The sequence below is a fragment of the Mesorhizobium sp. P2_D5 genome, from assembly GCF_056404355.1.
The window spans coordinates 1,236,584-1,294,254 of sequence record NZ_JBFUEE010000001.1 but is presented as its reverse complement, the minus strand read 5'-3'; the positions used below and the strand labels follow the sequence as shown (position 1 = coordinate 1,294,254).

Sequence of the window (57,671 nt, the reverse complement as noted above, 5' to 3'; positions counted from 1 at the left end):
CGTGTTGCAGTGCGGGTGGTACCAGAAGGTGCCGGCGTCGGGCGGCGTGAAGGCGTAGTCGAAATGATCGCCGGTATAAACATAGGGCTGGACCAGAAACGGCACGCCATCCATCTTGTTCGGCACGCGAATGCCGTGCCAATGGATCGTCGTCGGATCGTCGATCGCATTGACAAGCCGCGCGGCGAAGGGCTCGCCCCTTTTCATCCTGAGCACCGGCGGCATTCCGGCGTCGCCATAGCTCAGCACATCCCTGGTCTGGCCGACATCCATCAGCTTCGCCTGGATCTTGGCCGTCTGCAGCACAACTGGCTTAGGCCCTGCGGCGGCCCAACCGGCAAACCTGCCCATGGCCGAGAGCCCGACCCCGCCGGCGCCGGCAATCGCTGCCGTCTTCAAAAGCCTGCGGCGTGTGAGTACAGTCATCTGGCGCTCCAACTGCAAAGACGGCTACCCCGAAGGTGTAACCGCCACGCCATGGATCACAAGCCGGCAACCAGAGCAAATTCAGTTGACGGCACAGCGTGAACCAGAGTCAAAACACCTGCGCCAAAGTCCCGTTCACACCGACTGTCAGAGCGAAAAGGCGACCGAGCTTGCCGCGCTATTCAGCCGCCTCGGCATGGTGCGCCGGAACATAGTTGAGGATGGGTCCGAGCCAGCGCTCGACCTCGGCCAACGGCATGGCCTTGCGGCGTGCGTAGTCCTCGACCTGGTCGCGTTCGACCTTGGCGACGCCGAAATAATAGCTTTCGGGATGCGACAGATAGATCCCCGACACAGACGAGCCCGGCCACATCGCATAGCTTTCGGTCAGGCTCACCCCCGCATTGCCTTCGCCGTCGAGCAGCCGGAACAGCGTCGCCTTCTCGGTGTGGTCGGGTTGCGCCGGATAGCCGGGCGCCGGACGGATACCGCGATAGGGCTCGCCGATCAGTTCGTCTGGCGCCAGCTTCTCGTCTGCCGCGTAGCCCCAGAACTCCTGGCGCACCTTCTCATGCATGCGCTCGGCGTAGGCCTCGGCGAAGCGGTCGGCCAGCGCCTTGACCATGATCGAGGAATAGTCGTCGTTCGCCCGCTCGAACCGCTCGGCGATCGCCACCTCCTCGATGCCGGCGGTGACGATGAAGCCGCCTATATAGTCGGGCTTGCCGCTGTCCGACGGGGCGACGAAATCCGACAGCGCGACATTGGCCTTGCCGTCGCGCTTGGTCAGCTGCTGGCGCAAGGTGAAGAAGGTCGCCAGTTCCTGCGAGCGTGCTTCGTCCGTGAACAGTTTGATGTCGTCGCCAACGGCGTTGGCCGGCCAGAAGCCGATGACGCCGCGTGGCGCGAACCATTTTTCGGCAATGATCTTCTTTAGCATTGCCTGCGCATCCTCGAACAGCTGGCGAGCAGCGGGACCCTGCGCCTCGTCCTCGAGTATCTTGGGATAACGCCCCTTCAACTCCCAGGTCTGGAAGAATGGCGTCCAGTCGATGTAACGCGCGAGTTCGGCGAGGTCCCAGTTTTCAAAAACCTTCACGCCTGTGAAGGACGGCTTTGGCGGCTCGTAGCTCGACCAGTCGATCCGGTGCGCGTTGGCTCTCGCCTTGGCCAGCGGCAGCCGCTGCTTGTCGGCCTCGGAGCGGGCATGCGCGTCAGCGACCTTCTTGTATTCGGCGCGCACCGCGTCGACATAGCCGCCCTTGGTCTCGTTCGACAGCAAGGACGAGACCACGCCGACCGCCCGGCTGGCGTCGGTGACGTAGACGGTCTGGCCCCTGGTATAGCGCGGATGGATCTTCACCGCCGTGTGCACGCGGCTGGTCGTCGCACCGCCGATCAGCAGAGGGATGTCGAAACCATCGCGCTCCATCTCGGCGGCCATGTGCACCATCTCGTCGAGCGACGGCGTGATCAGGCCGGACAAGCCAATGATATCGACGTGCTGTTCGCGCGCCGTCTGCAGGATCTTGGCCGCCGGCACCATGACGCCGAGATCGATGATCTCGTAATTGTTGCAGGCAAGCACGACGCCGACGATGTTCTTGCCGATGTCATGGACATCGCCCTTCACCGTCGCCATCAAGATTTTTCCCGCCGTCTGGCGCTCACCATTGTCGATGCCATTGGCGGCGTTCGCCAGCTTCTCGGCCTCCATGTGCGGCAATAGCCCTGCGACGGCTTGCTTCATCACCCGCGCGGACTTCACCACTTGCGGCAGGAACATTTTTCCCGCGCCGAACAGGTCGCCGACGACATTCATGCCGGCCATCAGCGGGCCTTCGATGACATGCAACGGGCGCTCTGCCGCCAGCCGCGCTTCCTCGGTATCGGCATCGATGAACTCTGTGATGCCGTTGACCAATGCATGGCTGATCCGCTGCTCGACCGGCAATTCGCGCCAGGCGAGATCGCGCTCCCTGGCCTCCTGGCCCGCCGTGCCCTTGAAGCGTTCGGCGATCTCCAGCATGCGTTCGGTTGCGGTGCCGCCGGCCTTGGGCACGCGATTGAGCACGACATCCTCGCAGGCCTCGCGCAGTTCCGGTTCGATCGTGTCGTAGACCGCAAGCTGGCCGGCATTGACGATGCCCATGTCCATGCCGCGCTGGATGGCGTGGTAGAGGAACACGGCATGCATCGCCTCGCGCACCGGCTCGTTGCCGCGGAACGAGAAGGAGAGGTTCGACACGCCGCCGGAAATATGGACGTGCGGCAGCGTCGCGGTGATCTCGCCGGTCGCCTCGATGAAGTCGACGCCGTAATTGTCGTGCTCCTCTATGCCGGTGGCGATGGCGAAGACGTTGGGGTCGAAGACGATGTCCTCCGGCGGAAAGCCGGCCTGTTCGGTCAGGAGCTTGTAGGCGTGGGTGCAGATATCGACCTTGCGCGCTTTGGTGTCGGCCTGGCCGTCCTCGTCGAAGGCCATGACGACCACCGCCGCGCCATAGGCGCGCACCAGCCTGGCATGATGCAGGAACGCCTCTTCGCCTTCCTTCATCGAGATGGAGTTGACCAGCGGCTTGCCCTGAACGCATTTCAGGCCGGCCTCGATGATCTCCCATTTCGAACTGTCGACCATCACCGGGACGCGGGCGATGTCCGGCTCGGCGGCGACCAGGTTGAGATAACTGACCATCGCCTTCTTCGAATCGATCAGCCCCTCGTCCATGTTGATGTCGATGATCTGGGCGCCGTTGGCGACCTGGTCGCGCGCCACGTCGAGCGCGGCGGCATAGTCGCCCGCCGTGATCAGCTTGCGGAACCTGGCCGACCCCGTGACGTTGGTCCGCTCGCCGACATTGATGAACGGAATCTCGTCGGTCAGCGTGAACGGCTCCAGCCCGGACAGGCGCATCTTCGGCTCGATCTCGGGGATGGCGCGCGGCGGATATTTCCGCACCGCCTCGGCGATCGCCCGGATGTGATCCGGCGTCGAACCGCAGCAGCCGCCGACGACATTGACCAGCCCCTCGCGGGCGAAATCCTCGATCTGCGCGGCCATGAATTCCGGGCTCTCGTCATACCGGCCGAATTCGTTGGGCAGGCCGGCATTCGGATAGGCGCAGGTGAAAGTGTTGGCGACGTCCGAAATCTCGGCCAGATGCGCGCGCATGGCCTTGGCGCCGAGCGCGCAGTTGAGGCCGATGGTGAACGGGCTGGCGTGACGCACAGAATGCCAGAAGGCCGTCGGCGTCTGGCCGGACAGCGTGCGGCCGGACAGGTCTGTGATGGTGCCGGAGATCATCACCGGCAGGTGCACGCCCTTCTCGATGAAGATCTCGTTGCAGGCGAAGATCGCCGCCTTGGCGTTCAGCGTGTCGAAGATGGTCTCGATCAGGATGATGTCGGCGCCGCCGTCGATCAACCCGCGCAACTGTTCGCCATAGGCGAGACGCAGATCGTCGAAAGTCACTGCGCGATAGCCGGGGTTGTTGACGTCAGGCGACATCGACGCCGTTCGGTTGGTCGGCCCCAGGGCGCCGGCGACGAAACGGCGTTTGCCGTCCTGCTGCTGCGCCCTCAGCGCTGCGCGGCGCACCAGCCGCGCCCCGTCGCGGTTCAACGCATAGACGGCATCCTCCATGCCGTAGTCAGCCTGGGCGATCGAGGTCGAGGAGAAGGTGTTGGTCTCGAGGATATCGGCGCCTGATATGGCGTACTGATAGTGGATCTCCTCGATCGCTCCGGGCTGGGTCAGGATCAAAAGGTCGTTGTTGCCTTGCTGGTGGCAGGCGCAGCCGGCGAAGGCCTCGCCGCGAAACTGGCCCTCGTCGAACCCAAGGCCCTGGATCTGCGTGCCCATGGCGCCGTCGAGGATGAGGATGCGTTCGCGCGCTGCCGCCGTCAGCGCCGCAAGCACTTCCGAGCCGTCGGGCTTTGCCGCAACGGGGCCGAACAATGCGTCCAGCGATGCAGAATTCTGCGACATTTTTTATCCCTTTGGCGACAAGCCTATTCATGTCACATAAGGATATCTTTATGTCAATATACGACAAGCGATCGACTATGTCACGCGTCGTTGCAATCGCCTGGCTCCCGAGGGAAATCGCTGTGTCAGTGCAGTCCGGCCAGCAGGGCTTGTGCCTCGGCGAGATTTTTTCCGAACCATCGCCTTCTCCTTGCGGGCGGCGCCGAGATCGGTCAGCACATCGCAGAGGCTGTCAAGTCGGGGGGCAAGCGGTGTTCTTGTCGTGAGCTGTCTTCAGATGCCGGCTGGCTTTCAAGCGGCGACCGGATAGTGTTCGGCAAAGAGGGTCGTCACCATCCGCGATGGTTTCGGCCTGGAGCATGATCCCGAAAAGTGGAATCCGGGTTTCGCTGAAGATCATGCTCAAGCAAGAAGCCAGAGCCTTCAGGGGAGGTTGCGATGACAGAGTTCACACCAAAGTTCGATCTGGCCGGCAAGGTGGCGCTGGTCACCGGCGCCTCGCGCGGCATCGGCCGCGCCTGTGCGCTGGCCTGTGCCGGGTCGGGGGCCGACATGATCGTCGGCGTGCGCAGCAAGGCCGACGGGGCGGAACTGGTCGCCGAGATCGAGAGTTTGGGCAGGCGGGCGCTTGCCGTGCAGATGGATTTGACCGACCTCGCCACGGTGCGAAAGGCCGTCGCCGAGGCGCACACCGCCTTCGGCCGCATCGACGTGCTGGTCAACAATGTCGGGCTTGGGCCGGAAAACCTGGCCGAAAACGTCACCGAGGAGGATTTCGACCTGACGGTGAACGTCAACCTCAAGGGCACGTTCTTCACCACCCAGGCGGTCGGAAGGTTGATGATCGCGCAGAAATCCGGGCGCATCATCAACATCAGCTCGCAGGCCGGCACGGTGACGCTGAAGGGCGAGGCGATCTACTGCATGAGCAAGGCGGCGATCAACCATTTGACGCGCTGCCTGGCCGCCGAATGGGCCCAGCACAAGATCGCCGTCAACAGCGTGGCGCCGACCTTCATCTGGACCGACGGCACGCGGCCGTCCCTCGCCGAGCCGGACTTTCATGCCCATGTCCTGGGGCACATTCCGCTCGGCCGCATCGGCGATCCGATCGATGTCGCAGGGACCGTCGTGTTCCTGGCCTCGCCCGCAGCCTCGATGATCACCGGCGCCAATATTCTGGTCGATGGCGGCTGGTCGGTGGCGTAAGATCGCGGGTTGTGAGCGAAATCAAAAAGGGCGCAATCGAAGCTGGCGCTCGTTCAGTCCGTCCTTTTTGCGTGAGATGCGCGTATACTTTTCGAAAGGAAGGGAGGCGGCATGTCCATCAATCGCAAACTCAAAGAGGCGGGCAACTTCACGCCGTCCGAGATGGGACTTCTTGGGCGTGTCTTCGACCAGGCAAAGCGTGAGGGCGACTCTGATGCCAGCCGAGAAGCGCTGGCCTCCCGCATCATCGCCAACTATATGGCCGGAATCACGGACGAGGCCGAGCTCCTCGCCTTGTCACGGCAGCCGCTTGGTCGGTGACGCGGCACTGTGATTTCAAGGGATTGACTGGTGCTGCGACTGAGGATTGACCTCTGGATCATGCTAATCAAGGCCGCTCCTGATCTCGGCAACCGAGCGAAGCTGCCGCCCGGCGTCGAAATTTCCGGGATCAAGCCAGGCCTCAAAAGCTGAGCGATGGTCCGGCCATTCGCTGGAAAGCATCGAATAGACACAGATGTCGCAAGGTTTGCCCTTCAGGAACAGGCCCTGGCGCAGCGTGCCCTCATAGACGAAGCCGAGCCGATCGGCCGCCTTGCGCGAGCGCAGGTTGGTCGAGGTGCAGGTCCATTCGAGGCGCCGGTAGCCAAGATCGTCGAAGACATGGCGCAGGATCAGGTAGAGCGCCTCGGTGGCGAGCCGTGTGCGTTGCAGCGGCGGCGTGTAGAGCACATAGCCGAGTTCGACGACATGATGGGTGGGTCTCGCCTCCATCAGACAGAGCCACCCCAGCGGCTTGTCGTCGAGGCCAGCGACGGCAAAGAAGGCACGTTTCTTGTCGGCCACCAGTTCGGCGACGTGGTCGGCGAAGCATTGCTCGCTGGCGAACGGGCCAACCTTCATGTCGACCCAGGTGGCATTGGTGTGCTCGTCATGCGACAGCGGGTAGAGACAGGATGCGTCGCGCCCGGCGTCGAGCGGGCGCAGGCGACCCGAGCGACCGACCAGCACGACGGCCGCGGGAACCGGAGCGTCGCCCGGCGGGATCTCACCCGGTTTCAGATCTGATGACATGGTCGCCCCGATGCGCTGGCTAGAGCAATTCCAGGAAAAGTGTGAAACGGTTTTCCGTCCGGAATTGCGTGAAAACAAAGAGTTAGAGCCGTTCGCCGTTTCCGTGAAACGGTGAACTGCTCTAGTTCCAGTAGCGGAATACCCTGCCCATTCTGTTCGGCATCATGAAGATCTCCTCGGCGCGGCGAAACCCGGCATCCCGCCCCATGCCGAGCCAAGTGTCGGCGGTTTCAGGGAAATCGGCCAGAAGCATATGCCGTTCCATGGAAGCGAATTCCTCGTCGGAAACGGCCGACCATTTGTCTCGCAGCAACGAGAAGCGGGCGAGCCAGGCGGCGCGATCTTCTCCCTCGAACAGGGCCGGCTCCCAGATGACGAACTGGCCCACGCCGCCCAAGGCCCTGCGGGCGTGCCGCATCAGCTTCGCCTTGCCCTCGGTCGCTAGATGGTGCAGCGACATGCCGATCCAGATTACGTCGACGGGTTCCGACCAGTTCGCCATCGCTTGCGCGAAGTCGCCGCAGCGCAGCTCGACCGGGCATGGGAGCCCTTCGAGCGCGCGAGCGGCAAGCGCTAGCGACGCTTCCGACAGGTCGATGCCGACATAGCCGCCGATCGCGGACGTCTTCAGCATCGCGGCGGAGGCAGCGGCATCGCCGCACGCCACGTCCAGGAATCGAAACGACCCTGGTGCATGCTCAACGAGCAGATCGCGCAGGAGCCCGTAGACCTCGCGGTGGAACATGAGGTTTGCGGCCACGATCCTGCGGTACGTCTCCAGCTCCTTGTTGAACATGTCCTGGGGGCCGGTAGCCTCGTTAACGGTCGCCACCGGCATGCTCTCGCTCGACGAACTGGCCATGATATCCTCCCAAGGAACGTTGACGGGGCGCCGCTACTGAGCTGCACCCGCTGCGTAGAGATGCAGGGCGCGGAAGACCGCCGTGTGGCCGGGGGTCGCAACACCGAACCTGATGCCCAATTCGTGCATGCGCCCGGACAGCCAGGCGACCTCGATTGGCTTGCCCCTTTCGAGGTCGTTGGCCATCGACGATTTTACGTGCGGTGGGAATGCGGTCCATCTGGTCACAACGCGCCCTTCGAACCCCTCGGCCATGGGATGACCGGCCGCGGCCGCGACCGCCATCCCCTCGTCGCGCAGTTGCTCGATGAAGATACGAGCCTCGGGGTCGTCGAGGATCGGACCGATCCCGGAGCGCATGAGCGACGTCCCTCCGGAAAAGGCCGCGAGTGTCACGAACTTCTCCCACAGCACATTGTCGATGTCGGCAACCGGCTTCAGCTCAAGCCCAACAGCACGATCGCAGAGCGCCTGAAGGTCCTTGATGAGAGGCTCGCGGTGCCCGCCGACCAGGATGTGACGCAGCCCGCCAGCGTGGACGACTTCTCCCGGCTGTTTGATGAATGCGGACAAGTAGGTGGCGCCGCCAATCACCTGGTCGCCGGGAACATGGCGGCCTAGGATCTCGACGCTGTCGATGCCGTTCTGCAACGTCACGACACGCGTATTCCTGCCGATGAGCGGTCCGAGCGCGGCGGCGGCCTTCTCGCTGTCGTAGAGCTTGACCGCGAAAATCACGAGATCGACGGGACCGATGTCGGCCGGCGCGTCGCTCGCGGACACATTGGGGAGAATGACGTTGCCGATTTCGCTTTGAATTCGCAGGCCGTCCCGGCGCATTGCCTGCAAGTGGGCACCTCGAGCGATGAAGCTGACGTCGCCCCCCGCCTCGGCGAGCCTTGCGCCGAGATAGCCGCCGATGCCGCCCGCCCCGATCATTGCGATCCGCATGCGTCCCCCTCGACATCAGCTGCCGCCATGGGCCGAGCGAAGCTGGAACGGCATCCGCCGGCCCTATGTCTATTAGCATTTACTTGAATACAAGGCCAGCCGACGGGGTTCGAGTGCGACGGCAAGCGATCACGACGGGTCCTCGGCTACTTCACCGCCCGTCACGCCGGCAATCCGGCCTTGATGAGCCCTTCACGGAGAAGCTCCCGGTCTTCGGCGTGTTCAAGGAGGACGCTGTCGCGCATGTATTCAGCCGTAGAGAAATCAGGCTGCAGGCGCAGCACCTCCGCCACTGCTGCCTGTGCCGCTTCGGTCCGTTCGAGCTGGGCGTAGCAGGCCGCCAGCCGTGCACTCGACCACGAGCTTGGCAGGGGCATTTTTTTGAACGCCTGAGCGGCCTCTGCAAAGCGCCGAAGCGAATAAAGGGCGATGCCGAAGTGAACATCGTACCAGCGAAAGTGTAGTGGGTTCAGGCGACCAGCAGCTTCCAAGCAAACCAGTCCTTCTTCCGGCCTGCCACGAAAGGCCAGCAAGCGGCCCTTCATGATCAGTCCGTCTGCATCATTGGGATTGAGGTCGAATGCCCGGCGGAGATGTTGCTCGGCCATGTCGTATTCACGACGGTAGAGACAGATGGTCGACAGTATGCGGTGGCAGCGGCTCTCCAGAGGGTCGAGTGCGATCGCGTGCTTTGCCTCGTTGAACGCCGCGTCCAGCACCTCGGCCGGTGCGGCGGCGTGACCGTTCTGTGCCACCTTCACGAATGCACGATACGAATGCGCCACGGCATACCGCGCGTCGAGGGCCACCGCCTTCTCGAACATCTCAAGCGCTTGCCGATTGGCATCCGTGTCACTCCGAAAGTGGGCCATGCCCCGCAGCAGGCAGTCGTAGGCGGCAAGGCTGGTTGTCGGCTTCCGGAGCGATTGCTGAAGTCTCGCATCTTCAATTCGCCCAACCAGCGTCGACACAATGGTCTGCGCAACTTCGTCCTGCACCGCGAAGACGTCGTCGAGGCCGCGGTCATAGCGTTCGGCCCAAAGATGCGCGCCGGTCGCCGCCTCGATGAGCTGCGCAGTGATCCGCACGCGCGCTCCGGCGCGCCGCACGCTGCCTTCGAGAAGATAGGACACCCCAAGCCGCCGGCCGATCTCGGCAAGGTCGATCGACTTGCCGCGAAAGGCGAAGGAGGAGTTGCGGGCAATCACGAACAGCGAGCGGAAGTGCGTCAGCCCGGTGACGATGTCTTCGGTGATGCCGTCGCTGAAGTAGGTCTCCTCCGGCTGCCCGCTCAGATTGTCGAACGGAAGCACTGCGATTGAGGGTCTGTCGGGCAAGGATAGCGGCGCACCGGCGGCAGGCGGTGCCGATCCCTTGGACCAGCACCAAACGCGGACCGGCTGCGCGATGTTCTTCAGCTTGCGCTCGCCGGTGTCTTCAAAGGCGAAGTCAGTCTTGCCGGCCAGCTGCTTCTGCGCCGCATCGGCAATGCAAATGCCCCCAGGCTCCGCCAGTGCCTCAAGCCGTGCCGCGATGTTGACGCCATCCCCGAGCAGGTCGCCGTCCTCCACGACAACGTCACCGACGTTGATGCCGATGCGGAACACTATGCGGCTCTCGGGCGGGACCTCCCGCTGATGCTCCGCCGTCCCTTCCTGCATTGCGACGGCACAGGCCACGGCCTCAACAACGGAGCCAAACTCAACGATTGCGCCGTCGCCCATCAATTTGGCAACACGGCCCCTATGGTCTGCGATCAGCGGGTCTACCACTTGGGAGCGAAGGGTCCTGATCAACGCGAGTGTACGGGCCTCATCTGCTTCGATCAGGCGTGAATAGGCCACTATGTCGGCGGCCATGATCGCAGCGAGCCGCCGCTCCACCCGAACAACTGGCATAAGATGCCTTCCAGTACATCGCTAAGCGAACGCCCAATCTTCGCAGCTTCAAGTACGACCCGCAATCCGAACGGCAATGGCTTCAAGGTAGCCGCTATGCGGCTGGCTAAGGTTGCGATTTGACCAAAATATCGAGTTGAACCGCACTCATAAAAAACCCTGGCCTCGTCCCAGGGTTTTCGCTTCAAGGATATGAGCGAGGCCGCCGCTCCCCTCGCCAGCGGGCTTCGATCGCCCGTTCACGGCAGAGTGGCGGTCAGGCCATCTTTGCCATTATCTTGGCCATATCCGCGGCGTCGAACGCCCTCAATGTCTGGGTTCTGATGTTACCTAGCGATGCGATCGACAAGGCTAGTGCGGTCGCAGCAATGTCGTCGTCGGCTTCTGCAATCGCCACGACATCATGCTGGCCAAGCGTCCACAACAAGGTGTGAACCTTGATGCCGTTCTTGCTGGCCATCGCCTTGAAGGCCTCCGCGCGTTTCTGGGTATCCTTTATGCTCCTGATACCTTGATCTGTGAAATTTGAGAGCAATACGTAGTAAGCCATTTTTTCCTCCCATTGTGGGAGCGGGCGGGCACTCACGGCGCGTCCGCCGTCTCCCGCAACGACGATACCACGAGTCAGGTGCGCGAACCACTTGCGTCAAGGATCATCGCCGTCAGGCTGGCCCACCGACGGAGAAAAGCTGCAAGCTCCCGGGAAGCCCGGCAAGTTCCGTATCGCCGCGCTCTTCAAACATCAGGCCGGAGCCGACCACGAGATCACGAACCGTCCGCGAGGCAATGATCTCGCCTGGCCGCGCATGATCGAGCAGCCGCGATGACAGCTCGATCGCCATCCCGGTGAAATCATCGCCGCGCTCCTCGCATTCGCCGGTATGGACTGCCGAGCGGACATCGAGACCGGATTGCTTCAGGCGTTGACGGATCGCGATCGCGCACTGGATCGATCGCGTCGGGCCTTGGAACACGGCGACAAATCCGCTTGCCGTGCGTCTGATCCGCCTGCCTTCGGCGCCGAGCAGATCGCTACGGATCTCTTCGGCGTGTCGCTCAATCAGATCCGTGCCCGCACCAGAGGAAGGGCCTTCTATCTCTACGGACAGCACCGACACCAGGAGCCGCTTGCCCGGCACCGCCGGCAAAGCGCCGGTGACAAAAGCCTGGATCTCGTCCACGAGGCGATCGGAATTCTCCCCCCAGATCACGTGGTCCCGGCCGGCAAGCTCGATGTATCGGGCACCTTCGATATGCGTTGCCAGGTAGCGTCCTTCTTCCCGCTTTACCCAGCGGTCGCCCGTCGTCTGAGCGATGAGCGTGGGAACGTGAATGGCCGGCAGAATGTCGCGAACGTCGATTTCGGTTCCCCAGCGCCAGAGCGCTATGGCGTCGGCGGGAGAGGCTGAATTCCTGAGGTAGGCGGCGAACCATTCTCTCTCGAAACTGTCGTTCATCAGGCTGGGCGCGGCGTTGCTCATGTCCGCCGGCTCTCCCCACTCTCTCTCGACGACTGTTAGATCTTGTTCCACCTGCTCGCTTGTTCTCGCCCAGGGATAATCCTTCGACCATCTGCCGCTGGCATAGGCTCCGTTGAGCACGAGCGCCGCCGTGCGCTCGGGATAGGTCGCCGCGAACAGCATGCACATGGGGCCGCCCTCGGAGCTGCCGAACAGAACCGTACGCTTCGAACCGACCGCATCCAGCACTGCCCGCACGTCTTCCATCCGCTCTTCCATCGTCGGCAGACCGACATTGCGGTCGGACAGCCCCGTGCCGCGCTTGTCCATGCGGATCAGGCGGCAGAAGCTGCCGAGGCGCCGGAGCACATGCGCCAGGCGCGGCGATGACCAGGAAAGATCGAGGTTGGAGACCCATCCAGGCACATAGACCAGGTCGATCGGCCCGTCGCCGGTCACCTGATAAGCGATGTTGATCCCCGCCGACTTGACGTAGTGCGTCGGCGGGCTGATGGGCTGACCTGACAAATCCGGACGCCTATCGGCTTGCGATCGCGTCTGTTGCGAAGGTGAAACTCCGGGCGCTGGAAAAGCCAAGTCCGGCGTGATGCGGCGCGCCCGAAGGTCGTCATACAGCTTTCGGGTTTCGGGCTCGGGCCGCAAGTCGAGCTGTCGCTGCAGGGCATCGCGGCAGCGCTCATATTGCTTCAGGGCGAGGTTGACGCGACCCTGGGCTGCATAGGCCCGCATCAAGGCGCGGTGAATGTCTTCCCGCAGGGGTTCAAAAGCCAGCAAGCGCGTCGCCGCCCGCACGCATGATGCAAGATCGCTTGTCGCGGAATGGTGTGCGACGAGTTTCTCCAGCACAGCTATGGAGATTGCCCTCAATCGCTCGCGCTCGAACCTCAGCCAGTCTTCGAACGGCTCCTCCTTGAGATCGAAGCCATCGAGGAGGTCGCCACGATAGACAGCAAGCGCCTGCTCGAGCTGCTCGGGGGCGGAGCCAGCAGCCAGCGCCTCGAACCGCGCGACATCGAAATCGAGATCGTCGAGATTGAGGCTGATGGTGTCGCCCTCGGTGAGGAACCTCCCGCCCCCTGATGCGTGCGTGGCCTTCCTGACGGCAGACAAGGCCTGCCGCAGGTTCGTCCGGGCCTGGGACTCGCTGTTGCAGCCCCACAAAAGGGAAGCGAGTTTCTCGCGCGATTGCGAGCGTCCGGACTGGAGGGCCAGGTAAGCTATCATGGCACGCGCCTTGCGGCCGAGGAGCGGAACCGTCGCTGCATCGCTGGCAAAATCGAAACCACCGAGCAGACAGAGATGCGTCATCGAATCCGCCACAGCCATAGCTCCCACCGGCAATCATTTCCCCTACCTGCCCCTATTTCAACCGCGATTTTGCCGGCGTGACGCTTTTCACGCATCCATCACGCTGGTTCCAACGCAATTCTCACGGGCGGGGGACGAGATTGCCCGGACGAGGCAGCCCTGTCTCAGGAGGAGGATGCTATGCTGCACCCGAATGAGTGGCCCATCTGGCATGATGATGCCGGGCAGAACCCGCGGCTGTTGAATGCGGTTGCGCCGCAACGCCACGAAATTGCACTCGCGCGCTATCTTGAGAAACAGCGGGCTGGCCGAGAATCCATGGTCCGCTCGTTCGACCTTCGGACCGCGACGATCCGCGCATGTGTGCTGATAGCAGATGCCGGGAGGGACTTTCTCAGGCGCTTGGTCGCTCCCGTCGGAGCGCCGAGAACTCACCGTCGCTAACCGGGTCAGCATCATTCAGTGGTCCAGAGATCCCACGCCGGACCCGCGCAACAACGCACTCATGATGATGAGCAGCGACAGCGCCTGGCAATGCCTTCAGAGCGGTCCTGTAGCCAGGCCTAAGGCGTGTTCGCAGCCCCTGTCCTGCACTCCATAAAGGGCCGAAGGTCCTTGGGGATCACAAGCCTGGTGGACAGCGGCCGTCTCGATTCCGTCTTGTGACGTCATTTGTAACGTCAGAATGGACAGAACGCGTAGCGCGCCAATGGCTTCAGCGATTTCAACGGGACGGACTGGTGCTGCGAGAGAGGATTGAACTCTCGACCTCTCCCTTACCAAGGGAGTGCTCTACCACTGAGCTACCGCAGCCGCCGATGGCGGGGCTTCTGCCATATCGAACCGGCAAGCGCAAGGCCAAGTGCAACGCTTCTGTGAAAGCCTTTGCCGGATCGCTTTTGATGACATGGCGGCGCCACAATGTTGGCTATCCCTGAATAGCGGGCTGGTTGGTCGCGGGACAATGAACGACAAGACAATTCCAGTGAAAAAGGGCAGCACGAACCGCAAGGACCGGCTCGCGGAGCAATTGCGCGCCAATCTGCAGAAGCGCAAGGCGCAGTCGCGCTCGCGCCGCACCGGCGAAGCCGACCAACGACCGGACGGGCTCGGCTCGGCGAAGGAAATGCAAAAAGATTAACTCAAATCGGCCACTCTTGGCCCGGGGTGGACGAAATCCTATTTCTTGAACCAGGCCGGCCAATGGTCTAGAGGGGCCGATACTCAACCGATTGAACCGGCTTTTTTGGCCGAGAGGGACGTTCTTCCATGGATCGCATCAGAATTGTCGGCGGCAACAAGCTTGCCGGAAGCATTCCGATCTCGGGCGCCAAAAACGCGGCGCTGCCCCTGATGATCGCCTCGCTCCTGACCGACGACACGCTGACGCTGGAAAACGTGCCGCATCTGGCCGATGTCGAGCAGCTGATCCGCATCCTCGGCAATCACGGCGTCGACTATTCGGTCAATGGCCGCCGCGAGAAGCAGAATGAGGGCTATTCGCGCACCATCAATTTCTCGGCCCGCAACATCGTCGACACCACGGCCCCTTATGAGCTTGTGTCGAAGATGCGGGCGTCGTTCTGGGTGATCGGCCCGCTGCTGGCGCGCATGGGCGAGGCCAAGGTGTCGCTGCCGGGCGGTTGCGCCATCGGCACGCGCCCAGTCGATCTTTTCCTCGAAGGCCTGCAGGTGCTGGGCGCCGATATCGACGTCGACACCGGCTACGTCATCGCCAAGACCCGGAATGGTCGCCTCGTCGGCAACCGCTACGTCTTCCCTAAGGTCTCGGTCGGCGCCACCCACGTCCTGATGATGGCGGCGTCGCTGGCCAAGGGCGAGACGGTGCTTGAAAACGCCGCCTGCGAGCCCGAGATCGTCAACCTCGCCGAGTGCCTCAATGCCATGGGCGCGAAGATTTCCGGCGCCGGCACGCCAACCATCACCATCGATGGCGTCGAATCGCTGTCGGGCGCCCGCGTGCGCGTCATCCCCGACCGCATCGAGACCGGCACCTATGCCATGGCCGTGGCCATGACCGGCGGCGACGTGGTGCTCGAAGGCGCCCGACCGGAGCTGCTGCAGACCGCACTCGACGTGATTTCGCAGACCGGCGCCGAGATCACGCCGACCAATTCCGGCATTCGCGTCAGGCGCAACGGCGCCGGCATTTCGCCGGTCGACGTGACGACGGCGCCATTCCCGGCCTTCCCGACCGATCTGCAGGCGCAGTTCATGGGCCTGATGACCATGGCCAAGGGCAAGTCGCGCATCACCGAGACGATCTTCGAAAATCGCTTCATGCATGTGCAGGAGCTGGCCCGGCTCGGCGCCCACATCACGCTTTCGGGCCAGACGGCGATCGTCGACGGCGTGCCGAAGCTGAAGGGCGCGCCGGTCATGGCGACCGATCTTCGCGCCTCCGTGTCGCTGGTCATCGCAGGCCTGGCAGCCGAAGGCGAGACCACGGTCAACCGTGTCTACCATCTCGACCGCGGCTTCGAGCGGCTGGAGGAAAAGCTTTCCAATTGCGGCGCGGTGATCGAGAGGATTTCCGCGTAGGCCAATCGCCAGGCCTCGCGGCGCGGTTGCGCGGACGGGAAAGACCCGCCTGGAGCCTGTTTCATTTCGATTAAGGTCGAGATGAGGCTCCAGATTCCTGTCTGAGCATGATCTTTTGCGAAAACCGGTTTCCACTTTTCGGGATCATGCTCTAACAGAAGGCTGAACAATCAACCTTCAGGTGCGAAACCCGCATGACCGCCCTTAAGCTTATCGCACTCGACGACCAGGATCTGAGCATCGTTTCGGCCCATGTCCAGGATGCCGTGATGAAGGTCTCGGACCTCGAATTCCTGCCTTCGGCCAAGCGTTTCGTGCTGACCATGAACCGCTTTGTGTGGGAGGCCAAATCCAGCCTGTTTCGCCAGCACAATGAGCGGCGGCAGGCCGTGCTGCATTTCGACCGCGTGCTCGGCGCCAAGACCAATGGCATTGCCCGAGACAAGCCGGCCGAGGTCCTGTCGCTTTTGGCGGTCAGTTTCATCGAGATCAGCAAGCCGGCCGGTATCGTCGAGCTGATCTTTTCGGGCGGCGGCACCATCATGCTCGATGTCGAGTGCATCGAGGCCCGCCTTGCCGACATCGGCGGCGCGTGGGAAGCCACCTCGCGTCCCGTCCACAAGGCTTGAGCGTCCGATGGCCATCACGCTTCGTCAGTCCGATGCCGATTTCGAGCAGCGTTTCGCCGCCTTCCTTTTGACCAAGCGAGAGGTGTCGGCCGATGTCGATGCCGCGGTGCGCGACATCATCGCGCGCGTGCACGCCGAGGGCGACGCAGCGCTGATCGACTACACCAGGAAATTCGACCACGCCGACCTCGGACGTCTCGGCATTGCCGTTTCGAAGGACGACATCGCACGGGCTTACAAGGCCGCCGACCCTAAGACGATCGAGGCGCTGGAATTCGCGCGCGACCGTATCCGGTCGCATCATGAGCGACAGCGGCCCAGGGATGATCGCTATACGGACGCCGCCGGCGTCGAGCTCGGCTCGCGCTGGACGGCGATTGAGGCAGTCGGGCTCTATGTGCCGGGCGGCACGGCGAGCTATCCAAGCTCGGTGCTGATGAACGCCATACCGGCTGGGGTGGCGGGCGTCGAACGCATCGTCATGGTCGTGCCGGCGCCAGGCGGCATCATCAACCCGCTGGTGCTGGTGGCGGCTGATATCGCTGGCGTGTCGGAGATTTATCGCGTCGGCGGCGCCCAAGCGATCGCCGCCCTTGCCTACGGAACCGAAACGATCAAGCCCGTGGCCAAGATCGTCGGTCCCGGCAATGCCTATGTCGCTGCGGCCAAGCGCCAGGTGTTCGGCACCGTCGGCATCGACATGATCGCCGGGCCCTCGGAAGTGCTCGTCGTGGCCGACGGCAGCAACGATCCGGACTGGATCGCCGCCGACCTGCTAGCCCAGGCCGAGCACGATGCGTCGGCGCAGTCGATCCTGGTCACCGACGATCCGGCCTTCGGTCGTGCCGTCGAAAAGGCCGTGGAACGCCAGTTGCAGAGCCTGCCGCGCGCCGAGACGGCAGCGGCGAGCTGGCGCGATTTCGGCGCGGTGGTCGAGGTCGTCACGATCGACGCCGCGCTGCCGCTGGTCGACCGCATCGCCGCAGAACATGTCGAACTTGCCATAGACGATGCCGAAGGGTTTCTGGCGCGGATGCGCAATGCCGGTGCCGTGTTTCTCGGCCGCCACACGCCGGAGGCCATCGGCGACTATGTCGGCGGCTCCAACCACGTGCTGCCGACGGCACGCTCGGCGCGCTTCTCGTCGGGCTTGTCCGTGCTCGACTTCGTCAAGCGCACCTCGATCCTGAAGCTCGGACCGGAGCAGTTGCGGATTTTGGCGCCGGCGGCGATTGCGCTCGCCAAGGCGGAAGGCCTCGATGCGCACGGCCGCTCCGTCGCCATACGGCTGAACATGTAGGCCGCCATGTCGGACTCCGATCAAACCCGCGCCAGGCTGATCGATGTCGAACTCGATGAATCGATCGGCCGTTCGACGCCCGATGTCGAGCATGAGCGTGCGGTGGCGATCTTCGACCTGATCGAGGAGAACAGTTTTCAACCCGTCAATGACAACGGCGCCGGCCCCTACCGGCTGAAACTGTCACTGGCCGAGCAGCGCCTGGTCTTTGCCGTGGCGCGCGAGGACGGGGCTGCCGTCGTCACCCACATCCTGTCGCTGACGCCGCTCAGGCGCATCGTCAAGGATTACTACATGATCTGCGAAAGCTATTACGACGCCATCCGCTCCTCGACGCCGAGCCATATCGAGGCGATCGATATGGGCCGCCGCGGTCTGCACAATGAGGGCTCGCAAACGCTGATGGACCGGCTGGCCGGCAAGATCGACATCGATTTCGATACGGCGCGCCGGCTGTTCACGCTGGTCTGCGTGCTGCACTGGCGGGGCTAGCCCTGGCTGCCCTGCCCCGCTCGATCCTGTTCCTGTGCGGCATGAACGCCGTGCGCTCGCCAATGGCCGAACAGCTGGCGCGGAGGGCGCTGCCGGCCACTGTCTTCGTCGCCTCGGCCGGCGTTCGCGCCGGCGAGCGCGATCCGTTCGTCGATGCGGTGCTGGCCGAGGAAGGACTGTCGCTGGGCGAGCGTCACCCAAGGACGATGGACGATCTCGAAGACGACTATTTCGACCTCATCGTCACGCTGGCGCCAGAAGCGCACCATGCCGCACTCGAACTCACCCGCTCGCTCGCCGTAGAGGTCGAATACTGGCCGACGCCGGACCCGACCGACGCCGCCGGCACGCGCGAGCAGATCATGGCCAGCTATCGCGACGTACGCGAGCGGCTGAAAGCGCGCATAGGTCGGCGTTTTTTGCTTCCAGAAGCAAAAACCGAGACGGATTAAGCGTGTTCACAAGCGGGCGTTTATCATATAGGTTCCGCCGAAATTCCGGCCAGGGCGCTGGAACTACCATCCAAGCAAAGGTATCGAATGCCGAAGGAAGAAGTCCTCGAGTTTCCGGGTGTCGTGACGGAATTGTTGCCCAACGCGATGTTCAGGGTGAAACTCGAAAACGAACACGAGATCATCGCCCATACAGCCGGCCGCATGCGCAAGAACCGCATCCGCGTGCTGACCGGCGACAAGGTTCTGGTCGAGATGACGCCATACGACCTGACCAAGGGCCGCATCACCTATCGTTTCAAGTAAGCAAAGCCCGACTGGTCCGCGATGAGCATTTTGCAGAAGCTGGTGCTTGCCTCGGGTTCGCCGCGCCGGATCGAGCTCTTGCAGCAGGCCGGCATCGAGCCGGACCGCGTGCTGCCGGCCGATGTCGACGAGACGCCGCTGCGCGCCGAGCACCCGCGCTCTCTGGCCAAGCGGCTGTCGAAGGAAAAGGCCGAGAAGGCGTTCGCCTCGCTGACGGCCGAGGCCGACTATGCGCCTGGCTTCGTGCTGGCCGCCGATACGGTGGTCGCCGTCGGGCGGCGCATCCTGCCCAAGGCTGAAACCCTCGACGACGCCGCCAATTGCCTCGGGCTGCTGTCGGGCCGTTCGCACCGGGTCTATTCCGGCATCTGCCTGATCACGCCGGGCGGCAAATTGCGCCAGCGACTGGTCGAGACGCGGGTGCGCTTCAAGCGGCTGCCGCGCGAGGAAATCGACGCCTACGTGGCCTCGGGTGAATGGCGCGGCAAGGCCGGCGGCTATGCCGTCCAGGGTCTCGCCGGCGCCTTCGTCGTCAAGCTGGTCGGCTCCTACACCAACATCGTCGGCCTGCCGCTCTATGAGACGGTGGCGCTGCTTTCCGGCGAAGGCTTCAAGGTGCATCGCGGCTGGCAGGTGGGAGCCCGGCTGTGAGCCTGGACGACAAGGTCACGCCGCTGCGGCCAAAGCGCCCCTGCCCCGAATGCGGCAAGCCCTCGGCGCGCGAAACCTATCCGTTCTGCTCGACGCGCTGCAAGGACATCGACCTCAACCGCTGGCTGAAGGGCGCCTATGTCATCTCCGCCCGCGACGACGAGGAAGAAACGGACGCCGACGAGCCGAAGTGAGACCCGTGCGTTCAGGCGGCCTCGTTCTTGCGCCCCACACGCGCCCAGGCCGGCAGCCAGTCGCCGTGGGCGGCGAGGAGATCATCGACCAGTGACCAGATCTGGTCGAGATCGAGCTCGGCTGCGGTGTGCGGATCCATCATCGCCGCATGGTAGATGTGCTCGCGGTTCTCGCTCATCAGCGCCCGCACCGTCAGTTCCTGCACGTTGATGTTGGTGCGGATCAGCGCCGTCAATTGCGTCGGCAGGTCGCCGATGTAAGTCGGCTGGATGCCGGAGGCGTCGACCAGGCACGGCACTTCGGCGGCGCAATCGCGGGGGAGCGAAGTGATGCAGCCATTGTTGCGGACATTGCCGTAGATCACCGAGGGTTCGCCCGTCCACACCGAGTTCATGATCGACGAGGCATACTCCTTCGACTCCTCGACCTCGATGCGTTGGGCCGAGCGGTAGGCCTGCGCCTGGTCTTTCCAGCGCTCGATCTGCTCGATGCAGCGTTTGGGATATTCGTCGAGCGGAATGCCGTATTTCTCGATCAAATCGGGGCGGCCTTCCTTGATGAAATAGGGCGTGTATTCGGCGAAATGCTCCGAGCTTTCGGTGACGAAATAGCCTAGCCGCGTCAGCATCTCGTAGCGCACCTTGTTGGGGCAGCGCGGATTCCAGCCGGGCTTGGGCGCGCGGCCTTCGCGATAGGCGCGCACGAGATCGGGATAGAGGTCGCGGTAGGAACCGTCGGGCTGGCGATGCTCGAATTTCAGATAAAAGGCCATGTGGTTGATGCCGGCCGAGCGATAGCGGATCTCTTCGTAGGGAAGGTCGAGATCGTGCGCCAGCTCCATTGCCGTGCCCTGCACCGAATGGCAGAGGCCGACCTGCCTGATCTCAGGATATTTCTCTGATATCGCCCAGGTGTTGATCGCCATCGGGTTGACGTATTGCAGCATGATTGCCTGCGGGCAGACGGCGAGCATGTCCTCGCAGATCTTCCACAGATGCGGCACGGTCCTCAAGCCGCGCATGATGCCGCCGACGCCGAGCGTGTCGGCGATCGTCTGGCGCAGGCCGTATTTCTTCGGCACTTCGAAGTCGGTGACCGTGCAGGGCTCATAGCCGCCGATCTGGAAGGCGACGACGACGAAGTCGGCGCCCGCCAGTGCCTTGCGCTGGTCGGAATGCGTCTCTGCCTTCGCCTTGACGCCGAGCGTCGCGATCAGCTTGTTGACGACGATCGCGCTCTCTTCGAGCCGCTGCGGATTGATGTCCATCAGCGCGATCGTCGCGCCCGAAAGCGACGGCCGCTGCAGCACGTCGCCGACAATGTTCTTCATGAACACCGTCGAGCCGGCGCCGATGAATGTGATCTTGGGATTTCTTGCCACGCTAACCTCCGGCATATGTTCAAGCCACATCGAAAGCGGCCCTGACGAGCCGTTCGGTGTAGGCGGTCTTGGGATTGGTGAGGACCTCGTCGACGGGGCCCTGTTCGACGATCTTGCCGTGCTGCATGACGATGACGCGGTGGCACAGCGCGCGCACCACCTTGAGGTCGTGCGAGATGAACAGGTAGCTCAAGCCCCGCTCGTCCTGCAGCTTGCGCAGGAGGTCGATGATCTGCGCCTGGACGGAGAGGTCCAGCGCCGAGGTGGGCTCGTCGAGCAGGATGAATTCGGGCTCGAGCGCGATGGCGCGGGCGATCGCGACGCGCTGGCGCTGACCGCCCGAGAATTCGTGCGGGAAACGCGACAGGATATCGCCCGGCATGCCGGCACTGACCAGCGCCTCGCGCACCCGGTCGACCCGCTCGGCCCGCGTCGCGCCTATGCTGTTGACGACCAGCCCTTCCTCGATGATCTGGCCGATCGTCATGCGCGGATTGAGCGAAGAGAAAGGATCCTGGAAAACGATCTGCATGCGCGCGCGCAGTGGCCGCATCTCGTTGCGTGACAGGCCCTGGATCGGTTGGCCGTCGAAACGGATTTCGCCGCGCTTGGTGTCGATCAATCTCAGCAGCGCCTGGCCGAATGTGGTCTTGCCGGAACCTGATTCGCCGACAAGCCCCAGCGTCTCATGGCGGCAAAGCTTGAGGCCGAGATCGTCGACGGCGACCAGCTCGCGCCAGTCCGGCCTCAGGAAACTGCCGTGACGCAGCATGAAGCAGACGCGCACATCATTCGCTTCGAGGATGGCGCCGCTGCCCTCGGGAAGCGGTTGCGGACGCCCGCGCGGCTCCGCGGCGAGCAGCCTCTGCGTGTAGGGATGCTGTGGGTCCGCAAACAGCCGTTCGGTGACGTTGTGCTCGCACATCGCGCCATGCTGCATGACGTAGACATAGTCGGAGAATTTGCGCACCACGGTGAGATCGTGAGTGATCAGGATCACCGCCATCCGCAGTTCTTTTTGCAGATTGCGGATCAGGTTCAGGATTTGCGCCTGGACGGTGACGTCGAGCGCGGTGGTCGGCTCATCGGCAATCAACACGTCAGGATCGTTGGCCAGCGCCATGGCGATCATTACGCGCTGCCGCTGACCGCCCGAAAGCTGGTGCGGATACTGTTTGAGCCGCGCCTCCGGCTCGGGGATCTGGACATGCCGCAAGAGTTCGAGCGCCCGTGCCCAGGCCTGCCTGCGGCTCACCTTGCGGTGCACCCGGATCGCCTCGACGATCTGGCTGCCGACCGTATAGATCGGGTTGAGCGAGCTCATCGGCTCCTGGAAGATCATCGAGATGCGGTTGCCGCGCAGCTTGCGCCGCTCGCTCTCGGGGAATTTCAGGATGTCCTGGCCATCGTAACAGATGCTCGATTTCGGCGACACGGCGGCCCGGCGCGACAGCAGCCCCATGACGGCGCGCGCCGTCACCGACTTGCCCGAACCGGATTCGCCGACGATGGCGATCGTCTCGCCGCGATAGAGCTGGAACGAGATGTCTTTGACCGCTTCGACAACGCCGTGCTCGACCTTGAAGGCGACCTCGATGTTGCGGGCGTCGATGATGGGCTGGTCCTGGCGCCCGTCATGGTCATGACGAACGGTGGGGGCGAAGGATTCGGCGAGTGCGACGGTCATCCCAGCCACCTCAATACGGATCGACGGCATCGCGCAGGCCGTCGCCCAGCGCGTTGAAGGCAAAAACGGTGACGAGCACGAAACCGACCGGCGACAGGATCCAGGGATAGGTGCCGATAACGGAATAGGTCGCGGTGTCCTGCAGCATCAGGCCCCACGAGATCAGCGGAGGCTTGACCGCAAAGCCGAGGAACCCGAGGAAGCATTCGAGCAGCACCACCGTCGGGATCGCCAAGGTGACGGCGACAATCACGTGGCTCATCACATTGGGCAAGATGTGCTGCAGGATGATGCGCCGGTCGGTGGCGCCGACCGCCATTGCGGCGCGCACATACTCGATGCGCGCCAGCGCCAACGTCTTGCCACGCACCTCGCGCGACATCTGCGCCCAGCCCAGCGCCGACATGACGACAATGACAAAGGCGAGGAAGACATTGGTCGGCGCGGTGACGGGGATCAGCGTCGTCAGCGCAAGATAGAGCGGCAGCTGCGGGAAGGCGAGCACCAGTTCGACGAAGCGCTGCATCCAGATATCGAACCGGCCGCCGAAATAGCCGGAAACCATGCCCACGGTGGTGCCGATGACGGTGATGATGAAGACGACCGTCAGCGCGATCATCAGCGAGACGCGCGAACCATGTATGGCGCGCGACAGGATATCGCGGCCGAACTTGTCGGTACCGAGGAAATGCACCGGCTGGCCGTCCATCGAGGCGAAGAAATGCCGGCCCGCCGGGACCAGCCCGAAGAGCTTGTAGGGCGCGCCTTCGACAAAGAAGCCAAGCAGTCTCGGATGGTCGTAGTCGGGGCCGACAACGGGCTGGAAGGTGACCGGATCGAGGTCGGCCGAATCGGCCAGCGCATAGACCCGTGGCCGCGCGACGAAATTGCCGTCCTTGTCGTGGAAGGAGGGCAGTTGCGGCGGAGCGAAGCCGACATCGGTCGCCTTCGGGTCCATCGGCGCCAGGAATTCGGCGAACACGGCCATCACCAGCAACAGAACGACGAGCCCAAGCCCGGCCATGCCGGTCCAGGAGCGCTTCAACCGACGCCAGACGAGCGCGATATAGCTCTCATTGCCGCGCGCCGGTTTGGCGACGGTAGGTCCTTCCGCCGGCTGCGTTGGAGGTGATGGATCGCGGGCCAGCATCTAGCTCTCTCCGTATTGGCGGATGCGCGGGTCGAGCAGGACGAGCAGCATGTCGGCGATGATGTTGCCGACGATCAGTGTCGCCGACAGCACCATCATGAAGGTGGCAGTGACATAGACATCACCGACCGCCATCGAACCGACGATCGCCGGGCCGACGGTCGGCAGCGCGAAGATGATCGCCGTCTCGATCTCGCCGGTGAGCATGTAGGGCAACACCACACCCTGATACATGACGAGTGGATGCAGCGCATTGGGCACGGCGTGCCGCAAAACGACGGCGCTACCGGTCAGGCCCTTGGCTCTCGCCGTCTCGACATATTGCGCGTTAAGCGTATCCAGCAGATTGCCGCGCATGACGCGCATATTGTAGGCGAGGCCGCCGAAAGTGGCGATCGCAACCACCGGCCAGACATGCTTGACCAGGTCGACGAACTTCGCCCAAGACCATGGCGCGCCGCCATATTGCGGCGAGAAGAATGAGCCGATCTCCGACAGGTTGAACTGGAAGACGAGGAGATAGACGATGATCAGCGCCATCAGGAAGCGCGGCACGGTCATGCCGAGGAAGGCGATGGCCGAGAGCGTCGAGTCGATCCACGTGTATTGCCTTGTCGCCGCCCATATGCCGAACGTGATGCCCAGCACCGAGGCGAGCAGATGGCAGACCAGCGCCAGGAGCAGCGTTCTCGGCAGGCGCTCGCCGACGACATCGGCCACCGGCTTGTTGTAGTAGAGGCTGTAGCCGAAATCGCCGCGAGTAATGATTCCGCCGATCCAGTTGAGATACTGGACGGGCAGCGGCTTATCGAGGCCGTGTTCGACGCGGTAGGCCTGGGCCTGCGCGTCGGCCTCGGCGAAGGACGCGCCGCCCTGGTTGATCAGCTGCGAACGGATGTAGTCGGCATAGTCACCAGGTGGCGCCTGGATGATGGCGAAGGTGACGAGGCTCAAGATTGCGAGGACCGGTATTGCCGACGCTATGCGCATAAGCAGGAATCGCAGCATGGACGGTCGGCTTTCTCATTTCGCCGGACGCTCCCATTGAGGGTCGTTCGGAGGTTGGTTTGCCCCGGCCGCGCCAGCGGCGCGGCCGGGTCTCTCTTGGTCAGGGGAGGTAAACTTACATCGGACCCTTGTCTCCGGGCTTGCCCGGGAGCTCCTGCGGGAACAATTCGTATTTCGCCTGCTTGTCGGCCGCGACGAAGACGCGTTCTCGGACGATCGAATCCTCGGCCCAGTTGAACATGAAGATCGGCGTGCCCTGCGGAATGTTCGAGAAGCGCTTGTTGACGATCAGCGCGCCGGGATATTCCGTTAGGCCGACATTGTAGACGTGTTCGGTCGAGATCTTCTGGAACTCTTTCATCAGGCTGGCGCGCTTGTCGTTGTCCTCTGACGCGACGAACTTGTTGACGATGTCGACGAGGTCTTTTTCGAAAGGCATCAGGTCGACCTCGCCGCTTTCCGGCGCACGGTGATTCCAGCTGGTTTTGGGGCCGACAGGCGCAAGCTGTTCGGTGTTCTGCACAACCGAGGTCAGTTCCTGGTCGTTGCGCCGGATCAACCAATCGAAACGGCCGGAATATTGCGAGGCGTCGCGCTGGGTACCGTTCAGGCCGTTCAGCACGACCCTCAAGCCCAGCTTTTCCATTTGCGCGACGACACCTTCGGCAAGGCTTTTGTCGGTGCCGTAGTCGTTGTTGACCAGCATTACGATCTCGACGTTCTTACCGCCGGCAGTGCCAGCCGGGAAGTTCACGAAACCGTCGCCGTCGGTATCCTTGAGGCCGGCCTTGGCGAGTTCGGCCTTGGCGCCCGCGAGGTCGAATGGAAAGTAGACGGTGGACTTGCGGTCATAGAAGCTTGTGCCCGAGGAGAAGCCGCCGGGATAGATGGCGGTGAACGGCCCCTTGACCAGGGAGTCGCCCAGTGCCTTGCGGTCGAGTGCCATGGTGACAGCCTTGCGGAAGTCCTCATTGCGGTTCAGCTCACGGACTGCCTGGCTGCGCTCGTCCGGGTTGCCCCAGCCATTGGCGGAATAGTTCAGGCGCAGATTGTAGCCGATAAGGCGTGGACCAAAGGCGAGCCGTGCCGGCGCGTTGGCTTCAGCGGCGCGCTTCAACGAGGCGACAAAGTTTTCCGGCTGCTCGAGGTTGGAGAAGTCGCCCGAGCCGGCGACCGCCTGGACGTCGCGGTCGGCCCAGGTCGACAGCTTGTACTGCAGTTCGTTGAGATAGGGCAGCTGGTTGCCCTTTTCGTCGACCTTCCAGTAGTAGGGGTTGCGGCGCATGACGATGATGTCGTCCGGCCGGTATTCGACCGGCACCCAGGCGCCCATCACCGGCATGTTCATATATTCCGGCGGAAAGGCGTTCTTGAACTGGTCGTAGGTGTTCTTCGAATATTTCGGATGCTGCGGCTTCAATATGTGCGCGGGGCCGGGGCAGAAGGTACCATAGGCCATGGCGTAGAGGTACTGTTTCGGAAAGGCGTCCTTGAAGGTCCACTCGACAGTGTAGTCGTCGATCTTCTTCAGCGTCGTGCCGACGCCGAAGGTTTCCGGCGTCGCGCCATTGAGCGGCGAGACGTTCGGGTCGACCACCTCGTCATCCCAATAGAACATGACGTCGTCGGCGTTGAAGGCCACGCCATCAGACCATTTGGCGCCCTCGATCAGATGCATGGTCAGCTTGTGCCCGTCCTTCGACCAATCCCAGCTTTTGGCAAGGTTCGGCAGCGGCTCGGTGTCCTTGGCTTCGACCTGGAACAGTGGCGCCGTGCGCGTCAGACATTCGGAAAGGCCAATATCGATGCCGCCCCAGCCTTGCGTCTGGCCGGCACCATAGTTCCAGCCTTCCGGCCGGCCGCCGATGACATGGCGCATCGTATCGCCATAGACGCCCACGCCGTCAGGCATGTTGGCCGTCTTGAAGACCAGCGGCTCCTTGGGCAGCCTGTCCTTCACCGGCGGCAGCTTGCCGGTCTTGACGTATTTTTCGGTCACCCAATCCGGCTCATGATATTCCGGCAGGGCTTTGAACTCCAGGATGGAGTCACGCGCGACGTACTTGATCTTGCCCTCGGCGGGAAAAGTCGCCGGCACCGGCGGGACTGTCGGCTCTGAAGCGAAAGCGTTGAGTGCCGGAACCGAGACGCTCAGCGCCAGTCCGGCGGCAAGACTGATATTGCGTAAATTCCTCACGGTCTCTCTCCCTCTTGTTTGTTCCGGAGCTTTTATACCTGCTCCGCTTCTCCTCGAATCCAAACGACTTCGTGGCAGTGGATCCCCCTCCCGTAGATCCACCATCACCGCATGAAATTTCAGCCGGCTTGTTTCAGCGCGGCTTTTTCGGCGCGCAATTCCTCGATCGAGCGCACGCTGCGCCGCGCCGCGCCGGCCCATTCGCGGGTCTTGACCCCGGATGTCGACAGCCGCGCCCTGGCGGCCGGAACCGCGTGGGCATATTGCGGCAGCCAGGCTGCCTGGGCGACGACCATTTCGTCGACCATCTGCCAGACCTCCTCCGGGGTTGAAACCGCGCCGACCAGCGGGTCATGCAATACGGCGAGCTTGAGCAGATCGATGTCGCCGGCGATAGCGGCATGGACCGACATGCGCTGGACGTTGATCGAGGAGATGCAGGTGGCCGCACAGGCTTCCGGCAAGGTGATGCCGGCGGCCATGTTGATGCCGAAGCGGTCGACGAAACCGGGCGACTCGATGATGGCGTCCTGCGGCAGGTTGGTGATCACGCCATTGTTCTTGACGTTGAAGTGGCCGCGATAGACGCGGTTGGTCTCCAGCGCCTCCAGGATGTGACTGGCATGCTCGTTGGAGCGTTTTTTGGGATCGATCGGCTGTGATGCCGCTTCGAGGAACTGCGGGTACTCCGTTTCGAACCAGTTGCGGGTTTCGGTCGAGTAGCGGAGATAGCCGCCCGTCTCGCCGTGGATCCAGTCGGACATATCGATCCAGCGCGTGATCTCGTCGGGGCGTTTGCGGTACCAGGGCAGATATTCGGAAAGATGGCCGTTGCTTTCGGTCGAATAGACACCGAAGCGCTTCAAGACATCTATGCGCAGCTTCTCCTGCCTGGAATAGACCGGATGCGCCTCGAAGGCGGCGACCAGTTCGTCCTTGCCGATCTCGCGGCCGTTGAGGCGCAGATCGATGAACCAAGTCTGGTGGTTGATGCCGGAGCAGACATAGTCGAGCTCCTGCCTGGACTTCGCGCCCAGCACCTCGGCGATCTGCTCGGCGCCGTGCTGGACACCGTGGCAGAGCCCGACGGTGTCGACCTTGCCGTACTCGATCGCAGCCCAGGTGTTCATCGCCATCGGGTTGGCGTAGTTCAGGAATTTGGCGTTCGTCTCGGCGACCTCGCGTATGTCCTTGCAGAAATCCAGGATCACCGGAATGTTGCGCTGACCATAGAGAATGCCACCGGCGCAGATCGTGTCGCCGACGCATTGGTCGATGCCGTATTTCAGGGGAATCCTGATATCGTCGGCATAGGCTTCGAGGCCGCCGACCCGCACGCAGCTGATGACATAGCGTGCGCCTTCGATTGCCTTGCGGCGGTCGGTGGTCGCCGTCACCTTGGTCGGCAGTCTGTTTGCCTCGACAATCCTGTCGAGGATCGCCTTGATCATCTCAAGATTGTGCGCGCTGACGTCGGTCAGCGCGAATTCGATATCGGTGAATTCGGGCACGCACAGAATATCGGTGAACAGCTTCTTGGTGAATCCAACGCTGCCGGCACCAATGATAGCGATTTTGAAACTCATCTGCCGGACCTCATTTCGTTCGAATGGCAGGCAAGGAACGACAAGGGAAGGCTCCGCCACATGCCATGACATGTGTGCAGGACACGCCGGAATCCGGCCATGCCAACCTCCCTGTCCGCTCCTCGACTGCGGATCTCTCTCGCTTTTCGAAGGGGATTATGCGCTTATTCACGAGCGCGACCAGAGAAGGATTGTGCTTTGAAGGGTAATTTTGTGCTGCAGGATTTGATAGCCCACGGACAGTCCATGCGCACGATCTCGCTGCCGCGCGGCCGCCAGCGCCTGCACGCCATGCCGACGAGCACGGGCTATGAAGTGCGCGAGGACGAGATCTACGACTGGGACGGCCGCAAGCGCGGCCAGACACCGTTCACCGTGCTCCAGCACACGATCAGCGGGACCGGCCGGCTGCGCTATGAGAACCGGAACTACCGCCTGCAGAAGAACGACACGTTGCTGGTGCTGGTGCCGCACAACCACCGCTACTGGCTGGCCAAGGATGAACGCTGGGAATATTTCTGGATTTCCATGAACGGCGATGAGGCGCTGCGCATCCACAAATCCATACTCGGGACGTCGGGTCCGGTGTTTCGGCTGCAGCCGGCAACGATCGACCATCTTGCCGATTGCAGCCTGCGCCTCATCAAGGGCGCCGCTTCGCCGGGTGCTGCTTCGGCCGTCGCCTACGAAGCCGCGATGGCGCTCTATGACGATGTCTTCGGCTCGCATGCCTTTGCCGAAAAACAGAGTGCCATGCAGCCGGTCATCGATCACATCAGTGCCAATCTCGACAAGCCGCTGCAGGTGGCGGACCTGGTCCAGATCAGTGGCCTCAGCCGGGCCCATTTCTCACGCTGTTTCGCCGAGAGCGAAGGCCTGCCGCCCGCCGAGTTCGTGCTACAGCAGCGCCTGCAACGCGCGGCGAAGCTGCTGACCAAGGTGGACTTCCTGCCGGTGAAGGAAGTCGCCATCCTGTGCGGCTTCGACGACGCTAATTATTTTTCGAAGGTCTTCCGCCGCTGCTACGGCATCACGCCCAGCCAATTCCGCACCACCGGCATGTATGCCAGCATGAGAACCCCGGCCAGAGGCGGCGCCAGGATGCCGGACGATGAGACCTGACGCCGCTTTGGGTTCTCATTATGCATCAGGCGGCGTGCCGGCTGCCGCCATCCAGCCATTCGAGATCGGCCGGCGAAAGCGTGATGTCGAGTGCGCGCAGGCTGTCGTCCAACTCGCCCAGGGTGCGTGGCCCGATCAGCGGAATGGATGGGAAGGGCTGATTGAGCACATAGGCCAGTGCAACATGGATCGGGCTCTTGCCCAGCCGCGCGGCAAGTTCGATCGCCCGGTCGCGGCGGCCGAAATTCCGCTCCGAGTACCAGACCCGCACCAGTTCCTCATTGTCGTGCCTGTCGCGCCCGGCGCGGTCGGTGAAGAAGCCGCGCCCCTGGCTCGACCAGGCGAAGTTCGGCATCTGCCGGGCGGCCAGCCAGGTCTTCCACGCATCGGTCGAGGAGGTCACGCAGCCGGCCCAGATCGGCTCCAGCATTTCGGCCAGCGAGAAGTTGTTGGACAATGCGCCGGGCTTCTGTTTGCCGGTCCGCTCGGCATAGGCAATAGCCTCGTCCATGCGTTCCATCGTCCAGTTCGAGCCGCCGAACGGGCCGCGGATGCGGCCGGCTTTTACCTCACGATCCATCGCATCGACGAATTCGCCGACCGGCACATCCGGATTGTCGCGATGCATGAAATAGACATCGACATGGTCGGTTTGCAGGCGGTCGAGTGACTGGTCAAGCTGCTTGCCGATCACATCGGGATAGCAGAGCGGCGAATGCGCGCCTTTGGCGATGACCACCGATTGCGCGCGCACGCCGCGGTTTTTCAGCCACTCGCCAAGCAGCGCCTCGGTGTAACCGCCGCCGTAGACATAGCCGGTGTCGAAGAGATTGCCGCCGGCCTCGAAAAAGGCATCGAGCAGGATCGACCCGGAAGAAAAGGTGCGGAAATCCTCGAAGCCGAGCGCCACCACCGACGCCGGCTTCGATAGGCCCGGAATGGTGCGCTTGGCGATCGCCGTTCCGCCAGAGCGCAAAGGCCGGCCGGAGATGGTGTTGGTGCGCTGCGGGGCCTTCTCGATCCCGTATTCCAGGCCCGCCGCCGCCCGCCATCTGTCGAGGACGCGCAAGGTGCCGAGACTGTCGGCCCAGTCCATGCCCGGCCAGGCGAATTCCTGGCGCCCGGCGAGGATGGCCTCACCGGCGGCGTCGACCTCGAAGGAATAGACATGGCGCTTTTCGTCGACGCTGATGGTCTCACGCGCGCCATCGGATCCGATCACGTCGATCCGCCCGAGGCCGACGTTGCGGTCGCCGCCGGCGAACCAGAAGTCCGGCACCTCGATGCGGCCCCTGGTGCCGAAGATTCTGAGTACATTGTCCTGGTTGAGCGAGATGCTGCAGGAAACTTCGGCGATGATGCCGCCCGGGAAATGCAGCACCGCCGAAGCCCATTCGTCGACACCGGACTGGCCAAGGTAAGCCGTACCAACCACCTTGTCCGGCTCGGCGAAGGGGAGGCCCGCCGCCGCCCCGGCAATCAGCCGCGCCATCGAGACCGGATAGCCGCCGACATCCAGAATGCCGCCGCCGGCAAGATCGTTGGCATAGAGCCTATGCTCCGGCATGAAGCCAGGCATGGCAAAGCCGAAACTCGACTTGATCATCCTGATATCGCCGATGACGCCCGATCTGATCAGTTCCACCAGCTTCAGCGTCTGCGGATGCAACCGGTACATGAAGGCTTCGCCAAGAAAGGTGCCGGCCTTGCGCGCGGCATGGATCATGGCGTCGGCCTCGAAGGCGGTCAGCGCAAGCGGCTTTTCGCAAAGCACGTGTTTGCCAACTTCCGCCGCCCTGATCGCCCATTGCGCGTGGCCGGGATGCGGTATCGAGATGTAAATGGCGTCGATGTCGGGATCGGCGAGCAAGGAATCGTAGCCATCAACGATGCGGGCGCCGGGAAAACTTTCGGCGAGGCCCGGCTTGGCGGGATTGCGCGCGCCGATGGCAACGAGCTTGCCGGTGCGCGAAGCGGCCGCGCCACCGGCAAAGGCCTGGGCGATGCTGCCCGGGCCGAGAATGCCCCAGCGAATGGGCGTTGTTGAAGTCATTGTCATTCTCCTTGAAGGCTGGAACCGGCGGCCGTCAGCGCAGCCGCAGCCCCTTTTCATCGAACAGGTAGGATTTGCGGATGGAAACCGTGATCTCGGACGCATCGGGAACGTTTGCCGCGTCGCGCTGGATCACCACGTCGTCACCGTTCGCCGTTCTGGCATAGAGAAAACTTGTGCCGCCCAGGTGCTCGACCACGTCGATGCGCACCACAAGGTCGGTGTCGCCCTCTCCGGCGCTGCCAAAATGTTCGGGACGCACGCCGACCATGACCTTGCTCCCTGCTTCGGGTGCGGCGCCCGTCAGCGGTTGCGCGATACGGGTCTTCTCCTGACCCGCCAGTTCGACCACGACACCATGTGCATCGCGCCCGACAATGCGGCCGTTGATGAAGTTCATCTTCGGCGAGCCGACAAAGCCCGCCACGAACTGATTGTCGGGATTGTCATAGAGATCGAGGGGCCGGCCGATCTGCTCGATATGGCCGGCGCGCATCACGACGATCCTGTCGGCGAGTGTCATCGCCTCGGTCTGGTCGTGCGTGACATAGATCATGGTGGTGCCGAGTTCCTTGTGCAGGCGCGATATCTCGACCCGCATCTGCACTCTGAGTTCGGCGTCGAGATTGCTCAGCGGCTCGTCGAAAAGGAACACCTGCGGTTCGCGCACGATGGCGCGGCCAATGGCGACGCGCTGGCGCTGGCCGCCCGACAATTGCCTGGGACGCCGGTTCATCAGTTCATTTATGCGCAGGATTTCGGCGGCTCGCTTGACGCGCCGGTCGGTGTCGGCCTTCGGATTGCCGGTCATCCTGAGCCCGAAACTCAGATTCTGTTCGACGCTCATGTGCGGATAGAGCGCGTAGGACTGGAAGACCATGGCGATGCCGCGGTCGGCCGGCTCGACATCGTTGACGAGCTTGCCGCCGATGGCGATCTCGCCGCCGCTGATGTCCTCGAGCCCGGCGATCATCCTGAGCAGCGTCGATTTTCCACAGCCGGAGGGGCCGACGAAGACGACGAACTCGCCATCCTTGACGTCGATGTTGGCGCCATGGACGACCTCGAAGACGCCGAAGCGCTTGATGACATTGTTGAGCGTGACTGTCGCCATGCTGTCCCTTACTTGATCGCGCCGGCGGCGATGCCGGCGATGAAATGGCGCTGCAGAAGCACGAAGACGACAAGCATCGGCACCGTCAGCATCACCGCGCCCGCCATGATGCCGCCCCACGACACCTTGGTCAGGCCGATCAGCGTGCCGAGCGCCACCGGCGCCGTCATCGAACCGGGCTGGCTGTTGATCAGGAGCGGCCACAAATAGTTGTTCCAGGAGGCGAGGAACAGGATGATGGCGAGCGCCGCCAGCATCGGCCGCGCCAGGGGCAGTGCGACGAAGAGGAAGATGCGCCATTCCTTCACCCCCTCGACGCGCGCCGCATCGAAAAGGTCGTCCGGCATCATCGAGAAGCTCTGCCGCATGAACAGCACACCGAGCGAATTGAACAGCGGCGGCACGATCAGGGCCACCCAGGTGTTGGCAAGCTTGAAATCGCGCGCAACCATGATGAATTGCGGGATCAGCACCACCGCATAGGGCAGCGTGATGGTGCCGAGGATGATGGCGACAACCACGCCCTTGCCGACGAACCTGTAGCGGGCCAGCGCCCAGCCGGCCATCGACGTCAGCAGCACCGACAGGAACGTGTAGGTCACCGCCACGGAGACCGAAATGCCGATGGCGCCGACAAAGTCGGTGTCACGCTGCAGATTGTTGAAATTGTCCATGAAATTGCCATGCGGCAAAAGCTCGATGCCGGGGCTGAAGATGCCGTTGTCCGGCATGGTCGAGAACACCACCATCATCCACAGCGGAAACAGCCAGATCAGCGCCAGCGGCGTCAGGAACAGATGCAGCGCTATGCTGCGTCCCAGCCTTGCGGAGGAGAGGGAACTCATTTCGGTTCCCTCGTCAGCCACAGCTGCACCAGCGTGATCGCGATCGCCAGCCCGGCCATGGTGTAGGCGACGGCCGACGCGTAGCCGAAGTTGAGCGACCGAAAACCCTGGCGGTAAAGCAACAGGCCAAGCGTCTCGGTGCCGCCGCCGGGTCCGCCGCGCTCGGTGATCAGGAAGGGCTCAGTGAACAGCTGCATGGTGCCGATGATCGACAGCACAAGGCAGAAAACGATGACCGGCTTCAAGAGCGGCAGAGTGATGAAGAAGAACTGCTTGAGCTTGCTGACGCGGTCGAGCGTCGCCGCCTCGTAGACATCTTCGGGTATGGACTGCATGCCGGCGAGCAGGATGATGGCGTTGTAGCCGGCCCAGCGCCAGGTGACCGCGATCATGATCAGCGCCATCGCCGGCGTGACGTTGGAAAACCAGTCGACGCTGGGCAGGCCGACGCTGTTCAAGAGCTTGTTGATGATGCCGAAATTGAGGTTGAACATCAGCCGGAAGACCGCCGAGTAGGCAACTTCGCCGACCACGACCGGGGCGAAGAAAGCAAAGCGATACAGGCCGCGTGCCTTGAGCAGCGGCGAGTTCAATAGCACCGCCATCACCAGCGCCAGCGTGATCATCACCGGCACCTGGATGACGAGGATGAGCAGCGTGTTCTTCAGGGCGTTGAAGAAGGCGGGGTCGCCGATCAACCGGCCCCAGTTGAAGGTGGGCGCGAACCGCCATGGCACGGTACGTGTCGCCTGGAAGGAGATCATGAAGGAATCGATGATCGGCCACACCCAGAAGATTGCAAAGATCAGCAGATAGGGCGCGAGGAAGCGATAAGCCGTGGCATTCTGATAGCGCATTGTAGCCTCCTTTCCGCGTTCAAGGGGGTGGCGCGCCCGTGCCGAGACACGTGGCGCGTTCGGCCCCGGACAGCATCAATGCCGCCCGGGACCGTCTCGGTCCAGATCAAGATTTGACGGGCAGTCCGGTCGCCGCGGCGATCTGGCTTGCGGCATCGTCGAGCGCTGCCTTGGCGTCGGGGTAGCCGCCGGCCAGATATTTGGTCTGCACGGCGCGGACGATGATTTCGGCGTCGCTCTGGAATTGCGTGCCGCGGCTCGGAACAACCTTGGGCAAGGTGCCGAGGATGTCCTTCCACACCGCCTGGCCGCCCCAGTAGGGTAGGCCTTGCGCGACATAGGGGTCATTGAGCGCCGACACCAGCGAGGGCACCAGGCCGAAGTCCTTCAGCATGGTGATCTGGCCTTCATTGGTTCCGAGCGTGTATTTCAGATAGGCGTAGGCGGCCTCCTTGTTCTTGGACGCCGAGGTGATGGCCAGCGAGGAGCCGCCGAGATTGGCAGCGCGCGGGCCGTCGGCGGTGAGGCTCGGCATCAGGTAGACACCCCATTTGCCGTTTTCGCCGGCTGATTCGGTGCGAATGGTGCCTTCGTACCAGCCGCCATAGACCTGGGTGGCGACGGTGCCGGCGGTGTTGTTGGTGATCTTGGTGCCCCAGTCGGCGGAGGAGACGATGCCGGCGTCCTTCATCTCCTTGACCTTGGTCATGGCATCGACGCATTTGGGCTGGTTGATCGTGATCGACTGGCCGTCCTCGGCGAAATAGGCGCAGCCCTGCTCGTTGGAAATCATGCGGAAGAATTCGCTGTCGCCGTTGAAATCCGCATTGGTCATCGAGACGCCCGGGTTGGCGGCCTGGATCTTCTTGCCGGCGGCGATGAAATCGTCCCAGGTCTTGATCGATGCCGGATCGACGCCGGCCTTCTCGTAGAAGTCGCGGCGGTAAAAGGCCGCCACAGGACCCGAATCCCACGGCATTGCATAGGCCTTGTCGCCGACTTCGAGCTCGGTGCGCTTGAAGTCGGGGAATTTCTTCTGATCCTCGGCGGTATAGCCCAGCGTATGCAGGTCGACGAAGCAGTCGGGGAACTGGCTCCAGTAGTTCTCGGCCTCGCCGTTTTCGATGGTGACGATGTCAGGCAGGCCGACGCCGCCGGCGGCGCAGCCGGCGATCGACTTGTCGTAGGTCGGCTGGTTGCCGAGATCCTGGACCGTCACCTTGACGTCGGGAAATTGCTTGTTGAAGCCGGCGACGGTCGCCTTCAGCGATGAAGCCGCGACATTCCAGCTCCAGATCGTGATTTCGCCGGATTGCGCAAAGGCCGGGGCAGAGCCCAGGGCGAGCGCGAGCGCGGCGCAGGTCATTGTGATGCGCATTGAAATCCTCCCATTCCATTTGCTCTCTCACTGTGAGCGTGGCTAGACTATGCAGTGGGCAGGGGCTGTCGCCGTCAAAGGGAATATGAAATTGGCGGAAAGTAAGATGCCGGAACGACCGTTTTACCAGCCTGGTGCCAGCAGCGTGGAAGGCTTGCCGCTGCTGCTGCAAATGTTTCACACCAGTCCTCTGGTGATGCTCAAACCGCATTGGCATGCCCAGGTCGAAGTGAATTTCATCGTGCGCGGCAGCGTGCATTACCGCATGAACGACCACGAGATTTCGCTGTCTGCCGGCGAGATGTGCCTGTTCTGGGGTGGCCTGCCGCACCAGATGGACGATTTGTCCGACGACGCCGTCTATGCCGGAGCGCATCTGCCGCTGGTGCATTTTTTCCGGCTGCACCTGCCCACGGACATCCGGCACCGGCTGATGACGGGTGCCACACTGGTGACGAGTGCCACCGACCCCTCCGACAACCATAATTTCGAGCGCTGGAACCGCTACGCCCGGTCCGGCGACCAGGCCAAGGCGGAACACGCCGTCAACGAATTGCTGCTGCGGCTGGAGCGGGTGCGGTTCGAGCACTACCGGCTCGTATCCGCAACCCCGATCGGCCAGGAAACGGGCAGCGCCTTCGACCAGCAGTCGTCGCGCAACGTCGGGCGCATGTGCGATTTCATCGCCGAGAACTTCCTCTACGACATCGATTGCGTGAACATCGCGGCGGCAGCCGACATCCATCCCAAATACGCCATGAGCCTGTTCAAGAAATCGACGGGCATGACGCTCAACGAGTATGTCAACCTTTTGCGGCTGAGCTACGCGCAGGCGCTTTTGATGCACCAGGACGCCAATGTGCTCCGCGTCGCCATGGATTCCGGCTTCGGCTCGCTCAGCGCCTTCAACAAATCGTTCCGCAAGCTGGCCGGTATGTCGCCCTCCGATTTTCGCAGAGGGGTGTCCGGCGCCAGATAGAACCCGGCGATCAGGCGGTGCTTGCCCGGCGCTGCAAATGCATTGTCGTATCTTGATCGTCGGCTGAAAGACGGGTCGCGCCGTTGCGGTCCGCGACGGCAACGCGCACAAGGGCGCCGCCGGCCGAAATGGGACCGTGCCGTACGCCCTTCCGGCCATCGCCTCGGTACCGGAACCGGGCCACTGCACGGCGTCTCATTTCCTGTCTGAAATCGCCATCTGGGCGCTGGACAGGCCGGATTCCCGTGCTATAACCCACGCGCTTTCAAGGGGCGCCCATGGCGCTTCATGAGATCCGGTGTATGAGATTTCGTTTGCCGGAACAGGCCCAGATAGCTCAGTTGGTAGAGCAGCGGACTGAAAATCCGCGTGTCGGTGGTTCGAATCCGCCTCTGGGCACCATCCCCTCCTCTCCCCATACGCCCCCTTGCCGAAGCTGCCACGCTTCCGTCTATACAAACCATTGAAATCGTTTATTTTTTTCGGCGCGCATGGCGCACTTGGACGCATTTCGACGGCTGTCAGCGCATTTGGTCCAACGGGGCGCGGGATGGTATTTCCGTTGGTATTCGGCATCTTTTTGGTATCGAAACAGCCAAAGGAGATGTGTCGAATCGCCCTTTTCCGACGTGAATTGCCGAAACGCTCGCCCCGGTCTCAAACTCGTGAAACTGTCTGACGGTGGCGGGCTCCAACCCCCGGGCTTTGCGCCAGAGCGGCCCTTGCTTTGAGGGCGGCGGACTGCCGCGTAATCTTGTTGGAAGAGCGGGAGAAACGGCCAGCTATGGACGAACTGCCGGCGAACAGCCGAAGGATTGACGTGCCACCTTTCGCAGCGCGCCGCCCTCAGACGGCGATTTGAAGCGTCCCGTAACGCTTTACCTCAGCCTCGATCTCCCTGACCAGAGTCTCTAGCGCGGGGTTCCTGGGATTGCGCGCGCGCCTGATTACATAAGCCAGGTCTGGAGCCTTTGGGAACTGGTTGTCGACAATCTCCATATCGGGCTGCAGGTACCGCTGACTCAAGATCGCGACTCCGAGCCCCGCGGTAACGCCTGCAATGATTCCGGCTGCGCTGGAGCATTCGAACACGGTCTCGAACACCGTATCCTCGTCCTGCCCGACGTCCATGCCCCAGCGCCGATAAAAACAGTTTTCATCGAAGGATAAAAATGGGACTGGCTTCCCGTTCGACAGCACCAGGTCTCGCGATTTCACCCAATGCAGCGTCTCGCGGAACAGGAGGATATCGGCGGGGCGGACCTCGTGCTGGAAGACCTGGATGATGGCGGCATCAAGGGCTCCCTGGCTGAGCTGCTCCTGCAACACGAGGCTCATGCGCACCTGCGTGCGGACGCTCACCTCCGGGTAGAGCCGGCGAAAGCGGCCGAGAATGCGCGAAAGGTCCGTGCACGTCGTATCCTCGGTCATTCCCAGCGCGATCTTGCCTTGCAAAGTGCTTTTCGACAGGCTCAGGACCGCCTCGTCATGGATGCCCAGAATGCGCCGCGCATAGCCAAGCAGATCCTGTCCGGCCGTGGTGAACATCGGCGCATTTGCTTTCCGGGTGAGGATTTCGCAGTCGAGACTCGTTTCAAGCCTCCTGATCTTGTGGCTGACGGCCGACTGCGACAGGCCGAGAATCTCGGCCGCGCGCGTCACGCCGCCGTGCTTCTCGATCGCGACGAGCGCGCGCAAGGCGTCGACATCCAGGCGGCGGGTCATCACTCCAGCCATGACAATACTCGCTTGAAACTAAAGAGACGCGCCAATCTCTGATCCTCTGTTGTCCTTAAGGCAAGTCGATATGCCGGTTTTCGGACCACTTCATGATCATATCGAAATTTGTCATGTGCAAAAGCGCGTGCGTGTCGTCAATAGTCCGCGCCAAAATTGGCCGTGATCCGCTTCCGGGTCACGGGCGCCTGACCAAAGAGATGCCATGACGCTCCTGCACGCCAAAGCCCATCGCCTCGTGTGGCCAATGATGGCGACGGCGCTGGTCATAAGCTGGAGTTCCGGCTTCGTCGGCATCCGCTACGCCAGCGGGAATGCCGATGTCATGCTGGTGCTGTTCTGGCGGACACTGATGTCCGGATTGATCCTCTCGCCATTTGCTCTCCTGATCGGAGCGCGCATAAGCGCCCGTGCCCTGGTCCAGCAGATGGTCTTCGGCGTGGCGATGATGTTCCTCTATCTCGGCGGATTCGCGCTTGCCATCGGCCAGCGCGTGCCGACCGGCCTTGTCGCGCTGATTTCCGATCTTGTCCCGCTCGCCATCGCGGCCTTGTCACAGCCGGTGCTGGGACACCGACTGACCGGGAGACAATGGATCGGAACGGCCCTCGGAGCGACGGGCGTTCTCATCGTCTCGCTGGACAGCCTGAGCCTCGGGACGGCCCCGGCCTGGGCATATCTGTTGACGGTCGCTTCCATGATGGTTCTGGCGCTGGCAACCCTGGTGCAGAAGCGGATGGGGACGATCAATATGCCCATCCATCAGAGCCTGTGCATTCAATGCCTGACGGCAGCAATCCCTTTCGCCGCTTGCGCCGAATGGAATGGCGGGCTGATGCCGCCCCTCGATGCCCGGTTTGGATTCGGCATCGCTTGGCTGGTGCTGTTTTCGACCTTCTTCTGCTACAGCACGTATTATGTAAGCCTGCGCCTCTACACCGCCTCACAGGTCAGCAGCGTGATCTATCTCAGCCCACCGGTGACGATGCTCTGGGGCTGGTCGATGTTCGGCGAGCCGCTTTCGAAGGCGATGCTGGCTGGCCTTGTGGTGACACTGTTCGGTGTCTGGTTCACCTCGTCGGGCAGCGCAGCGGCGAAGGACTTTCAGCTCCGTCAGCAGCAGATCGGCTAATCCCCAAGGCGAAATCGACCTCGCGATCGATCGCGATCCACGCCGGCGTCGCTTCACCCACGCACATCAAAGGAGGTAAACCCATGAAGCTCACAGATTTCAAAGCCCTGACCTTCGACTGCTACGGCACCCTGATCGATTGGGAATCCGGCATGATCGACGGGCTGAGGCCGCTGACCGAACGGGCCGCCCGCACGTTGAACCGGAACGACATTCTGGAGGCGCACGCCCGGCACGAATCCAGCCAGCAGAAATGGACGCCGGGGAAACGCTACCGCGATCTTCTGGCGATCGTTTACAAGCGACTTGCGGAGGAGTGGAGTGTCATCGTCACTCCTGAGGAATGCGTGGCGTATGGCGAAAGCGTGAAGGATTGGCCGGCTTTTGCCGACACCGCTGAAGCCTTGCAGTACCTCAAAAAGCACTACAAGCTGATCATCCTCTCCAACGTCGACAACAAAAGCTTCTCGTTCAGCAACAAGAAGCTCGGCGTGGACTTCGACGCGATCTATACGGCGGAAGATATCGACTCCTACAAGCCTTCCGACCGGAACTTCAACTATATGCTCGAAAAGCTCGGTACAATCGGGATAGAGAAGCGAGAGATCCTACACACCGCGGAAAGCATGTTCCACGATCACGTTCCCGCCAACCGCTTCGGCCTGACATCGTGCTGGATCCATCGCCGGCATGCGGATCAGGGCTTCGGCGCCACGATGAACCCAGGCGAGGTGCCGGTGGTGGATTTCCGATTCGACAGCATGGCCGATCTGGTGAAGGCGCACGCTGAAGAAATACGGGGCTGATGTTCGAACCGCCAAGCAACCTGTTGCGTGACACCGCGCGCCCGACCCGATCTGGAAGGAGACAGTCGCGGACCGATGGTTGCCAAGGTCACTTCGAGAGTTGTTCAACGCAATTCGTCGAAAGCAGCCCGCCGGCTTCCGGGAAGCAGATGCTCGGAAGCGCTGGCATATCCCCACTATCTGCGGCCGATAGGCCGGCCAGGGAACTGGTCCGTCAACGAGTTCCGCACCCCGAGTTCTTGGCCTTTACGCAGTCTGAACCCGAAGAGCCTCCGCTTACTCTCTTCTGACTGTCATCGTGGGTGGCGCACCCTCGAACTTCCACAGGATCGACGGTAAGGTCCGTTTTCCCGCACCACCAATATTTGCCTCTATGACCGACATGAGGCGCAAGCTGCCATTCGGTAGAAGATAAATGCGGGCGCGGATCTCGACGGCGAACGCGGCTCACGCTCCTGCGTCCTCAATGGCGCGGCCGCCCGCACCTGCCAGCGGGGATCCGGCACCCGCGGTCGTGCGACCGCTTAGCCACCTGATTGCTGTGGGCATCGGCTTGGTGGCTTTCGCAATGTTCGGGCTGTGGCTGCACGGCTGGCCGTTGGGAGTCTCGCCCTTCGCTTGAACGTCCGCAGCCACGGCGCGCCTTCGAGATGGCCTGGCGAATCCCACCAGTTGCCGCGGATCGAGCGCCTCGCAGACGCCACAGTGAACCAATGCTTGGCATAAGGTCGGCACATCAGAATTTTGATCCATAGACGGACTCCAGCCGGCAACGTTGCGGTTCGGCTCGGATCGAGCCTTGCGACGCTGCAAACACGAGCGGTACAGGATACAATCACCGGAGCGAACGTGTCCCCGGGATGGCTCAAATGTCCTCCGTCGATTCTCTCGCCGCGAGATTATTGTCGGCGACATTGATGTTCGATCGGGCGTCGTTGCTGGCGCTCGAGGCTTTGGCTGCCGAATCCGACCGTCGGGTCCTGAGGCGCGGTGAGGTCTTGGTTCGCGAAGGCGATCCATCGGACAGGTTCTTCGTCGTGCTGTCCGGTCGCTTTACGGTACACAAAGGAGAGCCGATTGGCTCGGTCGCCGAGATCGCACAGGGCGAGCTAGTCGGCGAAATTGGTTTCTTTGCAGGACTGCCCCGTACGGCCACTGTCCTTGCAGCGCGCGATTCGATCGTCCTTGAAATCAGTCGTAATCATTTCGAGAAGGCGGCAGAGGCTTTGCCGAACCTGAGAGAGGCGGTCACAATATTTCTGGCGCGCCGGTTCGCCACGCAATCTCCGATTTTGTCACGTCCCCAGAATCCTGCCAAGATCCGAACGCTTGCCATCATTGCAGCCGGCGGAAGTCGCATCTCACCGGTTTTCATCGGGCACCTACAGCAAGAGTTCGGCGCGGTCACGCGCGCTCAGTTCGTTTCCCGGCTTGACGTCCACGCGAAGTTCGCAGGTCGTCCGATCGACGGCCAGCCGGTCCTTAACTGGTTGAACGAACTGGAGGCGCAAGCTGAATTCGTTGTCTACGTCGCCGATGAAGAACCTAATGAATGGACACGAGTCTGCATTCGCCAGGCCGATACTGTCCTATTGCTGGCTGACGCGTCCTCCTCGCCTCGCTTGAACGCGTCCGAGGAATTGGCGCTATCGGTCCATCCACCAGCGACCGGTCGGCTTGTCCTAATTCACGACAATCGCTCGGCTGCGGTCTCCGGCACCTCTGCGTGGCTCGACGAGCGTCCCTATGTCGGCCAGCATCATCACGTTGCGCTGGAGGACGGGGCTGATATCCAGCGCCTGGTTCGATTTATTTCCTGCAAGGCACGTGGCTTCGTGGCGGCGGGGGGTGGGTCCCTGGGCAGCGCCCATCTGGGCGTCTACAAGGCCTTCTTCCAGGCGGGCGGGCGCTTCGACTATCTCGGCGGGACGAGTTCCGGAGCGGCGATGATGGCCGGCTTCGCAAGAGGATTGGACGCGGAGCAGATCGACCGCGGCACGCACAACATATTTGTCAAGAGTCGGGCGTTTCGGCGCCCCACCTTGCCGCGTTTCGCGCTTCTAGATCACAAAACCTTCGATCGAGCCCTTCGGGCGGAATACGGCGACGTTCTGATCGAAGATCTTTGGCTTCCGTTCTTTGCACTTTCGACCAATCTGAGCAGCCGTCAGCCCCATGTCCACCGTCGTGGAAAACTCTGGCAAGCCGTTCGGGCATCCGGCTCGATCCCGGGTGTCCTGCCGCCGTTCTTTACGGCTGACGGCGATATGCTTGTAGACGGCGCCATCATGAACAATTTGCCGCTGGAACAGATGAGGGAACTCAAGACCGGCCCCAATGTCATCGTGAGCTTTGGGTCCAGTGGACCGCAAAAATACCCCATCGACTATGACCGCATCCCCGGAAGATCGGAACTGGCGGTCGCCCTGCTGAACCCTTTCGGCCGTGCCCGGTTGCCGCAGGTTCCGAGCATGCTTCAGGTTATTGCCGCGAGTATGCTGACACACGGGCCGCAAGACATTGCCGTCGGCGACGAGGATGTCTTGGTCTGTCCGCAGGTTTCGAGCACGATCAGCTTCATGGATTGGAGTCGGCATTCCGAGTTGTTTTCGGACGCCTACGACCGCACGGCGCAATGGATCGAGGAACGTCTCCGCCAGAACGACTCAGGGCTCCGGGCGGTGCTCGGTAACGCACATACTTAGCGCATCACAGCCTGACTTGCTCGATAATCCTGTCGGCCGAGTGCTAAGCGACCCGGACGGCCGCGTAGTCGATGTCCAGAACGGAATCGATGACAGCGCAAGACTTCGAGTTGGGATCCCCGACCACGTAGCTGACCGTGTTCGTGGTCGCGTCGAAGAAGGCCTTAACCCTCGGGCTTGACTGAAAGGTCGGTCTCGAAGGGGATCGGAACGTACACGCAGTTTCTCGTTCTATCCTTGGCCAAGTCGGGCGGATGCTAGAAGATCTTCCCCGGATTCATCAAGCCTTGCGGATCGATCGCGCCTTTCAGCGCCGCCATCGGGTCCACCGCGCGGTCACCGTGCTCGGTTCGAAGATAGGCCTTCAACGGTATCGGCAGCCAGTCCTTCCCGGCAAGCTCTTTCTCGGTCAGCCCACCGCCTCGTCCTTCGCGCGCGTTCCACCGCCTTGGTCGCCGTCTAGCTGAATCCGGCTTCGCGCACGGTAAGCGCATCCGAGCGCGCTCCTAACGCGCCGATGTGGGCTGACCAGTGATGAGGCTACTTTCGCTGTTCCGTCATCCGCCCGCTAGATGCTCGCTTTTCGCTGGATTGAAAATCCTTCAATATTGGAAAGATCCACTTCAGAATTGAGGCGATTTCCGGATCGATATTCCAATTTGAGATGCCTTTCATCGATTCTTTAGAAGATGGTTTCGTTGAGGTTGCGCGATTCCGTTGCTAGCGTTTGAAACGCTTCAAAAGGAGCCAGGTTGTTGCAACGCAAGCGCCCCACAATAGCGGATGTCGCACGAACCGCCGGTGTCTCCATCGGCACGGTCTCGAACTTCATCAACGGAACTGCGGCTCTCAAGGACGGCACGCGAGACCGTATCGAAAAGGCGGTAGCGGCCTTGATGTACCGTCCAAGTTCGTTTGCGCGCTCCCTTCCCGGCCGCGCACCGCAGCGGCTAAAAAATCTCGATCATTTGCCTAGACTTCTCGTCGCGGGCCGGGTGAGCGTCGACTTCCTGTGCCGCGTCGACGTGCTGCCGCACCGCGACGACCGGATAACCGCAAGCCACATCGAAAAGGCGTTGGGTGGTCCCGCGGCCAATCTCGCGGTCGCCGCCGCCGGCGTTGGCGCGCCCTACGCTCTCGACGTCGAATTGGCGACTGCAGTCGGCCAGGACGCGGAGAGCGACTGGGCATTGGGCGAGCTTTCCAAACTGGGTGTCCACGCCCTACCCATCCGCAGCACGCCGAACAACCGGCTGTCACAGGCGATCGTCATCATCGAGCGCAACGGCAGCCGCACCATCATCAGCGAGCCGTTCGAGCTGGGCGAGGTCGACCTTACGGCCAACCTCGATATCCAGCCCGAGCAGCGCCCGACGTGCCTGCACATCGAGGGCTTCCACTATGAAACGATGACGGCGTCCATAGCTCGTTTTCACCAGGCGGGCTGGAAGGTGAGCCTGCATTCGCCCGGCCTGCCCAAAAGCGCGCGCACGCCTGAGGTCTTTGCGCAGATGGTCAAACAGATCGACCTCACCTTCATCAACGACGTGACGATCAGGGAGATCTACGGCTTCGGCGCGCGCATGGCGTCTATGATTGATGAGGTGCGGCAGGTGCTGTCACGCATCAAACCACGCGGGACGGTCGTGCTCACCTTGGGGGAATTCGGCGCAGTTGTCTTTCCGGCTACGGGCGGACCGCAGATCGAAGTGCCGGCGCTGCCGGTCAACCGGGTGGACGCGACCGGCGCCGGCGACAGCTTCGCCGGCATCTTCCTCAGTCTCTGGCTGCATGGCGCGTCGCTGGAGACGGCCGCCCGCTACGCCGCGACCGGCGCAAGTCTGACGACGACGGTCGAGGGCGCGCAGGGATACATTGCCGACTTTGCCACGCTGAAGGCCGCCGCCGCGGCCAACAACGACGCGGTAGCAAGCTAGATCAATGGCTTACCAGACCCGCGCCACCCAGAAAGCAACAGGCTGACCAGCCAGAATTGGAGAACGTCACCATGACCAAAGCAAAAGTCCTGCTGGTCGGCGAGAGCTGGATGAGCTCGGCGACGCATTACAAAGGCTTCGACCAGTTCAGCAGCGTCACCTTCCATCTCGGCGCGACGCCGCTAGTCAACGCCTTGAAGGACAGCGAATTCGACCTTGACTACATGCCGGCCCACGAGGCCGTCGAAAAGCTGCCCTTCACCATCGGAGGCCTGTCGCAGTACAAGGCGATCATCCTCTCCGACATCGGCGCCAACTCGCTGCTGTTGCATCCCGACGTCTGGCTGCATGGCAAGACGGTGCCCAACCGGCTCAAGCTGCTGCGCGATTGGACGCATGCCGGCGGCGGCCTGGTGATGATCGGCGGCTATTTCTCCTTCCAGGGCATCGACGGCAAGGCGCGCTGGCATCGCACCGCGGTCGAGGAGGCGCTGCCGGTGACCTGCCTCCCTTATGACGATCGGCTCGAAATTCCCGAAGGTTTTCGGCCCGAGATCATCGGCGCCGCGGATCATCCGCTCTTTGCCGGCATAAAGGGCGAATGGCCGATCCTGCTCGGCGCCAATGAGGTCATCGCACGCGATCGCGGCGACGTCGAGATCCTGGCGCGGCTGCCGCAGGACCAGGGCGGCCATCCATTGCTCGTGACCGGGCGTCATGGCGAGGGCCGCACGCTGGTGTGGACATCGGATATCGGCCCGCACTGGCTACCGAACAGCTTTGTCGAATGGCCGGGATATGCGCGCCTTTGGACCAACGTGCTGCGCTGGGTCAGCAAAGCTGCTTGAGCCAATCCATCACCGCCGGAGCAACTGCCATGACGGCACCCTTTCTCGTCGCCAGGAACATCGCCAAGCGCTTCGGCGCGTTGACGGCGCTTGCCGACGTCGACCTTGAAATCCGCTCCGGCGAAGTGCTGGCGCTGCTTGGCGATAATGGCGCTGGCAAGTCGACCTTCATCAAGATCCTGGCCGGCGCTCACCCGCCGAGCGATGGCGAACTCGTCATCGAGGGCAGCCCGGTCGTCTTCTCCTCGCCCAAGGACGCGGCCGCGTCGGGGATCGCAACGATCTTCCAGGAACTGGCGCTGTCAGAAAACCTGTCGATCGCCGAAAACGTCTTTCTCGGGCGAGAATTGAAACGCTCCATTTTTGGCATCCCATTCCTCAAGCGCAAGGAAATGCGCCAGCGCGTCGATGGTCTCCTGCAGGAACTCGACGCCCATATTTCCGATCCTGAAGCTCCGGTCGGCAGCCTGTCCGGCGGTCAGCGCCAGGCCGTCGCCATCTGCCGGGCGCTTAATCTGAACGCCAGGCTGGTGATCATGGATGAGCCCACAGCCGCCCTTGCCGTCGCCGAAACACGCAAGGTGCTGGCGCTGACGCGGCGGCTCGCTGCGCGCGGCTGCGCCGTGGTGCTGATCAGCCATAACATTTCCGAAGTCTTCGAGGTTGCGGACCGCATCGTGGTGTTCCGGCGCGGCCGCAAGGTGGCCGAACGGCTGGCCGCCGAGACCAACCACGAGGAAGTCGTTTCGCTCATAACGGGCGCCCATCCCGACGTGCGGGCGCTCGAAAAAACAACATGAAACGCGCGTCATTCCAGCGAGGATCAAACACAATGCTTTCGCAGTTCAAAAAAGCGCTCGCCGTCTCCGTACTGTCGCTCGCCATTGCCTCGGCCGCGTCCGCCGCCGATAAGCACAGGATAGCCTTCGTGCCGCAGCTGATCGGCATTCCCTATTTCAACGCCATGGAAGCCGGCGGCAACCGCGCCGCCAAGGATCTCGGCGTCGACTTCATCTATTCCGGCCCCGTCGACACCAATCCGGTCGACCAGTTGCAGATCGTCCAGAACCTGATCGACCAGGGCGTCGAGGCGGTCTCGGTCAGCGTGCTCGATGCCTCCAGCATCGCCCCCGTAGTCGAGAGCGCCAAGGCGAAAGGGATAAAGCTGTTCACCAGCGACAGCGATGCGCCCGACAGCGGCCGCGCCGTCTATGTCGCGCAGGCAACCGATGAGGGCCTTGGCACCACAATCATCGACGAACTCGTCAAGCGCGTCGGCGAAGACGCAACAATCGGCATCGTCTCCGGCGAGGCGACGGCGTCCAATCTCAACGCCTGGATCGGCTTCATGCAGAAACAGGCCGCCGCCAAATATCCGAAGCTGAAGCTGCTCGACCCGCAATTCGCCGGCGGCACGGCCGAGCGCGCCGCGCAGATTTCCGGCGACCTGATGGCGGCCAACCCCGACATCAAGGCCATCATCGCCGTTGCCTCCTCGACCTGCCCGGGTGTCGCCCAGGCGATCGAGACCGCCGGGAAAATCGGCTCCGTCATTGGCGCCGGCTATTGCAGCCCCAACACCGCGCGCTCCTACCTGAAGAGCGGTGCCTTCGGCTTCACCGTGCTGTGGGATCCCGAGCAGCTCGGCTATCTCACGGTCTGGGCTGGCAAGCAGCTCATCGACGGCAAGGCTTTCGAGGCCGAAAACAAAATTGCCGGCCTGGAGAAGCCCGCCACCTATGACGCCGCCAAAGGCATCTTGTTGCTCGGGCCGCCAGCTGTCTTCACCAAGGACAATGTCGACAAGTTCAACTTCTGAGCCCTGACGTGAGCGCGGTGCGACAGTCTGGAAACGGTGTCATCTCCATGAACGGGCGGGAGTGGTCTCTGCTTGTCGCCTGTCTGCTGGCGATCGTCGTCTTTGCTGTCGCATCGCCGCACTACGCCACCTCCGGCAATGCGGTCACCGTGCTGCGCAACAGCGCCGAACTGCTTTTGATCGGCCTCGGCATGACCCTGCTGCTCGCCATGGGCGGCATCGATGTGTCGATCGGCATCGTCATGGGTCTGGCGGCCATTGCGATCGGCCGCATGCTCGGCACCGACGGCAATCCGCTGCTGGCGCTTGTCGTCGGCCCGTTGGTCGGCGCGCTGCTCGGCTGTGTGACCGCCGCCGTCGTCGTCCTCGGTCGCGTTCCGGCCATTGTCGGAACGCTCGGCCTGCTCGGCATCTACCGCACCGCCGTGTTCGTGCTGCTTGGCGGGCAATGGCTCTCCGGCCTGCCCTCGACCCTTACCGATCTGCTCGCCGCGAGTGTGCTCGGCATTCCTGTCCCCGCCCTGGTGATCGCTGCAGCCTATTTCACGGTCTGGCTGGCGCTGCGGCGCACCCCCTATGGGCTGCATCTGCTGGCGATCGGCAATTCGGAGGAGAAGGCGCGGCTCTCAGGTATCCCGGTGGTCAAGGTTCGCTTCATGACCTTCGTCGTCAGCGGTATCCTGACCGGCATCGCCGCCACCTTCTACGTCGCAACCTACCGCAATGTCGAAATGAGCATCGGCAGCACGCTGGCGCTTGACGCCATTGCCGCGGTCATCCTCGGCGGCACCAGCATACTGGGCGGCCGCTGCAGCCTGCTCGGCACCGTGCTTGGCGTGCTGCTGCTCAGGATCCTCCAGAACGGCCTGCTTCTGATCGGCATCCCTTCGCTCTGGCAGCCTGTCGTCACCGGCGTTCTCATCATCGGCGTGCTTGGCTTCGAAGCCATTTCCAATCGCCTTCCGCTGACCCGCTTCCAGCGAGCCCGCACATGAAGACGCTGCGCAATCTGCAAGGCCCGGCCCTTACGCTCGCGCTTCTGTGCGGGCTTTGGCTGATCGTCATTGTCGGCTTGGCTGTGCTCAAGCCCGCGGTCTTCAACCTTGGCACCGTCACCACCATCCTCCAGTTCTCGACCATTCTGGCGCTGGTCGGGCTTGGCCAGGGCCTGGTCATCCTCGCCGGCGGCGCCGGCATCGACCTGTCGGTCGGCGGCGCGGTTTCGCTCTCCGCCATCATCGCCATGCTGTCGCTCAAACTGGGTTTGCCGCCGGTGCTGCTGCCGCTAGCTTGCGTCCTGGCCGGCGCACTGCTCGGCGCCCTCAATGGCGTGCTGGTCAACCGGCTCGCGCTTCTGCCCTTCATCGCGACGCTCGGCACCTTCTTCGTCTATTCCGGCACAGCGCTTGCCGTTACCGGGGGTGCGGCTCAATCCGGCGTGCCGGCCTGGCTGCTCGTGTGGGGGCGTGGCGTCGTCATAGGCATCCCCATGCCGTTTCTCACCCTCGCCATCCCCTGCTTTGCGCTCGCCGGCCTGGTGCTGATGTCGACCGCCTGGGGGCGTTGGATCTACGCCATGGGCTTCAATGAACGTTCGGCCAGGCTGGTCGGCATTCCGGTCGATCGCGTCCGCCTCATCCTCTATGCGCTGAGCGGTGCGCTCGCCGGCGCCGCCGGCCTTGTCTCGCTCGCCTGGCTCGGCAGCGGCAGGCCCAATATCGGCCAGAACCTCGAACTGGAATCGCTCACCGCCGCGATGCTTGGCGGCATCGCTATCACCGGCGGGCGCGGCGGCGTCGGCGGCGTGTTCGCGGCCGTGCTGCTTTTGGTCACGCTGAAGACCGGCCTGCTGCAATTGAACATCAACACGGTTTGGCAAGTGGGGATTGTCGGCGCCCTTCTGGTGTTCGTCCTTCTTGCCGACCGGCTTTCCCAACGTTGGAGATCATGATGCCTTCCATGGAAGAGACTATCGCCGCCCGCGTCGAGGCAGCGGCCGATCGTATCGTCGAAACGCTGAGCGATCTCGTCGCCTTCCCCTCGATCGTGAAATCCAATCCGAAGGAGGCCGGGCCGGGTGAGCGTGATTGCCAGCTCTATCTGCAAAAACGCATCGAAGCGCTCGGCTTCACGTCCGATCTCTGGGATCCGGACGGCCCGGCGCTTTATGAAAAATACAAGGGACGTGCCGGCGCCAACAAGGGCAGGACCTTTGACGGCCGGCCCAATCTCGGCGGCGTCCTGAAGGGTACCGGCGGTGGGCGTTCGATCATGCTCACCGGCCATATCGACGTCGTGCCGCCGGGCGCCGCCGGACACTGGGCAACCGATCCGTTCCAGCCCGTGCTGAAAGACGGCTTCCTGCACGGCCGTGGCACCGTCGACATGAAGGGCGGCGTCGCCTGCATGCTGATGGCGGTCGAAATCCTAAGGGAGCTGCAAATCCCCCTTTCCGGAGACATCGTCTTTACCACTGTCGTCGACGAGGAGATCGGCGGCATGGGCTCGCTTGCCATGGTCGACCGCGGCTTTCACGCCGACGCCGGCATCATGACCGAGCCGACGGCAAACAGGATCGCGCCGCTCTGCCACGGCATACTGTGGGGCAGGATCGTCATCGACGGCATAGGTGGGCATGCCGAGCTGACGCCGAATGCCTGGTATTCGAGCGGCCCGGTCGATGCCGTGCAGTTGTGCCGGCAAATCCTCGACGGCATCGACATCCTCAACCGGCGCTGGATGTTCGACCCGAAAAAGAACCATCCGCTGATGGATTTGCCCAACCAGATCATCGTTACTCAGATCAATGCCGGCGAGCACCCCTCCTCCATGGCCGGGCGCGGCGAGATCATCATCGACGCGCAGTACCTGCCGAGCGAGCATGACGAATTCAGGTTGGGCGGCAACGTCAAGCGCGAGATCGAAGAGCATATTGCCCATGTCTGCCAGGCGGACCCTTATCTGCGTCTGCACCCTGCCCGCGTCGAATGGATTCTTGATGCCGACTGCGCCGAAATCCCCTCCGACAGCCCGTTCGTGAGTGTCTTCCAGGAAGCTGTGAAGGACGCCAATCTGTCGCCGGTGCTCAGCGGCTTCGGCGCGCACAGCGACATTGGCCTGCCGACCGGCCTCGGCAACACGCCGACGGTCAACTTCGGCCCGGGCGACCCGGCGCAGGCGCATCAACCCAATGAGCGTGTCTCGGTGCGAGACCTCGTCGATTGCACCAAGGCGATCGCCATTGCCGTCGAAAAGTGGTGCCGCTAGCGAACCTCGCCCCCTTGCTGTCGACGTATTCTTGCACCTGGGAGGGGCTGCAAAACGGCCTTGAGGGCACCCGATCCCATGAAATTCCCCGATGCTTTTTGAATTTCCGGCGATGATCGTCGCATTGGTGGATATGGTACCGATTTGCCAGCCATGGCCTGCTAAGAGTACGTGAAAACAGATCAATAAATCTCTACCCCCCACTACTACCTTTAGACATGATGTCTCACCTCCCAATATCCGTTAAATTCAAGTACGCCGCAGCGTTGCTTGGCATTCAAGCTACCGCTGGACTAAAGGGGCGCGTTATGCACCAAGTCAAAGTCGTTTGCCCTAACTGCCAGATGCCGGGCGCTGGACCCCTGAGGATGAACTGCACAAAGTGCGGCGGAACCGGCTTTGTCTACGAGTCGAGAATGGATCCCGGTCCAGCTAGGGGCTTCCTCCGGCTGGTTGTTATTGGCGCCGCTATCATGCTGACCTATTGGTACGTTACCGGCATCACCTACCATGGGTATTAAACCGCTAAGCGCCTTCCGCCTCTGCGCTATCGCCGTTGACGGTCGGGGTGCATTTCCCCTCATGCGCGCGATCCCAGACTGACGCGCGAAAAATCCGCCTGACTTGGGCGGGTTCGCGGCGCATCTCTACACCTTAACGGAGACGCCGAAGCCTGCCCGTGGCGTCATAGCACATCGTCGAGTGAAACAACATTGCGCTCGTTGGCCCACCAGCGGATTTGATTTGCTTGGTGATCCCCCAACCTTAGGGCAAACTACCTGCCGGGGCTCCAGGAGGAGAAATGAGAGCACGCGCTGCAACGCTCGGGGATCTCGAGGATGTCTTTCGCGGCCTGTCCAAGCGGATGTCGGACGAATACGTCGCTGCCGGCAAGGACAGCAAGATCGCTTACGACAATTTGATGATGAACTTGAAAGAAGGCCGTGCGCATGCGCTTGTCGAGGGCGACAAGACCGTGGCGATCATCGCCTGGCATGAGAACAGCGACGCTGCCAATACGCTGTTCGCCGCACAGGAGGATTTCTTCCGTGCCGCGACCATTCGCTTCTGCAAACGGCATATCAGGCACATCCAGGCACTCGCCGGCAACCTGCCCATTCACTCGCGCAGCTGGCTCCAGGGGTCGGATGTCGCAAGATGGTTTCACCTGATCGGCTATGTCGAACGCGGCCAGGAGAACGGCGCCACTGTCTTCGAGCTGCCGCCGGCTCGCGGATAGAAATCCCGGTGTCGGTAGAGGTTCGATCGGCCGCATGCCTTGGTGATCAATGGATATTTTCACGCTTCGTCATCCTGGGCGGCATAGCAAGGGCGAAACCACGCGGCCCAGACCATCCGCGGCTTGAAACGCGGCAAATGAAACTGAGACGATGCGCCGCGTCCTGAGCGATCAGGCTGTCGGCGAGCGACGGCAAGGCGATTCGGCCACGCTATGCCCAGTTGCGACGTCACGCCCCACCGAAAATCGCCGCCCGGGCGACCAATCCACGTTCGGCATCATTTTTCCTCCACGAATTCGTTCCATGATGGATGGTCCACGGCCGCCTTCGGGCAGGTGTGCCCAGGATTATCCGAGATCAAAGACGGCCAGGGCACGAATCAAAAAAGTCGGCGGCACGCTGCGGCGGAAAGGTGTAGAAGACCGTGCCGAACGCATCGAGGGCAGTGCGATCGGGTTGCGCTCGGCAAGGCTTGATGATTTGTTGCCGCTATACGGAGAACGAGTAATGCGTGAGCCTGCCGGTCAAGACGAATATGGGTCGACCAATCCCTTCGACCCGGACGATCTGCCGACGTTGAACGCGATAGGTCCAAGCATGGGAAGCGGCAACGACTTCGAGAAATATGCGGTTGCCGTGATCATCGTGTTCGGCGCGCTGATCATTGGTGGGTTGATGGCCGCGTCGATGACCTTCGGGCACCGCAATGGGTTCCTCTTTGCACTTGGCGGCGCCACATCGGCCTGGATATCGGGAAACGCGCTGCTGCTCGACCGGCCGCGCATTTACGCGCTGTTTGTCGGCATCGCCGCGTTGTTGCTGATAGCGTCGACCGTCACGCTGATTTCGTGACGGTCCGGCTTGTGAATTAAGACATCAATATCCGAGTGCTTCGCCCGATGCGGCGCGGCTGTCGATAGCGCCATTGTAGCGCGCGCCGCCGCCCTTCTCGATCTCCGCCAGGCTCTTGCCACCAACCAGGATGCCCGCAGCCTGGCCCCAGGTCTTATCACCGAGATCTAGGTGGTAGCCCATGCCGGCCAGCAGTTTTTCGGTATCCGGCGACAGGCCGAACGGCTCGATGTAAACGGTGTCGGGGAGCCATTGGTGGTGGATGCGCGGCGCGTCGATCGCCTCCTGGATGTTCATGCCATGGTCGACGACGTTGACGATGGCTTCCAGCGTGATGGTGATGATGCGCGAACCGCCCGGGCTGCCGATGACCATGAACGGCTTGCCGTCCTTGGCCACGACGGTCGGGCTCATCGACGACAGCGGCGTCTTCTTCGGCTGGATGGCGTTGGCCTCGCCCTGGACCAGACCATAGAGGTTAGGCACGCCGGGTTTCTGGGTGAAATCGTCCATCTCGTTGTTGAGCAGGATGCCGGTGCCGTCGGCGACGACGCCGGCGCCGAACGAGCCATTCAGCGTATAGGTAACAGCGACCGCATTGCCGTCATTGTCGATGATCGAATAATGCGTCGTCTCCTTGCTCTCGCCAAAGCCCTTCGGCATCAGGTCCTGCGACACGCCGGCCCGGAACGGATCGATCTTGTCGCGAATGTCCTTGGCATAGGCCTTGTCCAACAGTTTCGAGACCGGGTTGTCGACGAAATCGGGATCGCCGAGTGCTGAATTGCGGTCGACATAGGCATAGCGCATCGCCTCGACCATGACATGGACCGTGTCGGCGGAACTGGCGCCGAGATAAGACAACGGATAACCTTCCAGCACGTTGAGGATTTCGCAGATGATGACGCCGCCGGAGCTTGGCGGCGGCGACGATGTGATCTCATAGCCGCGATAGGTACAGGTCACGGGCTTCAGTTCGCGAACCGCATATTGCTCGAAGTCCGACTTGGCCAGGATACCGCCCTTGGCGCCGCTTGCCTTGACGATGGCGTCGGCAATGGCACCTTTGTAGAAGGCATCAGCGCCTTTCTCGGAAATGGCGGCGAGCGAGGCGGCAAGGTCCGGCTGGACCAGCCGCTCGCCGATGCCATAGGGCTTGCCATCGGGTTTCAGGAAGATGGCGGCAGCCGCGGGATCCTTCGCCAACCTGTCGGCACTGCCGGCAAAGGAGGCGGCGTCGCCCTGATTGAAGATGAATCCATCCTTGGCATAGCTGATCGCCGGCGCCATCAGATCCTGTCTGGACAAGGTGCCGTATTTCTCGCGCGCCGTCTCGAAGCCGGCAACGGAACCAGGCACGCCGACCGCGAGATAGCCGTCGAGGCTGGCGCCCTTCACCGGGTTGCCGTCCTTGTCGAGATACATGGTCTTGGTCGCCGCCAGCGGCGCCCGTTCGCGAAAGTCGAGGAAGGTCGATTTGCCGTCCTTGAAGCGGATGGTCATGAAGCCGCCGCCGCCGATGTTGCCGGCATTGGGGTAGACGACGGCGAGCGCATAGCCGACGGCGACTGCCGCATCGATCGCATTGCCGCCCTTCTTCAGGATCTCGACACCGACTTCAGACGCCAGATGCTGGGCTGTCACCACCATGCCGTGCTCGCCCTTGGCCGGCGCGGGTGACGCGGCGAAGGCGTTCGTCAAGGGCGCCAGGACGAAGGTGATGGAAAGACTGGCGGCGATCAGTGTTCGACGGTTGAGAGGCATGGCGGTTCTCCGGGCGGGGGGACGCCTAGAAGAACCCGTTGGGATCGCCGAGTCCACCCGTCAATGATGGACCAGACGGATCAATTGAGATGTCAGACAATGCCACCCGAGCCGCCGGCGACCGCCGGGCGTTCCGCGGCCACCTTGGCGCGGTAGCCTGCCGCCCGGTAGGCGGCGACCGGATCGATGGCGCCACCGGTCTTCAACCGCGCCATGGCGAGGATAGGCTCGACATCGGTGCGGTAGGCGGCTTTCAGCGTCTGCGTCGCCATCAGCGCGTCATTGCCGTCCTGATAGACTTCCAGCGCCCTGCGGTCGACCAGCAGCGCCTGCGCATAGGCGCGCTGGACCTCGACCGCCGACAGCATCAGGCTTTCGATAGGGTCGGTGACGTTGTGGCTCTGGTCGAGCATATGGGCCGGGTCAAAACCTTCGGCGCTGGAAAGTTCGGCATCGACCAGTTCGTTGAAGACGAGGAACAGCCGGTAGGGATCGATCGAACCGGCATCGAGGTCGTCGTCGCCATATTTCGAATCGTTGAAATGGAAGCCGCCGAGCTTCTTGAACTGGATCAGCCGCGACACGATCATCTCGATGTTGACGTTGGGCGCGTGGTGACCAAGGTCGACCAGGCAGAACGCTTTGTCGCCCAGTTCCTGCGCGATCATGTAGTTGGTGCCCCAGTCCTGCACGACGGTGGAGTAGAAGGCCGGTTCGTACATCTTGTGCTCGGTGAACAGCTTCCAGCCGTCCGGTAGTCCGGCATAGACCTCTTTCATGGCGTCGAGATAGCGCTCGAAGGCTTTGGCGAAATTGACCTGGCCGGGGAAGTTCGAACCGTCGCCGATCCACACCGTCAGTGCCTTGGAGCCAAGCGTCTTGCCGATCTCGATGCATTCGAGATTGTGCTCGACCGCTTGCCGGCGCGTGCCGGCATCGGCGTGCGACAGCGAGCCGAATTTGTAGGAAAGCGTCTGGCCCTTCGCATCGGAGAAGGTGTTGGAATTCATGGCGTCGAAGCCGAGGCCGAAGCGCGAGGCCGCCTGCTTCAGCCGGTTCGGGTCGGCCTTGTCCCACGGAATGTGCAGGGACACCGTCGGCGTCGCCTGCGTCAATTGCCTGATGACGGCGCAGTCCTCGATCTTGTCGAAAATGTCGCGTGGCTCGCCGGCACCGGGAAAACGAGCAAAGCGGGTGCCGCCGGTGCCGACGCCCCAGGACGGGATCGCCACGGCGAATTTCTCGACCTTGTCGCGGATGGCGTCGATGGCGATGCCGCGACGGTCGAGGCGCCCGCCGAGCGAGGCGTAATCACGCTCGAGATCAGCCTTGCGCGCGGCATTGTCCTTGTCGACGACGTCGGCGGAGATGATGGATTCGGACACTGTTGTTTCCTCCCAGATAGCGTTCGGTCGCCGCTGCCCCTCATCCGCCTGCCGGCACCTTCTCCCCGTATAGAGACGGGAGAAGGGAAGCGCTCCGGCACCGACTTCAAACGATTATCGCGTAAAGCTCTGGGCGTTGCCGGCGTCGACATTGATGATGTTGCCGGTCGACTTGGCCGACATGTCGGAGGCGAAGAAATAGATGGCTTCGGCGATGTCCTCGGGAAACACCGAGCGCTTCAGCATCGAGCGCGAGCGGTAATGCTCCTCCAGATCGTCGGTCGACATCTTGTAGGCGGCGGCGCGCTGTTCCTTCCACTCGCCGGTCCAGATCTTCGACCCGCGCAGCACAGCGTCCGGGTTGACTACATTGACCCTGATGTGCGCTTCCGCGCCCTCCAGCGCCAGGCAACGCGCCAGATGGATCTCGGCAGCCTTGGCCGTGCAGTAGGCTGCGGCATTGGGCGAGGCGGCGAGGCCGTTCTTGGAGGCGACGAAGACGATGTTGCCGCCGATCTTCTGCACCCTGAACAGCCGGAATGCCTCCCGCGAGACCAGGAAATAGCCGGTCGACAGGATGTCCATGTTCTTGTTCCACAGCGCCAGCGTCGTCTCCTCGATCGGCGCCGAGGACGCCAGGCCGGCATTCGACACAAGAATGTCGATGCCGCCGAACTCGACCGCCGTATCGGCGAAGCCCGCGATCACTTGATCCTCCGAGGTGACGTTGATCAGCACCGACCGGACGAAATCCTTGCCGTAGGCCTTGGCCAGTTCGTCATTGGCGCTGGCGAGCGCTGTCTCGTCGATGTCGGCCAGCACGACGCAGGCGCCTTCGCGCAGCAGCCGGTTGGCGGTTGCACGGCCGATGCCGCCGGCCCCGCCGGTGACCAGCGCGATCTGGCCAGCGAGCGCCTTGGGCTTCGGCATGCGCTGCAGCTTCAGGTCCTCGAGCAGCCAGTATTCGATGTCGAACGCTTCCTGTGCCGGCAGGCCGACATAGGACGATACAGTCGAGGCGCCGCGCATGACATTGA

The 57,671-nt window shown here is 62.5% G+C and carries 49 protein-coding genes and 2 tRNA genes (2 of these 51 running past the window's edge); 26 read left to right on the top strand and 25 right to left on the bottom strand.

The features are described from left to right. Together AC1DYW_RS06120 and metH are read right to left on the bottom strand one after the other, a co-directional pair. A protein-coding gene (locus AC1DYW_RS06120) for a multicopper oxidase family protein (RefSeq protein WP_477225419.1) crosses the window boundary here: on the bottom strand, positions 1-426 show its beginning. 969 nt of this gene lie to the left of the window's left edge; the window shows 426 of its 1,395 coding nt (coding positions 1-426); the start codon lies at positions 424-426; its stop codon lies beyond the left edge, outside the window. A gap of 178 nt (positions 427-604) precedes the next feature. Continuing rightward, positions 605-4,414 carry a methionine synthase gene (gene metH / locus AC1DYW_RS06115; RefSeq protein WP_477225418.1) on the bottom strand — a complete coding sequence of 1,270 codons (3,810 nt, stop codon included), beginning with the start codon at positions 4,412-4,414 and terminating at the stop codon, positions 605-607. A 438-nt stretch (positions 4,415-4,852) separates the two neighbouring features. On the opposite strand from metH, the gene AC1DYW_RS06110 reads away from it, so the two are divergent. After that, complete coding sequence (locus AC1DYW_RS06110) at positions 4,853-5,623, top strand: SDR family NAD(P)-dependent oxidoreductase (protein ID WP_095088615.1); 771 nt, start codon at positions 4,853-4,855, stop codon at positions 5,621-5,623. Positions 5,624-5,734: 111 nt separating this feature from the next. Next, a complete protein-coding gene (locus AC1DYW_RS06105; protein WP_095088617.1) occupies positions 5,735-5,944 on the top strand; it encodes a hypothetical protein in 210 nt (69 codons plus the stop codon). Between the two features lie 63 nt (positions 5,945-6,007). Here AC1DYW_RS06105 and AC1DYW_RS06100 read toward each other — a convergent pair whose 3' ends face one another. From AC1DYW_RS06100 to AC1DYW_RS06070, 7 genes are all read right to left on the bottom strand, one after another. After that, a complete protein-coding gene (locus tag AC1DYW_RS06100; protein WP_477225417.1) occupies positions 6,008-6,697 on the bottom strand; it encodes a GNAT family N-acetyltransferase in 690 nt (229 codons plus the stop codon). A 121-nt stretch (positions 6,698-6,818) separates the two neighbouring features. Further along, positions 6,819-7,559, bottom strand: a complete 741-nt coding sequence (locus AC1DYW_RS06095; protein WP_477225416.1) for a methyltransferase domain-containing protein — start codon at positions 7,557-7,559, stop codon at positions 6,819-6,821. A 33-nt stretch (positions 7,560-7,592) separates the two neighbouring features. Beyond that, positions 7,593-8,510, bottom strand: a complete 918-nt coding sequence (locus tag AC1DYW_RS06090; protein ID WP_477225415.1) for a ketopantoate reductase family protein — start codon at positions 8,508-8,510, stop codon at positions 7,593-7,595. A 161-nt stretch (positions 8,511-8,671) separates the two neighbouring features. Continuing rightward, entirely contained in the window at positions 8,672-10,408 is a 1,737-nt protein-coding gene (locus AC1DYW_RS06085; RefSeq protein WP_477225414.1) for an adenylate/guanylate cyclase domain-containing protein, read from the bottom strand. Between the two features lie 256 nt (positions 10,409-10,664). Further along, positions 10,665-10,958, bottom strand: coding sequence for a GYD domain-containing protein (locus AC1DYW_RS06080; protein ID WP_095088629.1), 294 nt, complete (start codon positions 10,956-10,958; stop codon positions 10,665-10,667). A gap of 112 nt (positions 10,959-11,070) precedes the next feature. Then, complete coding sequence (locus tag AC1DYW_RS06075; protein WP_477225413.1) at positions 11,071-13,197, bottom strand: alpha/beta fold hydrolase; 2,127 nt, start codon at positions 13,195-13,197, stop codon at positions 11,071-11,073. Between the two features lie 738 nt (positions 13,198-13,935). Continuing rightward, positions 13,936-14,010: transfer RNA gene (locus AC1DYW_RS06070), tRNA-Thr, on the bottom strand. A 94-nt stretch (positions 14,011-14,104) separates the two neighbouring features. Between AC1DYW_RS06070 and AC1DYW_RS06065 the strand changes: the two genes are divergently transcribed. The 9 genes from AC1DYW_RS06065 to yacG all read left to right on the top strand — a co-directional run bounded on the left by AC1DYW_RS06065 (position 14,105) and on the right by yacG (position 19,783). Further along, positions 14,105-14,338 carry a hypothetical protein gene (locus AC1DYW_RS06065; RefSeq protein WP_477225585.1) on the top strand — a complete coding sequence of 78 codons (234 nt, stop codon included), beginning with the start codon at positions 14,105-14,107 and terminating at the stop codon, positions 14,336-14,338. Between the two features lie 128 nt (positions 14,339-14,466). Continuing rightward, positions 14,467-15,759 (top strand): UDP-N-acetylglucosamine 1-carboxyvinyltransferase, encoded by a 1,293-nt coding sequence (gene murA / locus AC1DYW_RS06060; protein ID WP_477225412.1) that lies wholly within the window; start codon positions 14,467-14,469, stop codon positions 15,757-15,759. Positions 15,760-15,953: 194 nt separating this feature from the next. Next, complete coding sequence (locus tag AC1DYW_RS06055) at positions 15,954-16,388, top strand: DUF2948 family protein (protein ID WP_457151819.1); 435 nt, start codon at positions 15,954-15,956, stop codon at positions 16,386-16,388. Between the two features lie 7 nt (positions 16,389-16,395). Continuing rightward, the gene (hisD, locus tag AC1DYW_RS06050) at positions 16,396-17,688 is read left to right on the top strand and encodes a histidinol dehydrogenase (protein WP_477225411.1); all 1,293 of its coding nucleotides are present in this window, start codon (positions 16,396-16,398) and stop codon (positions 17,686-17,688) included. 6 nt (positions 17,689-17,694) lie between these two features. Then, positions 17,695-18,180 carry a UPF0262 family protein gene (locus tag AC1DYW_RS06045; protein ID WP_457151821.1) on the top strand — a complete coding sequence of 162 codons (486 nt, stop codon included), beginning with the start codon at positions 17,695-17,697 and terminating at the stop codon, positions 18,178-18,180. Beyond that, complete coding sequence (locus AC1DYW_RS06040; protein ID WP_457151828.1) at positions 18,168-18,632, top strand: arsenate-mycothiol transferase ArsC; 465 nt, start codon at positions 18,168-18,170, stop codon at positions 18,630-18,632. The genes AC1DYW_RS06045 and AC1DYW_RS06040 overlap by 13 nt, the downstream gene beginning before the upstream one ends. Positions 18,633-18,719: 87 nt before the next feature. After that, positions 18,720-18,938: a translation initiation factor IF-1 gene (infA, locus tag AC1DYW_RS06035; RefSeq protein ID WP_006200926.1), complete on the top strand. Its 219-nt coding sequence runs from the start codon at positions 18,720-18,722 to the stop codon at positions 18,936-18,938. A gap of 21 nt (positions 18,939-18,959) precedes the next feature. Further along, on the top strand, positions 18,960-19,589 hold the full coding sequence (locus tag AC1DYW_RS06030; protein WP_457151822.1) for a Maf-like protein: 630 nt from the start codon (positions 18,960-18,962) through the stop codon (positions 19,587-19,589). Next, a complete protein-coding gene (yacG, locus tag AC1DYW_RS06025) occupies positions 19,586-19,783 on the top strand; it encodes a DNA gyrase inhibitor YacG (protein ID WP_095088647.1) in 198 nt (65 codons plus the stop codon). Before AC1DYW_RS06030 ends, yacG begins: the two co-directional genes overlap by 4 nt. Positions 19,784-19,794: 11 nt before the next feature. Here the strand turns inward: yacG and melA (AC1DYW_RS06020) are convergent, their stop codons facing one another. The 6 genes from melA (AC1DYW_RS06020) to melA (AC1DYW_RS05995) form a co-directional block, all read right to left on the bottom strand. After that, a complete protein-coding gene (melA, locus tag AC1DYW_RS06020) occupies positions 19,795-21,165 on the bottom strand; it encodes an alpha-glucosidase/alpha-galactosidase (RefSeq protein ID WP_457151823.1) in 1,371 nt (456 codons plus the stop codon). 19 nt (positions 21,166-21,184) lie between these two features. Next, positions 21,185-22,852, bottom strand: coding sequence for an ABC transporter ATP-binding protein (locus AC1DYW_RS06015; RefSeq protein ID WP_457151824.1), 1,668 nt, complete (start codon positions 22,850-22,852; stop codon positions 21,185-21,187). A gap of 10 nt (positions 22,853-22,862) precedes the next feature. Then, the gene (locus tag AC1DYW_RS06010) at positions 22,863-24,002 is read right to left on the bottom strand and encodes an ABC transporter permease (RefSeq protein WP_477225410.1); all 1,140 of its coding nucleotides are present in this window, start codon (positions 24,000-24,002) and stop codon (positions 22,863-22,865) included. After that, on the bottom strand, positions 24,003-25,010 hold the full coding sequence (locus AC1DYW_RS06005; protein WP_477225409.1) for an ABC transporter permease: 1,008 nt from the start codon (positions 25,008-25,010) through the stop codon (positions 24,003-24,005). It abuts the gene before it with no gap. Positions 25,011-25,125: 115 nt separating this feature from the next. Beyond that, on the bottom strand, positions 25,126-27,207 hold the full coding sequence (locus AC1DYW_RS06000; protein WP_477225408.1) for an ABC transporter substrate-binding protein: 2,082 nt from the start codon (positions 27,205-27,207) through the stop codon (positions 25,126-25,128). Between the two features lie 119 nt (positions 27,208-27,326). Next, positions 27,327-28,793, bottom strand: coding sequence for an alpha-galactosidase (gene melA, locus AC1DYW_RS05995; protein ID WP_477225407.1), 1,467 nt, complete (start codon positions 28,791-28,793; stop codon positions 27,327-27,329). Positions 28,794-28,892: 99 nt separating this feature from the next. Here melA (AC1DYW_RS05995) and AC1DYW_RS05990 point away from each other — a divergent pair, with 99 nt between their 5' ends. Then, positions 28,893-29,915, top strand: a complete 1,023-nt coding sequence (locus AC1DYW_RS05990; protein WP_477225406.1) for an AraC family ligand binding domain-containing protein — start codon at positions 28,893-28,895, stop codon at positions 29,913-29,915. A gap of 25 nt (positions 29,916-29,940) precedes the next feature. Here the strand turns inward: AC1DYW_RS05990 and AC1DYW_RS05985 are convergent, their stop codons facing one another. The 5 genes from AC1DYW_RS05985 to AC1DYW_RS05965 all read right to left on the bottom strand — a co-directional run bounded on the left by AC1DYW_RS05985 (position 29,941) and on the right by AC1DYW_RS05965 (position 36,162). Further along, positions 29,941-31,968, bottom strand: a complete 2,028-nt coding sequence (locus AC1DYW_RS05985; protein WP_477225405.1) for an aldo/keto reductase — start codon at positions 31,966-31,968, stop codon at positions 29,941-29,943. A 34-nt stretch (positions 31,969-32,002) separates the two neighbouring features. Then, on the bottom strand, positions 32,003-33,082 hold the full coding sequence (locus tag AC1DYW_RS05980; protein WP_477225404.1) for an ABC transporter ATP-binding protein: 1,080 nt from the start codon (positions 33,080-33,082) through the stop codon (positions 32,003-32,005). An 8-nt stretch (positions 33,083-33,090) separates the two neighbouring features. Then, positions 33,091-33,927 (bottom strand): carbohydrate ABC transporter permease, encoded by an 837-nt coding sequence (locus AC1DYW_RS05975; protein WP_095088662.1) that lies wholly within the window; start codon positions 33,925-33,927, stop codon positions 33,091-33,093. Beyond that, the gene (locus AC1DYW_RS05970) at positions 33,924-34,784 is read right to left on the bottom strand and encodes a carbohydrate ABC transporter permease (protein WP_184872124.1); all 861 of its coding nucleotides are present in this window, start codon (positions 34,782-34,784) and stop codon (positions 33,924-33,926) included. Before AC1DYW_RS05970 ends, AC1DYW_RS05975 begins: the two co-directional genes overlap by 4 nt. 106 nt (positions 34,785-34,890) lie before the next feature. Continuing rightward, the gene (locus AC1DYW_RS05965; RefSeq protein ID WP_457153787.1) at positions 34,891-36,162 is read right to left on the bottom strand and encodes an extracellular solute-binding protein; all 1,272 of its coding nucleotides are present in this window, start codon (positions 36,160-36,162) and stop codon (positions 34,891-34,893) included. An 85-nt stretch (positions 36,163-36,247) separates the two neighbouring features. Here AC1DYW_RS05965 and AC1DYW_RS05960 point away from each other — a divergent pair, with 85 nt between their 5' ends. Both AC1DYW_RS05960 and AC1DYW_RS05955 read left to right on the top strand, forming a co-directional pair. Further along, positions 36,248-37,141, top strand: coding sequence for a helix-turn-helix domain-containing protein (locus AC1DYW_RS05960; RefSeq protein ID WP_477225403.1), 894 nt, complete (start codon positions 36,248-36,250; stop codon positions 37,139-37,141). A 326-nt stretch (positions 37,142-37,467) separates the two neighbouring features. After that, positions 37,468-37,543: transfer RNA gene (locus tag AC1DYW_RS05955), tRNA-Phe, on the top strand. Positions 37,544-37,987: 444 nt separating this feature from the next. On the opposite strand, the gene AC1DYW_RS05950 is transcribed toward AC1DYW_RS05955, so the two are convergent. Then, positions 37,988-38,878 (bottom strand): LysR family transcriptional regulator, encoded by an 891-nt coding sequence (locus AC1DYW_RS05950; RefSeq protein WP_477225402.1) that lies wholly within the window; start codon positions 38,876-38,878, stop codon positions 37,988-37,990. Between the two features lie 205 nt (positions 38,879-39,083). Between AC1DYW_RS05950 and AC1DYW_RS05945 the strand changes: the two genes are divergently transcribed. The 3 genes from AC1DYW_RS05945 to AC1DYW_RS05935 all read left to right on the top strand — a co-directional run bounded on the left by AC1DYW_RS05945 (position 39,084) and on the right by AC1DYW_RS05935 (position 43,521). Continuing rightward, entirely contained in the window at positions 39,084-40,010 is a 927-nt protein-coding gene (locus AC1DYW_RS05945) for a DMT family transporter (protein WP_477225401.1), read from the top strand. An 83-nt stretch (positions 40,011-40,093) separates the two neighbouring features. After that, positions 40,094-40,816: a haloacid dehalogenase type II gene (locus AC1DYW_RS05940; protein ID WP_477225400.1), complete on the top strand. Its 723-nt coding sequence runs from the start codon at positions 40,094-40,096 to the stop codon at positions 40,814-40,816. Between the two features lie 869 nt (positions 40,817-41,685). Further along, on the top strand, positions 41,686-43,521 hold the full coding sequence (locus tag AC1DYW_RS05935) for a patatin-like phospholipase family protein (RefSeq protein WP_477225399.1): 1,836 nt from the start codon (positions 41,686-41,688) through the stop codon (positions 43,519-43,521). A gap of 257 nt (positions 43,522-43,778) precedes the next feature. On the opposite strand, the gene AC1DYW_RS05930 is transcribed toward AC1DYW_RS05935, so the two are convergent. Continuing rightward, entirely contained in the window at positions 43,779-43,889 is a 111-nt protein-coding gene (locus AC1DYW_RS05930; protein ID WP_477225398.1) for an FAD-linked oxidase C-terminal domain-containing protein, read from the bottom strand. Between the two features lie 387 nt (positions 43,890-44,276). Here AC1DYW_RS05930 and AC1DYW_RS05925 point away from each other — a divergent pair, with 387 nt between their 5' ends. From AC1DYW_RS05925 to AC1DYW_RS05885, 9 genes are all read left to right on the top strand, one after another. Beyond that, positions 44,277-45,458: a carbohydrate kinase family protein gene (locus tag AC1DYW_RS05925; RefSeq protein WP_477225397.1), complete on the top strand. Its 1,182-nt coding sequence runs from the start codon at positions 44,277-44,279 to the stop codon at positions 45,456-45,458. Between the two features lie 71 nt (positions 45,459-45,529). Then, the gene (locus AC1DYW_RS05920) at positions 45,530-46,306 is read left to right on the top strand and encodes a glutamine amidotransferase (RefSeq protein WP_477225396.1); all 777 of its coding nucleotides are present in this window, start codon (positions 45,530-45,532) and stop codon (positions 46,304-46,306) included. 29 nt (positions 46,307-46,335) lie between these two features. After that, the gene (locus AC1DYW_RS05915) at positions 46,336-47,106 is read left to right on the top strand and encodes an ATP-binding cassette domain-containing protein (RefSeq protein ID WP_457151008.1); all 771 of its coding nucleotides are present in this window, start codon (positions 46,336-46,338) and stop codon (positions 47,104-47,106) included. Between the two features lie 32 nt (positions 47,107-47,138). Further along, positions 47,139-48,125, top strand: a complete 987-nt coding sequence (locus AC1DYW_RS05910) for an autoinducer 2 ABC transporter substrate-binding protein (RefSeq protein WP_457151007.1) — start codon at positions 47,139-47,141, stop codon at positions 48,123-48,125. Between the two features lie 47 nt (positions 48,126-48,172). Further along, positions 48,173-49,120, top strand: a complete 948-nt coding sequence (locus AC1DYW_RS05905) for an ABC transporter permease (protein ID WP_477225395.1) — start codon at positions 48,173-48,175, stop codon at positions 49,118-49,120. After that, positions 49,117-50,076 (top strand): ABC transporter permease, encoded by a 960-nt coding sequence (locus AC1DYW_RS05900; RefSeq protein WP_457151005.1) that lies wholly within the window; start codon positions 49,117-49,119, stop codon positions 50,074-50,076. Before AC1DYW_RS05905 ends, AC1DYW_RS05900 begins: the two co-directional genes overlap by 4 nt. Continuing rightward, positions 50,076-51,392, top strand: coding sequence for a M20 family metallopeptidase (locus AC1DYW_RS05895; RefSeq protein WP_477225394.1), 1,317 nt, complete (start codon positions 50,076-50,078; stop codon positions 51,390-51,392). Before AC1DYW_RS05900 ends, AC1DYW_RS05895 begins: the two co-directional genes overlap by 1 nt. Positions 51,393-52,194: 802 nt before the next feature. Beyond that, positions 52,195-52,632 carry a hypothetical protein gene (locus AC1DYW_RS05890; RefSeq protein WP_095082202.1) on the top strand — a complete coding sequence of 146 codons (438 nt, stop codon included), beginning with the start codon at positions 52,195-52,197 and terminating at the stop codon, positions 52,630-52,632. Positions 52,633-53,230: 598 nt separating this feature from the next. Next, positions 53,231-53,485, top strand: coding sequence for a hypothetical protein (locus AC1DYW_RS05885; protein ID WP_206073701.1), 255 nt, complete (start codon positions 53,231-53,233; stop codon positions 53,483-53,485). A 24-nt stretch (positions 53,486-53,509) separates the two neighbouring features. Here the strand turns inward: AC1DYW_RS05885 and ggt are convergent, their stop codons facing one another. The 3 genes from ggt to AC1DYW_RS05870 form a co-directional block, all read right to left on the bottom strand. Next, positions 53,510-55,249 carry a gamma-glutamyltransferase gene (gene ggt, locus AC1DYW_RS05880; RefSeq protein WP_477225393.1) on the bottom strand — a complete coding sequence of 580 codons (1,740 nt, stop codon included), beginning with the start codon at positions 55,247-55,249 and terminating at the stop codon, positions 53,510-53,512. A 92-nt stretch (positions 55,250-55,341) separates the two neighbouring features. Continuing rightward, on the bottom strand, positions 55,342-56,634 hold the full coding sequence (gene rhaI, locus AC1DYW_RS05875) for an L-rhamnose catabolism isomerase (RefSeq protein WP_477225392.1): 1,293 nt from the start codon (positions 56,632-56,634) through the stop codon (positions 55,342-55,344). A gap of 114 nt (positions 56,635-56,748) precedes the next feature. Beyond that, positions 56,749-57,671 carry the 3' portion of a bifunctional rhamnulose-1-phosphate aldolase/short-chain dehydrogenase gene (locus tag AC1DYW_RS05870; protein ID WP_477225391.1) on the bottom strand. Its footprint extends 1,180 nt past the window's final position, so only the last 923 of its 2,103 coding nucleotides appear in the window; its start codon lies beyond the right edge, outside the window — the gene reads right to left on this strand; it ends in the stop codon at positions 56,749-56,751.

Bases quoted from the DNA above. Each gene is read 5' to 3' on its own strand.
- AC1DYW_RS05985 (WP_477225405.1), bottom strand. From the start codon at position 31,968: ATGACTTCAACAACGCCCATTCGCTGGGGCATTCTCGGCCCGGGCAGC.
- AC1DYW_RS06105 (WP_095088617.1), top strand. From the start codon at position 5,735: ATGTCCATCAATCGCAAACTCAAAGAGGCGGGCAACTTCACGCCGTCC.
- AC1DYW_RS06080 (WP_095088629.1), bottom strand. From the start codon at position 10,958: ATGGCTTACTACGTATTGCTCTCAAATTTCACAGATCAAGGTATCAGG.
- ggt (WP_477225393.1), bottom strand. From the start codon at position 55,249: ATGCCTCTCAACCGTCGAACACTGATCGCCGCCAGTCTTTCCATCACC.
- hisD (WP_477225411.1), top strand. From the start codon at position 16,396: ATGGCCATCACGCTTCGTCAGTCCGATGCCGATTTCGAGCAGCGTTTC.
- AC1DYW_RS05965 (WP_457153787.1), bottom strand. From the start codon at position 36,162: ATGCGCATCACAATGACCTGCGCCGCGCTCGCGCTCGCCCTGGGCTCT.
- AC1DYW_RS06015 (WP_457151824.1), bottom strand. From the start codon at position 22,852: ATGACCGTCGCACTCGCCGAATCCTTCGCCCCCACCGTTCGTCATGAC.
- AC1DYW_RS05915 (WP_457151008.1), top strand. From the start codon at position 46,336: ATGACGGCACCCTTTCTCGTCGCCAGGAACATCGCCAAGCGCTTCGGC.
- AC1DYW_RS06005 (WP_477225409.1), bottom strand. From the start codon at position 25,010: ATGCTGCGATTCCTGCTTATGCGCATAGCGTCGGCAATACCGGTCCTC.
- AC1DYW_RS06085 (WP_477225414.1), bottom strand. From the start codon at position 10,408: ATGCCAGTTGTTCGGGTGGAGCGGCGGCTCGCTGCGATCATGGCCGCC.
- AC1DYW_RS05935 (WP_477225399.1), top strand. From the start codon at position 41,686: ATGTCCTCCGTCGATTCTCTCGCCGCGAGATTATTGTCGGCGACATTG.
- infA (WP_006200926.1), top strand. From the start codon at position 18,720: ATGCCGAAGGAAGAAGTCCTCGAGTTTCCGGGTGTCGTGACGGAATTG.
- AC1DYW_RS05975 (WP_095088662.1), bottom strand. From the start codon at position 33,927: ATGAGTTCCCTCTCCTCCGCAAGGCTGGGACGCAGCATAGCGCTGCAT.
- AC1DYW_RS05910 (WP_457151007.1), top strand. From the start codon at position 47,139: ATGCTTTCGCAGTTCAAAAAAGCGCTCGCCGTCTCCGTACTGTCGCTC.
- AC1DYW_RS05960 (WP_477225403.1), top strand. From the start codon at position 36,248: ATGAAATTGGCGGAAAGTAAGATGCCGGAACGACCGTTTTACCAGCCT.
- melA (WP_477225407.1), bottom strand. From the start codon at position 28,793: ATGAGTTTCAAAATCGCTATCATTGGTGCCGGCAGCGTTGGATTCACC.
- AC1DYW_RS05990 (WP_477225406.1), top strand. From the start codon at position 28,893: ATGCCAACCTCCCTGTCCGCTCCTCGACTGCGGATCTCTCTCGCTTTT.
- AC1DYW_RS05920 (WP_477225396.1), top strand. From the start codon at position 45,530: ATGACCAAAGCAAAAGTCCTGCTGGTCGGCGAGAGCTGGATGAGCTCG.
- AC1DYW_RS06055 (WP_457151819.1), top strand. From the start codon at position 15,954: ATGACCGCCCTTAAGCTTATCGCACTCGACGACCAGGATCTGAGCATC.
- AC1DYW_RS06095 (WP_477225416.1), bottom strand. From the start codon at position 7,559: ATGGCCAGTTCGTCGAGCGAGAGCATGCCGGTGGCGACCGTTAACGAG.
- metH (WP_477225418.1), bottom strand. From the start codon at position 4,414: ATGTCGCAGAATTCTGCATCGCTGGACGCATTGTTCGGCCCCGTTGCG.
- AC1DYW_RS06110 (WP_095088615.1), top strand. From the start codon at position 4,853: ATGACAGAGTTCACACCAAAGTTCGATCTGGCCGGCAAGGTGGCGCTG.
- AC1DYW_RS05940 (WP_477225400.1), top strand. From the start codon at position 40,094: ATGAAGCTCACAGATTTCAAAGCCCTGACCTTCGACTGCTACGGCACC.
- AC1DYW_RS05890 (WP_095082202.1), top strand. From the start codon at position 52,195: ATGAGAGCACGCGCTGCAACGCTCGGGGATCTCGAGGATGTCTTTCGC.
- AC1DYW_RS06010 (WP_477225410.1), bottom strand. From the start codon at position 24,002: ATGCTGGCCCGCGATCCATCACCTCCAACGCAGCCGGCGGAAGGACCT.
- AC1DYW_RS05905 (WP_477225395.1), top strand. From the start codon at position 48,173: ATGAACGGGCGGGAGTGGTCTCTGCTTGTCGCCTGTCTGCTGGCGATC.
- AC1DYW_RS06075 (WP_477225413.1), bottom strand. From the start codon at position 13,197: ATGACGCATCTCTGTCTGCTCGGTGGTTTCGATTTTGCCAGCGATGCA.
- AC1DYW_RS05900 (WP_457151005.1), top strand. From the start codon at position 49,117: ATGAAGACGCTGCGCAATCTGCAAGGCCCGGCCCTTACGCTCGCGCTT.
- AC1DYW_RS05895 (WP_477225394.1), top strand. From the start codon at position 50,076: ATGCCTTCCATGGAAGAGACTATCGCCGCCCGCGTCGAGGCAGCGGCC.
- AC1DYW_RS05945 (WP_477225401.1), top strand. From the start codon at position 39,084: ATGACGCTCCTGCACGCCAAAGCCCATCGCCTCGTGTGGCCAATGATG.
- AC1DYW_RS06045 (WP_457151821.1), top strand. From the start codon at position 17,695: ATGTCGGACTCCGATCAAACCCGCGCCAGGCTGATCGATGTCGAACTC.
- AC1DYW_RS06100 (WP_477225417.1), bottom strand. From the start codon at position 6,697: ATGTCATCAGATCTGAAACCGGGTGAGATCCCGCCGGGCGACGCTCCG.
- murA (WP_477225412.1), top strand. From the start codon at position 14,467: ATGGATCGCATCAGAATTGTCGGCGGCAACAAGCTTGCCGGAAGCATT.
- AC1DYW_RS05885 (WP_206073701.1), top strand. From the start codon at position 53,231: ATGGGAAGCGGCAACGACTTCGAGAAATATGCGGTTGCCGTGATCATC.
- AC1DYW_RS05980 (WP_477225404.1), bottom strand. From the start codon at position 33,082: ATGGCGACAGTCACGCTCAACAATGTCATCAAGCGCTTCGGCGTCTTC.
- AC1DYW_RS06090 (WP_477225415.1), bottom strand. From the start codon at position 8,510: ATGCGGATCGCAATGATCGGGGCGGGCGGCATCGGCGGCTATCTCGGC.
- AC1DYW_RS06030 (WP_457151822.1), top strand. From the start codon at position 18,960: ATGAGCATTTTGCAGAAGCTGGTGCTTGCCTCGGGTTCGCCGCGCCGG.
- AC1DYW_RS05950 (WP_477225402.1), bottom strand. From the start codon at position 38,878: ATGGCTGGAGTGATGACCCGCCGCCTGGATGTCGACGCCTTGCGCGCG.
- AC1DYW_RS06065 (WP_477225585.1), top strand. From the start codon at position 14,105: ATGGCGGCGCCACAATGTTGGCTATCCCTGAATAGCGGGCTGGTTGGT.
- AC1DYW_RS05970 (WP_184872124.1), bottom strand. From the start codon at position 34,784: ATGCGCTATCAGAATGCCACGGCTTATCGCTTCCTCGCGCCCTATCTG.